This is a genomic window from Amycolatopsis orientalis DSM 40040 = KCTC 9412 (assembly GCF_000478275.1).
GTDB classification, from domain to species: domain Bacteria; phylum Actinomycetota; class Actinomycetes; order Mycobacteriales; family Pseudonocardiaceae; genus Amycolatopsis; species Amycolatopsis orientalis.
Genome location: NZ_ASJB01000070.1, coordinates 1 through 56,811, shown reverse-complemented (window position 1 = coordinate 56,811; position 56,811 = coordinate 1). Strand labels below are relative to the sequence as shown.

Annotated in this window: 54 protein-coding genes and 1 tRNA gene (1 of these 55 only partly in view); 27 read left to right on the top strand and 28 right to left on the bottom strand. The window is 68.6% G+C overall.

All coding sequences use genetic code 11. The annotated features are described in order from the left end of the window. Together L324_RS25655 and L324_RS25650 are read right to left on the bottom strand one after the other, a co-directional pair. On the bottom strand, positions 1 to 242 hold the 5' portion of the coding sequence (locus L324_RS25655; RefSeq protein ID WP_037313838.1) for a DUF8017 domain-containing protein. It extends 667 nt beyond the left edge of the window; only the first 242 of its 909 coding nucleotides appear in the window; the start codon lies at positions 240 to 242; the stop codon falls past the left edge of the window. Positions 243 to 251: 9 nt separating this feature from the next. Further along, a complete protein-coding gene (locus tag L324_RS25650) occupies positions 252 to 938 on the bottom strand; it encodes an HAD hydrolase-like protein (RefSeq protein WP_081736469.1) in 687 nt (228 codons plus the stop codon). Between the two features lie 130 nt (positions 939 to 1,068). On the opposite strand from L324_RS25650, the gene L324_RS25645 reads away from it, so the two are divergent. After that, positions 1,069 to 2,064 carry a YhgE/Pip domain-containing protein gene (locus L324_RS25645; protein ID WP_051174097.1) on the top strand — a complete coding sequence of 332 codons (996 nt, stop codon included), beginning with the start codon at positions 1,069 to 1,071 and terminating at the stop codon, positions 2,062 to 2,064. On the opposite strand, the gene L324_RS25640 is transcribed toward L324_RS25645, so the two are convergent. Next, on the bottom strand, positions 2,002 to 2,412 hold the full coding sequence (locus L324_RS25640) for a secondary thiamine-phosphate synthase enzyme YjbQ (protein WP_037313831.1): 411 nt from the start codon (positions 2,410 to 2,412) through the stop codon (positions 2,002 to 2,004). The genes L324_RS25645 and L324_RS25640 overlap by 63 nt on opposite strands. Before the next feature lie 32 nt (positions 2,413 to 2,444). Next, positions 2,445 to 3,008, bottom strand: a complete 564-nt coding sequence (locus L324_RS25635; RefSeq protein WP_037313829.1) for a helix-turn-helix domain-containing protein — start codon at positions 3,006 to 3,008, stop codon at positions 2,445 to 2,447. Positions 3,009 to 3,039: 31 nt separating this feature from the next. Here L324_RS25635 and L324_RS25630 point away from each other — a divergent pair, with 31 nt between their 5' ends. Continuing rightward, a complete protein-coding gene (locus L324_RS25630; protein ID WP_037313827.1) occupies positions 3,040 to 3,570 on the top strand; it encodes a GNAT family N-acetyltransferase in 531 nt (176 codons plus the stop codon). 10 nt (positions 3,571 to 3,580) lie between these two features. Here the strand turns inward: L324_RS25630 and L324_RS25625 are convergent, their stop codons facing one another. Genes L324_RS25625 through L324_RS25605 form a run of 5 tightly spaced genes read right to left on the bottom strand, consistent with a single transcriptional unit; the run spans position 3,581 to position 7,996 of the window. After that, entirely contained in the window at positions 3,581 to 4,225 is a 645-nt protein-coding gene (locus tag L324_RS25625) for a response regulator transcription factor (protein ID WP_037313923.1), read from the bottom strand. 16 nt (positions 4,226 to 4,241) lie between these two features. After that, positions 4,242 to 5,513: a sensor histidine kinase gene (locus L324_RS25620; RefSeq protein WP_037313825.1), complete on the bottom strand. Its 1,272-nt coding sequence runs from the start codon at positions 5,511 to 5,513 to the stop codon at positions 4,242 to 4,244. A gap of 48 nt (positions 5,514 to 5,561) precedes the next feature. After that, the gene (locus L324_RS25615; RefSeq protein WP_037313821.1) at positions 5,562 to 5,765 is read right to left on the bottom strand and encodes a hypothetical protein; all 204 of its coding nucleotides are present in this window, start codon (positions 5,763 to 5,765) and stop codon (positions 5,562 to 5,564) included. A 10-nt stretch (positions 5,766 to 5,775) separates the two neighbouring features. Then, a complete protein-coding gene (locus L324_RS25610) occupies positions 5,776 to 6,891 on the bottom strand; it encodes a fatty acid desaturase family protein (protein ID WP_037313820.1) in 1,116 nt (371 codons plus the stop codon). Positions 6,892 to 6,904: 13 nt separating this feature from the next. Continuing rightward, the gene (locus tag L324_RS25605; protein ID WP_037313819.1) at positions 6,905 to 7,996 is read right to left on the bottom strand and encodes a ferredoxin reductase; all 1,092 of its coding nucleotides are present in this window, start codon (positions 7,994 to 7,996) and stop codon (positions 6,905 to 6,907) included. Positions 7,997 to 8,099: 103 nt separating this feature from the next. On the opposite strand from L324_RS25605, the gene L324_RS25600 reads away from it, so the two are divergent. The 5 genes from L324_RS25600 (at position 8,100) to L324_RS25580 (ending at position 12,510) form a co-directional block, all read left to right on the top strand. Beyond that, entirely contained in the window at positions 8,100 to 8,756 is a 657-nt protein-coding gene (locus L324_RS25600; RefSeq protein ID WP_037313818.1) for a TetR family transcriptional regulator, read from the top strand. A 226-nt stretch (positions 8,757 to 8,982) separates the two neighbouring features. Beyond that, complete coding sequence (locus L324_RS25595; protein WP_037313817.1) at positions 8,983 to 10,089, top strand: Re/Si-specific NAD(P)(+) transhydrogenase subunit alpha; 1,107 nt, start codon at positions 8,983 to 8,985, stop codon at positions 10,087 to 10,089. Beyond that, positions 10,089 to 10,388, top strand: a complete 300-nt coding sequence (locus tag L324_RS25590) for an NAD(P) transhydrogenase subunit alpha part 2 (RefSeq protein ID WP_037313815.1) — start codon at positions 10,089 to 10,091, stop codon at positions 10,386 to 10,388. The genes L324_RS25595 and L324_RS25590 overlap by 1 nt, the downstream gene beginning before the upstream one ends. After that, positions 10,385 to 11,770 carry an NAD(P)(+) transhydrogenase (Re/Si-specific) subunit beta gene (locus tag L324_RS25585; RefSeq protein WP_037313813.1) on the top strand — a complete coding sequence of 462 codons (1,386 nt, stop codon included), beginning with the start codon at positions 10,385 to 10,387 and terminating at the stop codon, positions 11,768 to 11,770. Before L324_RS25590 ends, L324_RS25585 begins: the two co-directional genes overlap by 4 nt. Further along, positions 11,767 to 12,510, top strand: coding sequence for a lipoate--protein ligase family protein (locus L324_RS25580; protein WP_037313811.1), 744 nt, complete (start codon positions 11,767 to 11,769; stop codon positions 12,508 to 12,510). The genes L324_RS25585 and L324_RS25580 overlap by 4 nt, the downstream gene beginning before the upstream one ends. Before the next feature lie 70 nt (positions 12,511 to 12,580). On the opposite strand, the gene L324_RS25575 is transcribed toward L324_RS25580, so the two are convergent. Next, on the bottom strand, positions 12,581 to 13,264 hold the full coding sequence (locus tag L324_RS25575; RefSeq protein WP_081736468.1) for an Lsr2 dimerization domain-containing protein: 684 nt from the start codon (positions 13,262 to 13,264) through the stop codon (positions 12,581 to 12,583). 156 nt (positions 13,265 to 13,420) lie between these two features. Here L324_RS25575 and L324_RS25570 point away from each other — a divergent pair, with 156 nt between their 5' ends. Then, positions 13,421 to 14,794: a dihydrolipoyl dehydrogenase family protein gene (locus tag L324_RS25570; protein ID WP_037313807.1), complete on the top strand. Its 1,374-nt coding sequence runs from the start codon at positions 13,421 to 13,423 to the stop codon at positions 14,792 to 14,794. Positions 14,795 to 14,798: 4 nt separating this feature from the next. Here the strand turns inward: L324_RS25570 and L324_RS25565 are convergent, their stop codons facing one another. Further along, complete coding sequence (locus L324_RS25565) at positions 14,799 to 16,286, bottom strand: hypothetical protein (protein WP_037313922.1); 1,488 nt, start codon at positions 16,284 to 16,286, stop codon at positions 14,799 to 14,801. Positions 16,287 to 16,469: 183 nt separating this feature from the next. Between L324_RS25565 and L324_RS25560 the strand changes: the two genes are divergently transcribed. The 4 genes from L324_RS25560 to L324_RS25545 all read left to right on the top strand — a co-directional run bounded on the left by L324_RS25560 (position 16,470) and on the right by L324_RS25545 (position 21,780). Continuing rightward, entirely contained in the window at positions 16,470 to 17,942 is a 1,473-nt protein-coding gene (locus L324_RS25560) for a S8 family peptidase (protein ID WP_037313806.1), read from the top strand. Positions 17,943 to 18,215: 273 nt separating this feature from the next. Further along, positions 18,216 to 18,719: a DUF3145 domain-containing protein gene (locus tag L324_RS25555; RefSeq protein ID WP_145926758.1), complete on the top strand. Its 504-nt coding sequence runs from the start codon at positions 18,216 to 18,218 to the stop codon at positions 18,717 to 18,719. A gap of 41 nt (positions 18,720 to 18,760) precedes the next feature. Continuing rightward, complete coding sequence (locus tag L324_RS25550) at positions 18,761 to 19,354, top strand: hypothetical protein (protein WP_037313805.1); 594 nt, start codon at positions 18,761 to 18,763, stop codon at positions 19,352 to 19,354. Positions 19,355 to 19,419: 65 nt separating this feature from the next. Next, a complete protein-coding gene (locus L324_RS25545) occupies positions 19,420 to 21,780 on the top strand; it encodes a cation-translocating P-type ATPase (protein WP_173426402.1) in 2,361 nt (786 codons plus the stop codon). A gap of 83 nt (positions 21,781 to 21,863) precedes the next feature. Here L324_RS25545 and L324_RS25540 read toward each other — a convergent pair whose 3' ends face one another. From L324_RS25540 to L324_RS25520, 5 genes are all read right to left on the bottom strand, one after another. Continuing rightward, positions 21,864 to 23,114, bottom strand: a complete 1,251-nt coding sequence (locus L324_RS25540; RefSeq protein ID WP_037313803.1) for a beta-ketoacyl-[acyl-carrier-protein] synthase family protein — start codon at positions 23,112 to 23,114, stop codon at positions 21,864 to 21,866. Between the two features lie 40 nt (positions 23,115 to 23,154). Continuing rightward, positions 23,155 to 23,400, bottom strand: a complete 246-nt coding sequence (locus L324_RS25535) for an acyl carrier protein (RefSeq protein ID WP_004559006.1) — start codon at positions 23,398 to 23,400, stop codon at positions 23,155 to 23,157. A gap of 68 nt (positions 23,401 to 23,468) precedes the next feature. After that, the gene (locus L324_RS25530) at positions 23,469 to 24,452 is read right to left on the bottom strand and encodes a beta-ketoacyl-ACP synthase III (RefSeq protein WP_037313800.1); all 984 of its coding nucleotides are present in this window, start codon (positions 24,450 to 24,452) and stop codon (positions 23,469 to 23,471) included. After that, positions 24,449 to 25,375, bottom strand: a complete 927-nt coding sequence (locus L324_RS25525; protein WP_268871958.1) for an ACP S-malonyltransferase — start codon at positions 25,373 to 25,375, stop codon at positions 24,449 to 24,451. The genes L324_RS25530 and L324_RS25525 overlap by 4 nt, the downstream gene beginning before the upstream one ends. A gap of 278 nt (positions 25,376 to 25,653) precedes the next feature. Then, positions 25,654 to 26,868, bottom strand: a complete 1,215-nt coding sequence (locus tag L324_RS25520) for a PucR family transcriptional regulator (RefSeq protein WP_037313789.1) — start codon at positions 26,866 to 26,868, stop codon at positions 25,654 to 25,656. A gap of 341 nt (positions 26,869 to 27,209) precedes the next feature. On the opposite strand from L324_RS25520, the gene L324_RS25515 reads away from it, so the two are divergent. Continuing rightward, positions 27,210 to 27,962 (top strand): mechanosensitive ion channel family protein, encoded by a 753-nt coding sequence (locus L324_RS25515; RefSeq protein ID WP_037313786.1) that lies wholly within the window; start codon positions 27,210 to 27,212, stop codon positions 27,960 to 27,962. A gap of 215 nt (positions 27,963 to 28,177) precedes the next feature. Continuing rightward, positions 28,178 to 28,819, top strand: a complete 642-nt coding sequence (locus tag L324_RS25510; RefSeq protein ID WP_037313783.1) for a nicotinamide mononucleotide transporter family protein — start codon at positions 28,178 to 28,180, stop codon at positions 28,817 to 28,819. 73 nt (positions 28,820 to 28,892) lie between these two features. Here the strand turns inward: L324_RS25510 and L324_RS25505 are convergent, their stop codons facing one another. Continuing rightward, positions 28,893 to 30,104: an alpha-hydroxy acid oxidase gene (locus L324_RS25505; RefSeq protein WP_037313781.1), complete on the bottom strand. Its 1,212-nt coding sequence runs from the start codon at positions 30,102 to 30,104 to the stop codon at positions 28,893 to 28,895. 116 nt (positions 30,105 to 30,220) lie between these two features. Then, on the bottom strand, positions 30,221 to 33,016 hold the full coding sequence (gene aceE, locus L324_RS25500; protein WP_037313779.1) for a pyruvate dehydrogenase (acetyl-transferring), homodimeric type: 2,796 nt from the start codon (positions 33,014 to 33,016) through the stop codon (positions 30,221 to 30,223). A 402-nt stretch (positions 33,017 to 33,418) separates the two neighbouring features. Here aceE and L324_RS25495 point away from each other — a divergent pair, with 402 nt between their 5' ends. From L324_RS25495 to L324_RS25480, 4 genes are all read left to right on the top strand, one after another. Further along, a complete protein-coding gene (locus L324_RS25495; RefSeq protein WP_034311133.1) occupies positions 33,419 to 33,850 on the top strand; it encodes a DUF3052 domain-containing protein in 432 nt (143 codons plus the stop codon). 76 nt (positions 33,851 to 33,926) lie between these two features. Then, complete coding sequence (locus tag L324_RS25490) at positions 33,927 to 34,388, top strand: peroxiredoxin (protein WP_037313775.1); 462 nt, start codon at positions 33,927 to 33,929, stop codon at positions 34,386 to 34,388. A gap of 36 nt (positions 34,389 to 34,424) precedes the next feature. Next, positions 34,425 to 34,496 (top strand) — tRNA-Val (locus tag L324_RS25485). Positions 34,497 to 34,542: 46 nt separating this feature from the next. Further along, positions 34,543 to 35,505 carry a GNAT family N-acetyltransferase gene (locus L324_RS25480; protein WP_037313772.1) on the top strand — a complete coding sequence of 321 codons (963 nt, stop codon included), beginning with the start codon at positions 34,543 to 34,545 and terminating at the stop codon, positions 35,503 to 35,505. A 379-nt stretch (positions 35,506 to 35,884) separates the two neighbouring features. Here the strand turns inward: L324_RS25480 and L324_RS25475 are convergent, their stop codons facing one another. Continuing rightward, positions 35,885 to 36,388: a carboxymuconolactone decarboxylase family protein gene (locus L324_RS25475; RefSeq protein WP_037313770.1), complete on the bottom strand. Its 504-nt coding sequence runs from the start codon at positions 36,386 to 36,388 to the stop codon at positions 35,885 to 35,887. 14 nt (positions 36,389 to 36,402) lie between these two features. On the opposite strand from L324_RS25475, the gene L324_RS25470 reads away from it, so the two are divergent. Further along, entirely contained in the window at positions 36,403 to 36,921 is a 519-nt protein-coding gene (locus L324_RS25470; protein WP_037313768.1) for a MarR family winged helix-turn-helix transcriptional regulator, read from the top strand. On the opposite strand, the gene L324_RS25465 is transcribed toward L324_RS25470, so the two are convergent. Both L324_RS25465 and L324_RS25460 read right to left on the bottom strand, forming a co-directional pair. Continuing rightward, positions 36,918 to 37,337 (bottom strand): cupin domain-containing protein, encoded by a 420-nt coding sequence (locus L324_RS25465; RefSeq protein ID WP_152546997.1) that lies wholly within the window; start codon positions 37,335 to 37,337, stop codon positions 36,918 to 36,920. The genes L324_RS25470 and L324_RS25465 overlap by 4 nt on opposite strands. 92 nt (positions 37,338 to 37,429) lie before the next feature. Next, positions 37,430 to 38,041 (bottom strand): TetR/AcrR family transcriptional regulator, encoded by a 612-nt coding sequence (locus tag L324_RS25460; RefSeq protein ID WP_037313764.1) that lies wholly within the window; start codon positions 38,039 to 38,041, stop codon positions 37,430 to 37,432. A gap of 63 nt (positions 38,042 to 38,104) precedes the next feature. Here L324_RS25460 and L324_RS25455 point away from each other — a divergent pair, with 63 nt between their 5' ends. Then, positions 38,105 to 38,596, top strand: coding sequence for a hypothetical protein (locus L324_RS25455; RefSeq protein WP_037313760.1), 492 nt, complete (start codon positions 38,105 to 38,107; stop codon positions 38,594 to 38,596). Here L324_RS25455 and L324_RS25450 read toward each other — a convergent pair. After that, positions 38,593 to 39,771 (bottom strand): aminotransferase class V-fold PLP-dependent enzyme, encoded by a 1,179-nt coding sequence (locus tag L324_RS25450; protein ID WP_037313757.1) that lies wholly within the window; start codon positions 39,769 to 39,771, stop codon positions 38,593 to 38,595. The two genes, L324_RS25455 and L324_RS25450, sit on opposite strands and share 4 nt — an antisense overlap. Before the next feature lie 46 nt (positions 39,772 to 39,817). Here L324_RS25450 and L324_RS25445 point away from each other — a divergent pair, with 46 nt between their 5' ends. Both L324_RS25445 and L324_RS25440 read left to right on the top strand, forming a co-directional pair. Further along, positions 39,818 to 40,447 (top strand): GntR family transcriptional regulator, encoded by a 630-nt coding sequence (locus tag L324_RS25445; protein ID WP_037313755.1) that lies wholly within the window; start codon positions 39,818 to 39,820, stop codon positions 40,445 to 40,447. Positions 40,448 to 40,451: 4 nt separating this feature from the next. Continuing rightward, positions 40,452 to 41,210, top strand: coding sequence for a phosphodiesterase (locus L324_RS25440; RefSeq protein ID WP_037313752.1), 759 nt, complete (start codon positions 40,452 to 40,454; stop codon positions 41,208 to 41,210). A 160-nt stretch (positions 41,211 to 41,370) separates the two neighbouring features. Here L324_RS25440 and L324_RS25435 read toward each other — a convergent pair whose 3' ends face one another. The 6 genes from L324_RS25435 to L324_RS25410 form a co-directional block, all read right to left on the bottom strand. Beyond that, entirely contained in the window at positions 41,371 to 42,993 is a 1,623-nt protein-coding gene (locus L324_RS25435; RefSeq protein ID WP_037313749.1) for a CocE/NonD family hydrolase, read from the bottom strand. A 151-nt stretch (positions 42,994 to 43,144) separates the two neighbouring features. Next, positions 43,145 to 44,533: an aspartate ammonia-lyase gene (locus L324_RS25430; RefSeq protein WP_037313746.1), complete on the bottom strand. Its 1,389-nt coding sequence runs from the start codon at positions 44,531 to 44,533 to the stop codon at positions 43,145 to 43,147. Between the two features lie 10 nt (positions 44,534 to 44,543). Further along, positions 44,544 to 45,515, bottom strand: a complete 972-nt coding sequence (locus tag L324_RS25425; RefSeq protein ID WP_037313744.1) for an asparaginase — start codon at positions 45,513 to 45,515, stop codon at positions 44,544 to 44,546. Beyond that, the gene (locus tag L324_RS25420; protein ID WP_037313741.1) at positions 45,512 to 46,951 is read right to left on the bottom strand and encodes an amino acid permease; all 1,440 of its coding nucleotides are present in this window, start codon (positions 46,949 to 46,951) and stop codon (positions 45,512 to 45,514) included. Before L324_RS25420 ends, L324_RS25425 begins: the two co-directional genes overlap by 4 nt. A 4-nt stretch (positions 46,952 to 46,955) precedes the next feature. Beyond that, positions 46,956 to 47,627 carry a FadR/GntR family transcriptional regulator gene (locus tag L324_RS25415; protein WP_037313908.1) on the bottom strand — a complete coding sequence of 224 codons (672 nt, stop codon included), beginning with the start codon at positions 47,625 to 47,627 and terminating at the stop codon, positions 46,956 to 46,958. 327 nt (positions 47,628 to 47,954) lie between these two features. Further along, entirely contained in the window at positions 47,955 to 48,356 is a 402-nt protein-coding gene (locus L324_RS25410; protein ID WP_037313739.1) for a nitroreductase/quinone reductase family protein, read from the bottom strand. Positions 48,357 to 48,488: 132 nt separating this feature from the next. Here L324_RS25410 and L324_RS25405 point away from each other — a divergent pair, with 132 nt between their 5' ends. The 5 genes from L324_RS25405 (at position 48,489) to L324_RS25390 (ending at position 56,536) form a co-directional block, all read left to right on the top strand. Further along, positions 48,489 to 49,574: a plasmid pRiA4b ORF-3 family protein gene (locus L324_RS25405; protein ID WP_235783646.1), complete on the top strand. Its 1,086-nt coding sequence runs from the start codon at positions 48,489 to 48,491 to the stop codon at positions 49,572 to 49,574. Positions 49,575 to 49,779: 205 nt separating this feature from the next. Further along, the gene (dnaE, locus tag L324_RS25400) at positions 49,780 to 53,364 is read left to right on the top strand and encodes a DNA polymerase III subunit alpha (protein WP_037313737.1); all 3,585 of its coding nucleotides are present in this window, start codon (positions 49,780 to 49,782) and stop codon (positions 53,362 to 53,364) included. Continuing rightward, positions 53,364 to 54,836: an MFS transporter gene (locus L324_RS25395; protein ID WP_037313735.1), complete on the top strand. Its 1,473-nt coding sequence runs from the start codon at positions 53,364 to 53,366 to the stop codon at positions 54,834 to 54,836. The genes dnaE and L324_RS25395 overlap by 1 nt, the downstream gene beginning before the upstream one ends. Positions 54,837 to 54,963: 127 nt before the next feature. After that, entirely contained in the window at positions 54,964 to 55,149 is a 186-nt protein-coding gene (locus L324_RS42500; RefSeq protein WP_152546996.1) for a hypothetical protein, read from the top strand. Positions 55,150 to 55,291: 142 nt separating this feature from the next. After that, positions 55,292 to 56,536, top strand: coding sequence for a low temperature requirement protein A (locus tag L324_RS25390; protein ID WP_037313733.1), 1,245 nt, complete (start codon positions 55,292 to 55,294; stop codon positions 56,534 to 56,536). The last annotated feature ends 275 nt before the right edge of the window (positions 56,537 to 56,811 follow it).

The following is a 56,811-nucleotide window of genomic DNA, read 5'->3' as shown; positions in this document are numbered from 1 at the left end:
GTGGCGCCGACGGCGATCACCACGACGAGCGCGCCGAGGCCGATCCACAGCCCCTTCTTGCCCTTCTTGGGCGGTTCCGGCGCGAAACCGTGGTAGGTCTGCTGCGGGAACTGCGGAAAACCCTGCTGCTGGGGATCCTGGGCGTACTGCTGCGGGTTCTGCGGCGGATATCCCTGCTGCGGGGGCTGCTGCCCATAGGGCTGCTGTCGCTCCGGCCAGCCGTCGCCGCCTGGGTATGCCATGGACCGAGTTTAGTCGGGGTTCCCCAGCACGGCGGCACGCACCGCTGCCAGATCGGAGAGGTCGCCGAGCACGGTGTGCGCGCCCGCGTCGGCCAGTTCCTCCGCGCTGAACTGCCCTGTCGCCACGGCCACCGCGACGGCGCCGTTGTCGAGCGCGGCCCGTACGTCGTCCGGGGTGTCGCCGATGACGACGACCGACGTCGGCGCGAAGTCCGTGCCGTGTTTCGCCGAAGCGTGGCCGACGGCGGCGGGCACCAGATCGGGCCGGTGTGCCGAGAGCGAGCCGTAGCCGCCGATCTCGAAGTCGACGTGTTCGTGCAGGTCGAACGCGGTCAGCTTGTGCACGGAGATCTCCGGCAGGTTCCCGGTGACCAACGTCTGCACGATGCCGCCGTGGGTGGCGAAGTCGTTCAGGGCGTCCTTGGCTCCGGGGAGCGCCCGGCCGTTCGAGGACAGCGTCGGCGCGTGACTTTCGGAGACCGCGATCAGCGCGAGCCAGAGCGCGCGCACGTTCTCCTCGGTGGGCTCGATGCCGTGTGAGGTCAGGATGTCCGCGCTGATGGCGCGTTCGGTGCGGCCGCCGAAGTTCGGCAGCGCCCGCAGTTCGACGCCGGCGACCTCGGCGAGCGCGGCCGTGTACCAGGCGGCGCCGATACCGCGCAGGTCCACGAGGGTCTGGTCGATGTCCCACAGCACGAGCCGGTGCGGAGTAGTCACGCGGTCGACGGTACCGGTGAGCTAATTCAACGTCTGTTGACTTCCGTGCGGCCGGGGCCTACCTTGAGGGCAATTAATTCAACGTCTGACGAATAAATGGAGGACGGTCATGCCGACCCCGAGCCGTCGCCCCGCCGGGGCCTTCGCCTTACTCGCCGCGGTGGCAGGCGCGCTGGTCGCCGTCGTACTCGGCTTTCTCACCTTCGGCGCGCAGGCCACCGTCGCGCCCGACGGTCTTCCCGTCGCCGTGGCCGCGCCGCCGGGACCGCTCCAGGCGGCCGCGCACGGGATCGCGTCCCATGGCGGCGGCCAGGTCGCCTGGCGGGTGACCTCGGCCGAGGAAGGCCGGAAACTGTTGGAGGACAAGGAGGTCTACGGCGTTCTCGAACTTCCGTCGACGGTCGTGGTCTCCGGCGCGGTGAACCCGTCCGGGACCCAGATCGCGCAGCAGGTGCTGACCGGCGCGGCGCAGGCAATGGGCGGGACGCCGAAGGTCGAGACACTGCACGCCGCGAGCGTGGCGGGCCGGGTCGCGCCGCTCGGGCTGAGCGCGCTGGCGTGGGTGGGCTGCCTGGCCGGGGGTGCCGTGCTGGTCCTGGTCGGCGGCCGGGAGGCGGGAGTCACCGCGCGGTTCACTCAGATCTTTTCGGCGGGAGTGCTGGTCACCGGTGTCCTGGCCGGATTCCTGAAACTGTGGGACTCCTCGCTCCCGCTCGGCTGGGACGTCCTCGGGTTCCTCTTCCTCACCTCGACCGCGTTCGCCGCCCTGCAGACCGGTCTGCTGCGGCTGCTCGGTGTGCGGGCGATGGCGGTCCTCGGCCCGCTGTACCTGGTCGCGCCCGCCGTCGCGGGCCAGGTGCCGGAGCTGCTGAACCCGGCGTACCGCGCGGTGCTGTGGTCCTGGACGCCGTTCCGGTTCTCCACCGAAGGTCTCCGGAGCCTGCTGCAGGGTGTGCCCGGCGCGCCGGACGTCACGACCGGGATCTGGGTGCTGGCCGCGCTGCTCGGCGCCGGGCTGGTGCTCGCGCTGTGGCCGGGCCGGTCAGCCCTCCAGGAGACTGAAGCGGACGCGTCGCACCGGGTTGTCCAGGTTGGTGTCCACTAGGCAGATCGACTGCCAGGTGCCCAGCGTCAGCACTCCGCCGAGCACCGGGATCGTCGCGAACGGCGGCAGCAGCGCGGGCAGGACGTGGTCACGACCGTGACCGGGACTGCCGTGCTGGTGCCGCCAGCGGCCGTCGCGGGGGAGCAGTTCGTCGAGTGCCGCGAGCAGGTCTTCGTCGCTGCCCGCGCCGGTTTCGAGGATCGCCAGCCCGGAGGTCGCGTGCGGGACGAAGACGTGCAGGATCCCGTCCTCGGCGTCCGCGTCGCGCAGGAAGGTCTCGGCGTCCTTGGTCAGGTCGTGCACCACGGCCACGCTGCCGGTGCGCACCTCGATCTCCGTGGAGTACATGCTCGTCACGGTAGTGCGGGGTGAGCCGGGTGTCAGGCGTGCCGCCGCGCGAGGGCGACCAGATAGCGCACTGGCCGGTCCGTCGGATTGACGTAGGCGCACGGCTGCGGCGTGCCCAGCTGGAGGCAGTCACCCGTATCGAGTTCGTGGTCGACGTCGCCCTCGCGGAACCGCAGATGTCCTTCGAGTACCCAGATCTGGTGATGGGTCAGCGCGTAGGTGTGGGCGGGGAAGGAGACCTCGGCGCCGGCGGGCAGGACGACCTCGACCAGTTCGAGCGGCCCGCCCAGCGACGGCGAGACGGCGCGGCGCACGTAGCCGGTGTCCGGGTCGGTCCAGGTCGGCTGATCGGCCACGCGCGCGAGCCGCCGGTCACCGTGTTCGGCGCGTGCGATCAGCTCGGACAGCGTCATGCCGAGCGCGGCCGAGAGCCTGCTGAGCAGGACGGCCGTCGGCTGGGCTTCACCGCGTTCGATCTTGCCGATCATCGCCCTGGACACGCCGGACATTTCCGCGAGAGCGTTGGCGGAGAGGTTCTGATCGACTCTCGCGGACTGGAGCGTCGCGGCGAGCGACGCGGACAGGGGATCCGACATGCTGCTCACTATAGTGGCAGCATCGGATACTATGGTTGCCATGGTGATCAGGGAAGCGACGGAAGACGACGCGGCGGCCTGCGCGGAGATCTACGCGCCGTACGTCACCGACACGGCGATCTCGTTCGAGACCGAGCCGCCCAAACCGGACGAGATGGCCGAGCGCATCGCCAAGGCGCGGCGGTCACACGCCTGGCTCGTACTCGAAGACGACGAAGGACGCGTCGCCGGCTACGCGTACGGAGGTCCGTTCAGCGGCCGTCCCGCCTATCGCTGGTCGTGCGAGGTCAGCGTCTATCTGGAGATGGGCAGGCGGCGGACGGGCGGCGGCCGCGCGCTCTACCAGGCGCTGCTGGACCGCCTGGCCGCACGTGGATTCCGGACGTTCTGCGCGGGAATGGTGCTGCCGAACGACGCGAGCGCCGGACTGCACCGGGCGATGGGTTTCGAGCCGGTCGGGACTTACCGGCGGATCGGGTACAAGCACGGGGCGTGGCGGGATGTCGCGTGGGTGCAGCTGTGCCTGCCGGAGGTGGACGGGGTCCCTGCCGAGCCTCGGTGACGGCCCAGTACTAGGACTCCAGGTACCGCAGCACCGCCAGCACCCGCCGGTTGTCCCCTTCGGACTGTGGCAGCGCCAGCTTCCCGAAGATGCTCGACACGTACTTCTCCACCGAGCCCGCCGAAAGGAACAGCGCGGTCGCGATCGCCGAGTTCGACCGGCCTTCGGCCATCAGCCCCAGCACCTCCCGCTCGCGCGGGGTCAGCCCGGCGAGCGCGTCCGTCTTCCGGGTGGCGGCGAAGAGCTGGCTGACCACTTCGGGGTCGAGCACGGTTTCCCCGTCGGCGACCCGCTGGAGCGCGTCGAGGAAGTCCGACACCTCGGCGACGCGGTCCTTCAGCAGGTAACCGACACCGCCCGCGCGGTCGGCCAGGAGTTCCGTCGCGTACTGCGTCTCGACGTACTGGGAGAACAGCAGGATCGCGCAACCGGGCAGTTCCGCGCGGAGCGCGATCGACGCGCGCAGTCCTTCGTCGGTGTGCGTCGGCGGCATGCGGATATCCACAATGGACACATCCGGCCGGTGCTCGCGAACCGCCGCGCACAGGCTGTCGCCGTCGGCCACCGCCGCGACGACTTCGTGGCCCCGAAGGTTCAGCAGTTCGACGAGTCCCTCCCTCAGGATGGCCGAATCCTCCGCGATCACGACGCGCACGCCGCCCCCCATGTTCCTATTTCCGTAGTGGTATCTCCGCGCTGATCACCGTAGGCCCTCCCACGGGGCTGTCGATGTCGAGCCCGCCGTCGACGGTCGCGAGCCGCTCGGCGATCCCGGCGAGTCCGCCGCCGCGTTCCAGCCGGGCCCCGCCTTCGCCGCCGTCCCGCACCACGAGCCGCAAGCCGTCACCGACGATACCGACGTCGACCTCGATCGCCGACGAGGTGTGCTTGGCGGCGTTGGTCAGCAGTTCGGCGACGGTGAAGTAGGCGATGGTCTCGATCGACGGCGACGGCCTGGCCGGCAGGTCCACGGAGATCCGCGCGTCGATACCCGAGCTGGCGGCCAAAGTGGACAGTGCGACGCCGAGGCCGGCGTCGAGGGCGGCGGGGTGGATACCGCGGGCGAGGTCCCGCAGTTCGATCAGCGCCTGCTTCGCGTTGGCGTGCGCGGCGGTGACCAGGGCCGTCACGTGGTCGACGTCGCCGCCCGCACGTAGTTCGTCCTTCGCGATGCCGAGCTTCATCGCGAGCGCGACCAGCTGGGCCTGCGCGCCGTCGTGCAGGTCGCGTTCGATCCGGCGCAGGCGCAGCGCCGCGTCGTCGACGGCGGTCGCCCGGCTGCGTTCGAGATCGCGCACGCGTTTCGACAGGTCCTCGGCGCCGAGGACGCCGCGCACGAGCAGCCGGTCGAATTCGGTCAGTCCGTGGACCACCCACGGCATCGCCAGCAGGACGGCCAGCCCGGTCAGCGCGAGCGGCAGGGTCAGGGGCCAGGTGTCGACGCGGAGGTCGAACGTCGGCATGGCGTCGCCGTTCAGGGTGAACCAGAAGAGGGGGTAGGTCAACGTGCTCACGGCGTAGACGAACAGTGTCGCGACCAGGAACAACTCGATCAGCGTGAGCGGCAGCCGGATCAGCAGGTAGGCGATCGAGCGCCAGCCCGCCGGATCACCGAGTTTGCTTTTGATCCCGTTCCACAGGCCCGGCCGCAGCTCGGGCCGGGCGGGTGGCGTGACCGTCACTCCGAGCAGGATGCGGGCGAGGCCGATATGCGCGGCGCCGATCAGCCGCGCCCCCGCCAGAACGCCGATGAGCACCGGCAGTCCGATGGTGAGCAGGCTCAGTCCGGTCCCGAGTACCAGTCCGACGACGACGAGCACCACGAACACCAGCGTCAGCGGCGCTCCGATCAGCACCCACGCCAGCTCGGCCCAGTACGCGCGGCTCAGCTGCGCACCGAAGACGCGTCCGGCGAGCCGGGGCATGGCGAGGCGGGTGGTCACGGCATTCAGCCTGCCGTGGCCACCCGCCCCGTGCCCATCCAGGTTTCCCTAGTCTTCGCGGTGCTGTTCGTCCGCCTGTGCCCGCTGGGACGCCTCGCGCATCTCGATGACGTCCGTCAGCCAGTCGCCGGTTTCGCGGGCGATGTCCCGGATCGCGCCGGTGATGATCGTCGCGATGTTGCCGATATGGGTGGCCGCCGACTCGGTGACCTCTTGGACCACGTCCTTGGTGCTTTCGAACTGACCGACCATGTCAGACACCTTAAGCCGCTCGGAGGGTCTTGTCGCTTCCCACGGTAGCGGGAGTGCGGCGTTCACCGTTCCAGGGCATGGCCAGTTTCACGATCTTCTTGGCCACCGAGAACATCTGCTTGTGCAGCGGGCCGGTGTTGTACGGCAGGCCGTACTTCTCGCAGATCGCCCGCACCTCGGCCGCGATCTCCGGGTAGCGGCGCGCCGGGATGTCCGGGAACAGGTGGTGCTCGATCTGGTGCGAGAGGTTCCCGGTCATGATGTGGAAGAGCTTGCCGCCGGTGATGTTCGCCGAACCGAGGATCTGCCGCAGGTACCACTGACCCCGCGACTCGTTCTCGGTCTCCTCCTCGGTGAAGCTCTCGACGTCGGCGGGGAAGTGCCCGCAGAAGATGATCGAGAACGCCCACAGGTTGCGGGTCAGGTTCGCGGTCGCGTTGCCGAGGAAGGTCAGCGGCGCGAGCGGACCGGTCAGCAGCGGGAAGAGCACGTAGTCCTTGCCGACCTGGCGACCGGCCTTCTTGAGCATCTTCAGGCCGACCTCCTTGTTGTCCGACCAGCTGCGCTCGCCCTTGAGGACGCGGTCGAATTCGAGGTCGTGCAGCATGACGCCCCACTGGAACATGAACGCCAGCGCCACCGCGTACACCGGGTTGCCGAGGTAGTACGGGTGCCACTTCTGCGCGGGGTCCAGGCGGAGGACGCCGTAACCGATGTCGCGGTCCTTGTCGAGGATGTTGGTGTAGGTGTGGTGCATGTAGTTGTGTGAATGGCGCCAGTTCTCCGCGGGGGCGACGTTGTCCCATTCGAACTTCTGGGAGCTCAGCGCCGGGTCGCGCGTCCAGTCGTACTGGCCGTGCATGACGTTGTGGCCGATCTCCATGTTGTCGAGGATCTTCGCCACCGAAAGCGCGGCCACCCCGGCGACCCACGCGGGCGGGAAGAACCCGGCGAACAGCAGCCCGCGGCCGGCGACCTCCAGCGCGCGCTGGGTCTTGATGACGTTGTGGATGTAGTCGACGTCGACCTGGCCGAGGTCGGCGACGATCCGCTGCCGGATCTCGTCCAGTTCGCGGCCGAACTCCTCGACCTGGGCGGGGGTGAGTTTGTCCTGCAAGCCGGTCATACCGGAGTCCTTTCTAAGCGTTGATCTCGACGTCCCCGACGGGGACGGAGATGCAGAGCTGGATCTCTTCGTTCTCTTCGCTGGAGGTTTCGCCGGTCTTGGCGTTGCGCACGCAGCCCGAGGTCTTGACCTGCGTGCAGGAGAAGCAGATGCCCATCCGGCAGCCGTGCTCCGGCCGCAGGCCCGCGTCTTCCGCCTGCTCCAGCAACGGTTTCCCGGAGTTCTCGAATTCGCGGCCGCTGCGCGCGAACCGGACCTGCCCTTCGGCGCTCTCGGTGTCGAAGGTGAGCGCGGGCGGGGTGAACTCCTCGGTGTGCAGATGTGCGCCCAGGCCGTCGGCCTCGAACGCCTCGCGGACGGAATCCATCAGCGGCTTCGGCCCGCACAGGAAGGTCTCGGCGTCCGGATACCACGGCGCGGCCTCCGCGAGGTGCTCCTTCGAGAAGAAGCCGTGCAGGTCGCCACCGGTTTTCGCGTGGGTGAACGCGTGTACCACCCGCAGGCCGGGCAGGCGGCGGGCGAGGTCGGCGAGTTCGGCGCGGTAGAGCGCGTCGTCGGCGCCGTTGGAGTAGTGCAGGAAGGCGACATCGCCCTCGTGACGCTCGTCCGCCAGTGTGCGCAGCATCGACAGGACGGGCGTGATCCCGCTTCCGCCGCTCAGCAGCAGGATCCGCCGGGGCCTCGGCGACGGCAGCGTGAACTCACCGTCCGGAGTGGACAGTCCGAGCACGGAACCGATGGTGACCGTGCGGTTCAGATGTCGTGAGACGAGGCCCTGCGGGTCGGCCTTGATGGTCAGTTCCAGTGTGCCGTCGTGCTCTGAACCGGCGGGCGAATAGCAGCGGGTGCGGCGGACGCCGTCGATCTCGACGGTCACCCGCACGTACTGACCCGCGACGAAGCCGCGCCAGGCCCGGCTCGGCCGGATGGTCAGGGTGACCGTGTCTGGGGTCTGCCGCCGGACGTCGGTGACCAGGCCGCGGATCTCCCGGCGGACCAGCATCGGATCGACGAGTTCGAGGTAGCGGTCCATGCCATGGGGCGTGAGCAGGGCCTCGGCCAGCGAGGCCAGCCGCCTGGCCCTGCGCGGTACCAGTGCCGTCATCACATCTCCCGAAGTTTTTCCAAGAAGTTCAGTGAACGCTTGTACACTGAACAGTGAAGTGGCGATGGTCCCGCTTGTCAACGCGAGAGGAGGCCGATGTGACGTGGGTGATAGGACGGAGGCGATTACGCTGTCCGTCGTGACAACTGAGCCCGTTTCCCGGCAGGAGCGCAAACAGCGCACGCGGCAAGCGCTGCTGGACGCCGCGCTGGACCTGGTCGCGGAACGCGGGTTTTCCGGCCTGAGCCTGCGAGAAGTCGCGAAACAGGCGGGGATCGTGCCGACGGCGTTCTATCGCCATTTCGCATCGATGGACGAACTCGGGGTCGCGCTCGTCGAGGAGTCGATGCGCACACTCCGCACGATGATCCGCTCGGCGCGCACCAGGCCCGCGGCGTACAACGACATGATCCGCACGTCCGTGCGCATCCTGCACGAGCACGTTCGGGCGCACGAGGACCACTTCCACTTCCTGACGCGGGAGCGCTACGGCGGCACCGGCCCGGTCCGGCAGGCGATCGGCTTCGAGCTCAAGCTCTTCGTCAGCGAACTCGCCGTCGACCTCGCGCGGTTCGACAATCTCCGCGAATGGGCGACCGAGGATCTCCATCTGCTCGCCGACCTGATCGTGACGACCATGCTCACGACGGTGCTCGAGCTGCTCGAGACCCCCGCGCGCGACAACGAGATCGTGCGCACGGCCGAACGGCGGTTGCGGCTGATCTTTCTGGGGGTGCCGAACTGGCGCAGTGTTCCGTGACGGGCGGAACCGTTGCTCCGTAAGTGTCATGAGGGGTCCCCATAGGACGGAATTCGTCCTATGGGGACCCCTTATGACATCCCCCACCTGGATCGATGGCTGGATCGATCGTGATGGCGGATGTCACGCAAAGATGCCTTCCGGACACGTTCAGCCATGGGACTTGTCGGCCGGACATGGTAAACAGTGCGAGTTCGTGTGGTCCTCTCCAGCGAGGAGGTCGCCTGTGGCGGCAGAAAACGAGCAGCTCACGGTCGGTGTTGTCCGGGAGACCGGGCAGGGAGAACGCCGCGTCGCGCTGGTACCGAAACTCATCGAGCGTGTCTCAGGACGCGGAATGCGGGTGGTGGTCGAGCCCGGTGCGGGCGCCGGCGCGCTGCTCGCCGACGAGGTCTTCGAGCAGGCGGGCGCGGAGCTCGGTGACGCGTGGGATGCCGACATCGTGGTGAAAGTGGCGCCTCCGAGCGCGGCCGAAGTCGCGAAGCTCAAAACAGGCACGATCCTCATCGGTTTCCTGAATCCCCGTGCCGATCCGGACGGGATAGCGGCGCTGGAATCGGCGGGCGTGCGCGCTTTCGCCGTCGAGGCGATCCCCCGGATCTCCCGCGCGCAGGCCATGGACGCGTTGTCGTCGCAGAGCAGTGTCGCGGGTTATCGCGCGGTTCTGCTGGCAGCGCAGAAACTCACCCGGTTCTTCCCGATGCTCACCACCGCGGCGGGCACCGTGCCACCGGCGAAGGTGCTCGTGCTCGGCGCGGGCGTCGCCGGATTGCAGGCATTGGCGACGGCGAAACGGCTCGGTGCGCAGACCACCGGGTACGACGTCCGGCCCGAGGTCGGCGAGCAGGTCAAATCCCTCGGCGCGAAATTCCTCGACCTCGGCATCGAGGCGGTCGGCGAAGGCGGATACGCCCGCGAGCTGACCGAGGAGGAAAGGGCCGAGCAGCAACGCAGGCTCACCGAGGCGATCACGAAGTTCGACGTTGTGATCACCACGGCGCTCGTCCCCGGCCGCAAGGCGCCGACCCTCGTCACCGCCGACGCGGTGAAGGGGATGCCCGCCGGTGGTGTCGTGGTCGACCTCGCCGGCGAGTCCGGCGGCAACTGCGAACTGACGAAACCGGGCGAGGAGGTCGTCGAGTACGACGTCACCATCTGCTCGCCGCTCAACCTCGCCGCGGAGATGCCCGCGCATTCCAGCGAGCTGTACGCGCGCAACGTGACCGAACTGCTGGAACTGCTCGTCGACAAGGAAGGCAAGCTCGCGCTCGACTTCTCCGACGAGATCGTCGCCGGGGCCTGCGTGGCCGGAAAAGAAGAAGGGGGCGAGTGATGCTGGTAGGCAGCCTGGCGATCCTCGTGCTCGCCGGATTCGTGGGATTCACCGTCATTTCGAAGGTGCCCAACACCCTGCACACCCCGCTGATGTCGGGGACCAACGCCATCCACGGCATCGTCCTGCTCGGCGGGCTGATCGTGCTCGGCCTCGGCGTGGACGGCGTACTGAACAAGATCCTGCTGGTGATCGCGATCGCCTTCGGCACGATCAACGTGGTCGGCGGCTTCCTCGTCACCGACCGGATGCTTTCGATGTTCAAGGCGAAGAAGCCGGAAGAGGGTGGTGACAAGTGACGACCTTCATCGCCGTCCTCTACATCATTTCCTTCGCACTGTTCATCTACGGCCTGATGGGCCTGACCGGTCCGCGCACCGCGGTGCGCGGCAACTGGATCGCCGCGGTCGGCATGGGCATCGCGGTGATCGCGACGCTGCTGACGCCAGGCATGAGCAACTGGCTGCTGATCGCCCTCGGGGTCGCGATCGGTGTCGTCGTCGGCGTGCCGTCCGCGCGCAAGGTGAAGATGACCGCGATGCCGCAGATGGTGGCGCTGTTCAACGGCGTCGGCGGCGGGGCGGTCGCGCTCATCGCGTGGGTCGAGTTCCGGACCACGGACGGCTACGCGCACGAGCCGGCGTACGTCGCGATCGCGTCGCTCTTCGCCGCGATCGTCGGGTCGATCTCCTTCTGGGGCTCGAACATCGCGTTCGGGAAACTGCAGGAGCTCATCTCCGGCCGGCCGATCACCCTGGGCAAACTGCAGCAGCCGGTCAACGCGCTGGTATTGGTCGCCGCGGTCGTCCTCGCCGTCGTCATCGCCACCGGCGGCGACGCCGAACTGCTGATGATCGGCCTGCTGGTGGCCGCGGGTGTGCTCGGCGTGGTGGTCGTGCTGCCGATCGGCGGCGCGGACATGCCGGTGGTCATCTCCCTGCTGAACGCGCTCACCGGACTGTCGGCGGCGGCCATGGGTCTCGCCCTCGACAACACCGCGCTGATCGTGGCGGGCATGATCGTCGGCGCCTCGGGTTCGATCCTGACCAACCTGATGGCGAAGGCGATGAACCGGTCGATCCCGGCCATCGTCGCCGGCGGGTTCGGCGGCGGTACGGCGGTCGCGAGCAGCGGCTCCGGCGAGGTCCGGCCGGTCCGCAGCACCAGCGCGTCCGACACCGCGATCCAGATGGCGTACGCCAACAAGGTCGTGGTCGTCCCCGGTTACGGCATGGCCGTCGCGCAGGCGCAGCACGTGGTCCGCGAGATGGCGAAGTTGCTGGAGGCCAAGGGGATCACGGTCGCCTACGCGATCCACCCGGTGGCGGGCCGGATGCCGGGGCACATGAACGTGCTCCTCGCCGAGGCCGACGTCCCGTACGAGCAGCTCAAGGAAATGGACGAGATCAACTCCGAGTTCGCCCAGACCGACGTCGCGCTGGTGATCGGCGCGAACGACGTCACGAACCCGGCCGCGGAGACCGATCCGGGCTCGCCGATCTACGGGATGCCGATCCTCAAGGTGAACCACAGCCGGTCGGTGATCGTGCTCAAACGCTCGATGAGCTCGGGCTTCGCGGGCATCGACAACGAGCTCTTCTACGATGCGAAGACCAGCATGCTCTTCGGCGACGCGAAATCGTCGGTGGGCGAGATCGTGGAGGAACTCAAAGCACTGTGACCGGCCCCTCGGAAGTCGTCGCCGCGTTCGACGACCCGGCCGACAACCTCGCGTTCGACGAAGCCCTCCTGCGCGCCGCACCGGAGGCGCCGGTCCTGTGGATCTGGCGCAACACCGACTGTGTGGTCGTGGGGCGGGGGCAGAAGATCGAACGCGAGGTCAAGGCCGACGTCTGTGCGAGCGACGGCGTTCCGGTGCTGCGCCGGGCCAGCGGCGGCGGCACGGTGTTCCACGATCCCGGCAATCTCAACATCACCCTCGTCCTGCCGGGGCAGGGCCTGGCAGGGAAACCCGACAGACCGCTCGAAGCACTCGGGGAACTGATGACCGCGACGGTGGCCGGACTCGGGCTGCCGTCGCGGCTCGGTGACCGGGGACTGTTCGTCGGTGACTCGAAGCTGTGCGGTTTCGCCGTGTTCCGGACGAGAACGGGCCTGCTCGCGCATTCGACCCTGCTCGTTTCGACCGCCGCCGAACGGGTCGGCCGGTACCTCACCGCGGCACCGGCGGATCCCCGTCCGCTCGACTCGCATCGGAGCCAGGTCGCGTCGCTCGCCGACCACGGCCTGCGCAAAGGTGTTGCCGAAGTCACGGCCGCGGTCCGTGCCGCGGCGGCCGCGCAACTGGGCGAACTCACCACCCGCAAGCCCTCGGCGGCGGAGCTGGACTGGCACCGCACGCTCGGCCACACGCGCTACCACTACTCCGAATGGCATTCCGCGGGTGCCCAACGCTCGTGAGTGGTAATGACGGTTCTAACCGTCATTACCACTCACGAGAAAAGCGGGCTCTTTTCGTCTTTTCGGCGAATTACTTTTCTTTGGCCGAGAAAGTGACGACGGGCACCTTGCGGGCGGCCCGGGTGGTCTTCTTCGGCTCCGCGGCCTTCTTCGCCGGAGTCTTGGCGGCGGTCTTCGGAGCGGCGGCCGTGGTCTTGGCGGCGGCCTTCGGAGCCGCCGCCTTCACCGGGGTCTTGGTCGCGGCCGCGGCCTTGGCGCGTCCGGCCGTGGTCTTGGCCGCGGTGGTCTTCGCCGCCGTGCCGCGGGCCGACTTCGCCTTGGCGGCGGTGGCTTTCGCCGTGGTCCTGGCGGTGGTCTTGCTCTCCGCCTTGGGAGCGGCGACCTTCGCGGCGGCGGTCTTGGGAGCGGCCTTGGCGGCGGCGGGCTTACGGCCGGCGACGCCCTTCGCGGCGGGCTTGCGGCCCGGCTTCGCGGCCGTCTTCGCCTCCGCCTTGGCGGCGGTCGCCGCGGTCTTCGGGGTCGACTTCGACACCCGGGCACCCTTGGGCCGCTGCACGACCCGGGGGCGGAGTTTCCGTCCACCGATCCGGCGGCCGTTTTCCACATAAGCACGCAGGATTTCCCGGAGCGCGGTGGCGTTGTCGGCCGAAAGGTCGATGTCGTAGGCGATTCCGTCCAAGCCGAAAGCGACCGTTTCCTCGGCCGCCTCGCCGGTCAGATCGTCCAGCAAATGCACAGCAGTGTTCCTGGCCATGAAAAACCTCCCGCGCTCGATCGTTCTACTGCGTAACCGGCACGGTGCAACCTGAACCCGCGGCTGATGACTCACGCAGCGACACGAGGATAGCGGCAGGTTGCGCGAAGCTGCGCGGTGGTGTGCGCTGAATGCATGTCAGCACAGACTTTTGACGTGATCGTGATCGGAGGCGGCCCGGTCGGCGAGGTCGCCGCCGAGCGCGCCGCACGCGGCGGCCTCCAGGTCGCCCTCGTCGAACACGAACGCTTCGGCGGCGAATGTTCTTACTGGGCCTGCATTCCGAGCAAGGCACTGCTGCGGCCGGGACTCCTCCTCGCCGCCGCCAAACGTGTCCCGGGTGTCCCGGTGGGCGACGCGGTCGACCCGGCCAAGGTGTTCGCGCGCCGGGACTGGTTCACCGGCAAGGGAGACGACACCGGACAGGTCAAGTGGGCCGAAGGCGTCGGGATCGCCCCGATCCGCGGGCACGGCCGGATCAGCGGTGAGCGCGAGGTCACGGTCGACGGCGGTGACGTGCTGACCGCGCGGCACGCGGTGATCGTCGCCACCGGCAGCGTGCCGCGGACGCCGCGGATCCCCGGACTGGACACCATTTCGCCCTGGGGATCACGGGAGGCGACCTCGGCGGAAGAGGTCCCGCGCCGCCTCGGCGTACTCGGCGGCGGTGTCGTCGGCGTCGAAATGGCGCAGGCTTACGCCACCCTCGGTGCCGAAGTCCACTTGATCATCTCGGGCGAACGTCCCTTGCCGCGGTTGCCTGACTTCGTCGGCGACGCGGTCATCGCGGGGCTTCGCGAAGCCGGGGTCACCGTGCACACCGGCTCCGGTCTCGAGTCAGTGTCCGCTTTGGACGGTGGTAAGGAATTGTCGCTGAAGGGCGGCGAAAGGTTGGTCGTCGACGAACTGCTCGTCGCCACCGGCCGCCGCCCGGCGACCGACGGCCTCGGCGTGGAGGCACTGGGGATCGAGGCCGGTGCCGCGCTCACGACGGACGACAACGGCCGTGTGTCCGCTGTGGACGGTGGCTGGCTGTTCGCCGTCGGGGACGTCACCGGCCGCGCGCCGCTGACCCACCAGGGCAAGTACGCCGCGCGCGCCGCTGGGGACGCGGTGGCGGCGCAGGCCGCGGGCAAGCCGGTCGACTCCGCCGCGTGGAGCGCGCACAGCGCCACGGCCGACCATCACGCCATCCCGCAGGTCGTCTTCACCGATCCGGAGGTCGCTTCGGTCGGGCTCGCCGGTGCGGAAGAGGGCAAGCCGCACCGCGTCGTCGACATCGACATCGCGGTGGCCGGTTCGTCGCTGCACGCGGACGGCTACGCGGGCAAGGCGCGGATCGTCGTCGACACCGAACGCGGTGTCCTGGTCGGCGCGACCTTCGTCGGGCAGGACGTGGCGGAGCTGCTGCACGCGGCGACGATCGCGATCGTGGGGGAGGTCCCGCTGTCACGGCTGTGGCACGCTGTCCCGTCGTTCCCCACGATCAGCGAAGTGTGGCTGCGCCTGCTGGAGGCCTACGGGCTCTGAGGAGCTAGCCGTTGACGGGGAGTTCGAGCGCGGCCTTCGCGCCACGGACCAGGCCGGGATCGTCCGGAGTGGACGGTCCCGGCACCCACACCACCTGGATCAGCCGGACCGAGTTCCCGTCCTGGCTGCTCTGGTAGGCCGCGCCCTCGAACACCGGGACGTCGCCCTGCCACTGGTTGGTCTCGGTGGCGAGATCGAGGATGCCGCCACCGCCGGGGGTGTCGGCGGCCGCCTTGAACGCGGTCGCGAGCGCGGTGTCGGGGAACTCGACGACGGCGATCGTCACCGCCGCGGCCCGGCCGTCGATGGAACTGGCGAAACTGGCTCGTTTCACCGTCGTGCAACTCGTCCGCTGAAGGCTCGCCTGGACGTCGCCGTACGCGTGCGACGCGCATTTCTGGTCCGCGGCCGACGCCCGCGAGGTGAACTGGATGTTCTCCACGGCGCTGCTGCTGGGCGGGGGTGAACTGGTCGCCGGGGTCGGCGGCGGGGGAGGCTGCGTCGACGCGGTGTCGTCACCGCCGGAAGCGACGGTGACGGCCGCGACCAGCAGCACGATGAGCAGGCCGATCGCGGCGAGCGGCAGCCATTTCACCGTCTTGGACTGATGCGGCCCCTTCGGTGCGGACTCGGCGGAAGCGGGGGCGGATGCCTGCGCCGCCGGGGGAGCGGTTGCCGCGGCCGCGACGGGCAGCGGGGCCTGCCGGACCGGGGCGGCGGGCTGCACGGGAGCGGCGGACTGCTGAACGGGCTGAACGGGCTTGGCGGGTGGGGCAGGGGGAGTGGCCGGTTTCGCCGGTCTCTTCGCCTTCCCGGGATGCCGCACCGGAACCGTCGGCGCGATGGCGACGAGCGGATTCTCGCGGACGATGGTCGGCTCTTCGTCGGAGTACGCGCTGAATCCCTCGCCGAGCAACATCTCTTCGGGCATCGGCGGCGCGTCCGGGGCGAGCGCGGCGATCAGCTCCCGCGCCTGCTGGACCGAACGGGGCCTGTCCGCGGTGGCCAGCGAGACCGTCGCGGCGAGCATGGTCGTCGCCGTCGGGTACAGGACCCGGACCGAACCGGCCAGGTCCGAGGGCGGCTGATCGACCGTCTCCACGTACGGGCCGACGGCGATGATCGTGCCGATCGGCCCGGCGCCGGGGGCGACGTCGGCGATCTTGTGCGTGCACGCGGCGGACAGCGAGAGCGCGTCGGTGGCCGGGTTGATCGAGGTGTCGCCGTGGACCAGCGGCCAGCCGTCGGCCTTCCACGGCCCGCCGAGCGGGGCTTCGAGCTTCAGCGCCGGATCCGGCAGGTCGACACCGATGACGATGAGGACGCCCTTGGGCATGACGACGACCGCCTCGACGGCCCGGTCGTCCACCGGGCGGGCGCCGACCAGGGCGACCCCGCCGACGACGGTGCTTCCCCGGCCGAGCGAAGCCAGCGCGGCGCGGACGTCCTCGGCCACCCGGGACGGCTGTTGAGCGAGGCGAACGAGTCGCACCGAACCCCTCCCCATCTCGTCGGTCTCGGTGCACAAAGTAGCGCCTCCGAACGGACTAGCGGGGAGACACGTCCCAGGTGAGAGCCACGAGAACTTGTCATGCGCGTGAGCGCCGTCACTCGTCCAGGTATTACTCGTTGGTACGTGACAGTGCCCTTGTCCCCTGTCACCAGGAGAAACATCATGGCCGTATCTCGCCGTTGGCGTCGACGCGCCGCACTCGTCGTCGCCCTGCTGGCCGTCCCGGTCGCGGGGATGGTCCCCGCGCAGGCCACGGGACCGCTCGCACCCGTCGCCCCAGGACTTTCCCGCCTGCTCTCGGCCATCACCGGCGCCGCGGCGGTGACCGCGTTCGTGCACGCCGCCGATGTCGCCACCGCCGAACGTGCCGCGAAGGAGGCCGGACTCACGAAGGTCACCTCGTTCGCCAAGATCGGCGTCGTCGCCGTCCGGGGCATCGCCGACCAGGTCCGCGCGGTCCGCAAGGCCGCCGGGGTCACCTACGTCGAAGGCAACGAGAAACTCAAGGCGCACGGCAGCGCCGGCACCACGGCGACGCGGAGCCTGCAGACGCAGACGACGTTGAAGGACTCCGCCGGCGCGCCCGTGGACGGCCGTGGTGTCTCGGTCGCGATCATCGACACCGGTGTCGACCCCACGCATCCCGCGTTCAAGGGCGCCGACGGCAAGACGCGGGTGGTGCGCAGCCTGAAGAGCCTGTGCCTCGACGGGACCACGACCGACTGCATCGTCGACGTCCCGACCTCGGTCGACACCGACACCCTCTCCCTCGGTGGCCATGGCACGCATGTCACCGGCATCGCCGCGGGCAACCGGCTGACGCTGACCGACGGCACCAAGGTCGGCGGCTCGGCTCCGGGCTCGAAGATCGTGTCGGTCTCGACCGGGGCCGCCCTGCTCGTGCTCGGCACGGACGCGGCGCTGAACTGGGTGCTGGAGCACCACGAGGCGCCGTGCGGCGCGGGCGTCCCGGCGTCGGTGTGCCCGCCGATCAAGGTGACCAACAACTCCTACGGTCCCAGCGGCGGTGGCGCCTTCGACCCGAACTCGGCGACGGTGAAGCTGCAGCGCGCGCTCGCCGCGGAAGGGGTCGTCACGGTGTGGGCGAACGGGAACGACGGCGGCGACGGTTCGGCGAACCTGTCGAACCCGCCGGGACAGGACCAGACGCCGGGCGTGCTCTCGGTGGCGTCGTTCAACGACCAGGGGACCGGCACCCGCGACGGCACGGTGTCCGACTTCTCCTCCCGCGGGCTGAAGACCGACAAGGCGACCTGGCCCGACGTTTCCGCGCCGGGGGAGAACATCCTGTCCGCGTGCCGTCCGACGCAGCCGATCTGCACGCAGGGCCTGCAGCCGAAGAACGGCCCGGGGATGCTGGATCTGGGCACCTACAACGTGATCAGCGGGACTTCGATGGCGGCGCCGCAGATCACCGGCATCGTCGCGCAACTGTTCCAGGTCGCGCCGGCCGCGAGCCCGGCCGACATCGAGGCCGCGATCAAGGGCACGGCGTACAAGTTCGCGAACGGCTCGCCGTATGTGGCGGCCGGTCCGTACACGTCGAGCTTCGACAAGGGCACCGGCCTGGTGGACACCTTCGCCGCCGCCCAGTCCCTCGGCGCCCAGGGTTAACCGCGCGGGGCCTCGTGAGTGGTAATGACGGTTCTAACCGTCATTACCACTCACGACCCGCTGTGCCGAAGGGTCGCCCGTGTCCCCGGTGAAGCCTCCACCAGGGGTCTCGCGTCCCAATCAGGTGCGACTTGTGGTGTTCATGTGGCCAAACAGCACAGTTGGGGTGCACAATGTGCTCACGCGTACCGGGAGGCGGCACGAGCCACCTGACCAGCGCAGCTCGCGAGGTCGTAGGGGAAGACGCCCCTCGTCGAGTAGCGGAGGTCAGCAGTGAGCACCCGTGGCAACACCCGTGGCGTGGTGTACGTCCACTCGTCGCCGTCTGCGGTCTGTCCGCACGTCGAGTGGGCTATTTCGGGCACCCTGGGTGCCCGAGTCGAGTTGAAGTGGACGGCGCAGCCCGCCAGTCCAGGACAGCTCCGCGCCGAATGTGGTTGGCGCGCGCCTTCGGGCACCGGCGCGAAGCTGGCGTCCGCGCTCAAGGCGTGGCCGATGATCCGGTTCGAAGTCACCGAAGAGCCCAGTGCGGGGGTCGACGGTGAGAGGTTCTGTTTCGCCCCCGGCCTCGGCCTGTGGCACGGCAGGACCAGTGCCAACGGCGACATCGTCGTGGGTGAGGACCAGTTGCGCGCTCTCGTGAGCAAGGTCCGCACCGGTGAATCCCTGGCGCACAAGCTCGACGAGCTCCTCGCCGCCAATTGGGACGAAGCGCTCGAACCGTACCGGCACGCCGGAGACGGCGCACCGGTCACCTGGCTGCACCAGGTCGGGTAGAGGGCGTGAAGACGGAAGAGGCGGGCGGCTAACCTTTCAGGGTGACCGCCCAGCCTCGCCCCGCCTCCCGTCAGCGGTGGCTGATCCCCGTCCTGGTGGTGGTGATCTCCCTGACCGTCGGCATCGGGTTGCTGGCGCGTGAGCTCTACCGCCGTCCCGAGGCCCAGCCCCACGAGCCGGTCGTCACCGACTCGCCGTCGTCGGTCGCCCCGGAGGCGCAGCCGGGTTCGCCCATCGTCGAAGTCACGCCCGACGTTTTCGCGCATCCGCAGTACCAGAGCGTCCGGCAGGTACTGCAGGGGTATTTCGACGCCATCAACTTCCGCGACTATCCGAAGTGGACTTCGGTGGTCAGCAGGGAACGGGCCAAGACCAAGACCTCGTCCGAGTGGAAGAACGACTATCAGTCCACTCGGGACGGCAGCATCCTCGTCTACCGCATCGAGCCCGGCTCACCCGGCACGCTCCGGGTGCTCGTCGCCTTTACCAGCACGCAGGACGTCGACGACGCGCCGGTGTACCTGCCCGAGGCATGTATCCGCTGGCGGCTGGTCCTGCCGCTGCGGCTGGAAAGCGGATCGTGGCGGGTCGACACCACCGACGGCGGCACCAGTCCCGAGCACGAAAGATGCTGAAGTAAGGGGCGACATGGTCCCGCAGGCTGACGCGGGCAGAGGCCGGGCGGAATAGAGTCGCGGGCATGGCAATTGATCAGCCGGCCCTGCTGACCGACGCCTCGAGGGGGCTCACCAGCGAAGAGGTCGCCCAGCGGGTGGCCGCGGGCCAGACCAACGTGGTCTCGACGAAGACCAGCCGGACCACCGGCGAAATCATCCGTGCGAACGTCTTCACCCGGATCAACGCCATCTACGGCGTGCTGTTCGTGCTCATCCTGTCGACGGGATACTTCATCGACGGGCTGTTCGGCGGACTGATCATCGTCAACAGCGCGGTCGGCATCATCCAGGAGCTCCGGGCGAAACGAACCCTGGAACGGCTCGCGATCGTCGGACAGGCGAAGCCGACCGTCCGCCGTGACGGGCAGAGCGCCGAGATCGCCCCGGAAGACGTCGTCCTCGGGGACCTCGTCGAACTGGGACCCGGCGACAAGATCGTCGTCGACGGACCGGCGCTGACGGCCGACGCGCTGGAGGTCGACGAATCGCTGCTGACCGGGGAATCCGATCCGGTCGTCAAACAGCCCGGCGACAAGGTGCTTTCCGGCAGCTTCGTCGTCGCGGGCAGCGGCACCTATCGCGCGGACATCATCGGTGACGAGTCCTACGCGGCGAAGCTGGCCGCGGAAGCCAGCAAGTTCACCCTGGTGAAGTCGGAACTGCGGCAGGGCATCGACAAGATCCTCAAGTTCATCACCTATCTGCTCGTCCCGGCGGGTGCGCTGACCATCTACAACCAGCTCGCGGGCGACCAGGCGTGGCCCGACGCGCTGCGCGGCATGGTCGCGGCGCTCGTGCCGATGGTGCCCGAGGGCCTGGTGCTGATGACCAGTGTCGCGCTGGCGGTCGGCGTCATCCGGCTGGGCAAACGCCAGTGCCTGGTGCAGGAACTGCCCGCGATCGAGGGACTCGCCCGCGTCGACGTGGTGTGCGCGGACAAGACCGGCACGCTCACCGAGAACGCGATGCGGCTTGCCGAGGTCCGCGAGATCACGCCGGGGCATCCGGTGGACGACGCGCTGGCCGCGCTCGCCGCCGCCGACCCGCGGCCGAACGCGAGCCTGCAGGCGATCGCGGAGGCGCACGGGACCGATCCGGGCTGGCGGGTCTCCACGACCATGCCGTTCTCCTCGGCCCGCAAGTGGAGTGGCGCGTCGTTCGGCGGCGATGGCGACTGGGTGCTCGGCGCGGCCGACGTTCTGCTGCCCGAGGGCGAGCACCGGGCGGAAGCCGAGAAGATCGGCTCGCGCGGGCTGCGCGTTCTGTTGCTGGGCCGAGCCGAACGGGCCGTCGACGCGGCCGAGGGCCCCGGCGAAATCGCACCGGTGGCACTGGTGGTCCTGGAGCAGAAGGTCCGCCCGGACGCGAAGGACACGCTGGACTTCTTCGCGCACCAGGACGTCGCGGTCAAGGTGATCTCCGGCGACAACGCCATCTCGGTGGGCGCGGTCGCGAGCACACTCGACCTGCCGGGTGCGGACAAACCCGTCGACGCGCGGAAACTGCCGGAGGACGCCGAAAAGCTGGCCGACACGGTCGAGGACCGTGCCGTCTTCGGCCGCGTGACACCGCTGCAGAAACGCGCGATGGTCGGTGCGCTGCAGTCGAAGGGCCACACCGTCGCGATGACCGGCGACGGCGTCAACGACGTCCTCGCGCTGAAGGACGCGGACATCGGCGTCGCCATGGGCGCCGGCAGCCCGGCCACCCGCGCGGTCGCGCAGATCGTGCTGCTGGACGACAAGTTCGCCACCCTGCCGCATGTGGTCGCCGAAGGGCGACGGGTGATCGGCAACATCGAGCGGGTCTCGAACCTGTTCCTCACCAAGACGGTCTACTCGGTGCTGCTGGCACTGATGGTCGGCATCGCACAGGTGCCGTTCCCGTTCCTGCCGCGGCACATCACGATCACCGCGTGGTTCACGATCGGCCTGCCCGCCTTCGTGCTTTCGCTGGCGCCGAACAACGAACGCGCCCGCACCGGGTTCGTCGGCAGGGTGATGCGGATGGCCGTCCCGGCCGGGCTGGTCATCGCCGCCGCGACGTTCGTCAGCTACCTGCTGGTGTACAAGGGATCCGGACAGTCCGAACTGGACAAGATCCAGGCGGGAACGACGGCGCTGATCACGCTCATCACGATCGCGTTGTGGGTGCTCGGGATCGTCGCGCGACCGTACCGGTGGTGGAAGATCGGGCTGATCGGCGGGATGGTCGTGCTGACCCTCGCGCTGTTCCTGATCCCGTTCACGCAGAAGTTCTTCGCGCTGGACCCGAGCGTGAGCGCGTACACGCTGTCGGCGTTCGCCTGCGCCGGAGTGGGAATCGTGCTGGTGGAAGCGGCCTGGTGGATCGGGCGGCATCTGGTGAAGCGCTCGGAAGCCTGACCTTTCCAGCCCAGAAGTACGTGAAGGCCCCCTTCACTGCGCTAGACGCAGTGAAGGGGGCCTTCACGTACTTGCAACCAGCCTCAGGCCGCCGGAGTGAACAGCAGCGCCGTGTTGTGCCCGCCGAAGCCGAACGAGTTGCTGATCGCCGCGCTCAGCTCGACCTTGCGCGCCTCACCGGAGACGACGTCGAGCTGCACCTTCGGGTCCAGGTCCTCGAGGTTCAGCGTCGCCGGGATCAGGCCGTGGTAGATGGCCAGGATCGTGGCGATGCCCTCGACCGCGCCCGCGCCGCCGACCAGGTGGCCGAGCGCGCCCTTGGGCGCGGTCACCACGGTGTGGTCACCGATGGCGTTGCGGATCGCCGCGGCCTCGCCGACGTCGCCGACGACCGTCGAGGTCGCGTGCGCGTTGACGTGGCCGACGTCGGAGGGGGAGACCCCCGCCATCGTCATCGCCTGCCGCATGGCGGCGATCTGGCCGATACCCTCGGGGTGGTTACCCGTGATGTGGTAGGCGTCCGAGGTGATCCCGTACCCGCTCAGCTGCGCGTAGATCCGCGCGTTGCGGGCCTTGGCGCGGTCCGCCCGCTCCAGGATGACGACGCCGGATCCCTCGCCGAGGACGAAACCGTCACGGTTCACGTCGAACGGCCGGGACGCCTTCGCCGGTTCGTCGTTGCGGGTGGACACCGTCCGCGCCTGCGCGAAGCCGGCGAGGGTGATCGGGTGGATGCACGATTCGGCTCCACCGGCGACCACGACGTCGGCACGGCCCGAGCGGATCATCTCGTAGCCGGCTGCGATGCCTTCCGCGCCCGACGCACAGGCCGACGCGGGCGAGTGCACCCCGGCGCGGGCCTTCAGGTCGATCCCGACGTGTGCGGCGGGGCCGTTCGGCATCAGCATCGGCACGGTCAGCGGGGAAACCTTGCGGAGTCCCTGCTTGTGCAGAAGATCGTTCTGGGAGATCAGGGTGACCGGACCGCCGACACCGGTGCCGATGGTCACCCCCAGGCGCTCGGGGACGACGTCCTGATGCTCATCGGTCGGCTGCGTGAAGCCCGCGTCCGCCCATGCCTGCCGGGCGGCGATGAGGGCCACCTGCTCACAGCGGTCCAGGCGGCGAGCCTGGACCCGGGGCAGGACTTCGGACGGGTCCACGGCGAGCATGGCGCCGATCTTCACCGGCAGGTCGAGTTCGTCGACCCAGTCGGCTTCGATGCGGCGGATCCCGCTCGCCCCGGCGAGCAGACCGTCCCACGTGGACGCGACGTCTCCGCCGAGCGGCGTGGTGGCGCCCATCCCGGTGATCACGACGTCGATGTTGCTCATTGGAGTCTCCCCAAGGTCGGCGCCAATCAAGAACTGGGAATTACTTGGAGTTGGCGGACACGTAGTTCACCGCGTCGCCAACGGTCTTCAGGTTCGCCAGCTCGTCGTCCGGGATCTTGACGCCGAACTTGTCCTCGGCCTGAACAGCGATCTCCACCATGGACAGCGAGTCGATGTCGAGGTCGTCCACGAAGGACTTCTCGGCGGTCACGTCGTCCTGCGCCACACCGGCGACCTCTTCGACGATCTCGGCGAGGCCGGCGAGGATCTCTGCGTTGTCTGCCACTGGTTGTTCCCTTCTCGGTGATGCTTTCGGCTGCCCCGCGGACACGGTGCCCGCGGGGGAAGTATTCATCACGGGCAGATGAAGGCCTGGCCCGCGTAGGAAAGTCCGGCCCCGAAGCCGACGGCGAGTACGACGTCGCCCTGCTTCACGGTGCCCGCCTTGCGCATGTGGTCCAGCGCGAGGGGGATGGACGCGGACGAGGTGTTGCCCGAGTACCTGATGTCGTCGGCCACGACCATGTCTTCGCGGGCGCCCTTGGCGCGCAGCTTCTTGGCGATGGCCTCGACGATGCGCAGGTTGGCCTGGTGCGGGATCAGCACGTCCACATCGGACGGTTCGAGCCCGGCCAGTTCCAGTGCCCGCAGCGCGATCGGCGCGATCTGGGTGGTCGCCCACCGGAAGACCGACTGGCCCTCCTGGTAGATCCACTTGTCGTCGCGCATGTAGATGAGGTCGACGTGCTCGCCGGCACTGCCCCAGGCGACCGGGCCGATCTGCGCGGTGTCGGCCGCGCCGACCACCGCGGCGCCCGCGCCGTCGGCGAAGATGATCGCGTTCGCGCGGTCGACCGGGTCGACGTGGTCGGTGAGCTTCTCTGCGCCGATGACGAGTGCCTTCTTCGCACTGCCCGCGCGGATGAGGTCCGACGCGACACCGAGGCCGTAGCAGAACCCGGCGCAGGCGGCGTTGAGATCGAACGCGGCCGGATGCGTGATCCCGATCCGGTCGGCCACCTGGGCGGCGGCGTTCGGGATCTGCGTGGGCATCGTGCAGTTGGGCAGGATGACCGTGTCCACTTCGGACGGATCCACCCCGGCGTCGGCGAGCGCCGCGGTGCCCGCCTTGACCGCCATGTCGACCAGCGACTCGTCCTTCTCGGCGAACCGGCGCTCGACGATGCCGACCCGCTCGCGGATCCACTGGTCGTTGGTGTCCATGATCTTCGAGAGATCGTCGTTGGTCACGATCTTCTCGGGTTGGAAGCTCCCGACACCGAGGATGCGGGTCCCGGCGGCGCCCGGCGCCTGCCGCAAGGTGGATCGGTCGGTCACGAAGCGTCCTCCTGCCCCTGAAGCTTCGCCAGCTCGGCGGGCGTCTTCAGTGCGATGGTGGTGGTCACGGTTCCCTTGAGCTGTCGCTTGACCAGACCCGTCAGCGTGCCGGCGGGCGGCAGCTCGAGCGTCGAAGTGACACCCAAGGAAACCAGCCCGTCCATGGTCAGGTCCCAGCGCACCGGACTTGTGACCTGCTTGACCAGCCGGTCGAGGTACTCGGCCCCGCTGGTGACGACCTGGCCGTCGGCGTTCGACAGCAGCGGACGCGTGGGGTCCGCCGGGGTGATCTTCGCAGCGTGCGCGGCCAGCGCCTCACGCGCGGGTGCCATGTACGACGTGTGGAACGCCCCCGCGACCTTGAGCGCGCGGACCTTGGTGCCTTCCAGCGGCTCCGCCACGATCTTCTCGATCGCGTCGGCGGCACCGGAGGCGACGATCTGACCGGCGCCGTTGCGGTTCGCCGCGGCGAGACCATGGCCGTCGAGCCAGGCGACGATCTGCTCCGGGTCGCCGAGCATGACCGCGGCCATGCTCGTGGGCTCCAGCGCGCACGCCTTCGCCATCTCCGCGCCGCGGACGGCGGCCAGCGCCACGGCGTCCTCGGCGCTCAGCACCCCGGCGATCGCGGCGGCGGCCAGCTCGCCGACGGAGTGACCGGCGACCGGTGCGTCCTCGGCGACCGGGGCCTCGCGCTGAAGGTGCTCGAAAGCCAGCAGTGTCAGCGCCACGATCAGCGGCTGCGTGATCGCGGTGTCCTGGATCTCTTCGGCGTCCGCCTCGGTGCCGAGACGGACGAGATCGAGACCGGCCCGCTCGGACCAGGCTTCGACGCGCGCGCGGGCGCCGTCGAGCTCGAGCCAAGGGGAGAGCATGCCTGGGGCTTGGGAACCCTGACCGGGGGCGAGGACTGCAGCTGTCACCCCACTAGGGAACACTCTCGGCCACCATGGTCGTGATGCCGACGCTCACCAAGTCCTGCCGACGTAATTGTCGGAACCCTCCAAAAGTGCCTTCCTGATCTCCGCGCTTAACCCAAAAGCCTTGTCGGGTTCAACCAGCTTTCCCTATGAAGTCCGTCACTGCGCAGAGTTACCACAGGGTTCTGGTGGAATGGCGCGAGTACGGGGTGAGTCGGGGTGGTCGTGAGTGTTAAGTGCCGTTCTAACGACACTTACCACTCACGACCACCCCGACCCAGTCACCAGAGTCCGCGGGAGCGCGCCAGGCGTCCGACGGTCAGGGCCACCTTGAGGACCCAGGCGTCGCGCGATTCGGCGGCATGACGGCCGGTGAGTTCGGCCGCCTTCCGCAGCCGGTACCGGACGGTGTTCGGATGCACGAACAGCGTCCGCGCGCAGGTCTCCAGCACGCCGCCGCTGTCGAGGTAGGTCTCCACCGTCCGCAGCAACGCCGGGCCCGCCTCCTCCAGCGGCCGCGCGATCTGCTCGACGAGCAGGCGTTCCGCCTCCGGATCGCCGGACAACGCGCGTTCCGGCAGCAGATCGATCGATCTCGCGGGCCGCGGCGCACCGGGCCAGCCGACGACGGCGCGCAGCCCGGAGAGCGCTTCGGTCGCGCTGTGGTGCGCCTCGGCGAGGGTGGGCACCGTCGGACCGGCGACGACCGGGCCCTCGGCGAAGGCGACGGACAGCTTGGTGAGGATCTCGCGGTCCTTGACACTGCCCTCGGTGGGACCGGCGACGACCACGACCAGGCGCGATCCCTGTACCGAAAGAAGGACAGGGCGCCCCACGCGCGCGGCGCGGCTGCGGACCTCGAACACGACGGCCGGCGGATCGTCCGACGTCGGCGTCCCGACCAGTGCGGTGGCGGGCGCCGCGGGATCCCAGCCGAGCGCGGCGGCGCGGGAGAGCACCGCTTCCTCGGCGTCACCGCGGACGATGCCGTCGACGACCAGTGCCTCCAGCCGCGCGTCCCAGGCGCCGCGGGCCTCGGCGGCGGCCGCGTAGGAGTTGGCGGCGGCGAACGCGATCTCCCTGCCGTAGCGCAGGATCCCCTCGATCAGCGCGGCGCGTTCCGCCTCGTTCGCGGCGAACTCCGGCAGCTGCTCCTCGAACACCTCGATCGCGAGCCGCACCATGCCGACCGCTTGCCGCAGGCTGATCCAGCGGGACAGTTCGGCGGGCGCTTCGCGGAACGCCTCGGTGGTGAGGGAGAGCGCCTCTTTCGAATCGCGGAGCCAGTCGACGAAGCCGGCGGCACCCGCTTGGGTGATCAGCAGAACGCTCGCGCGCTGGTCGGCGGGGAGGCGGGCGAACCAGCTCAGCCGCTCCTCCATCACCGCCACGCTCGCGCTCGCGAGCCGGCCGGAGGCGTGCTCGAGCCGCCGGAGGGTCTTGGCGGACAGCCCGTGGTGCTTGGGCACACGCCGTCCGGAAGTCGCATCAGCCATGGTCAGCCGATCCTAGTCGGACCGTGCCCTGATGACCGTCGTCCTGCGGCCCGACGTCCGGATCGTCCGAAATGGACAGTCGATGCGCCGATCGCGGCGGTGAATTGTGAAAGGTGTTTGCATAAAACTCGAGGCCGCCCGGCGCTAGCGTTTTTCGCTGCGCCGGACGGCCTCGTCTCCCCGGTCCCCACCGGTAGAACAAGTATGGGACTTGTGGATCTTTTCCCGCTAGTTCACTCACTCGATCGTGGGGTGCCGAGTTGCCGGTGAGGTGCCCGTGATCAACGATCCCTCGCAAGCCGCGCCGGGGCAGGCGCGGATCGCAGAGAGGGGATTTCGCCGTGGGCGAGCAGCTGAAAGACGGTCTGGGGCAAGCATGGAACCTTGTCGCCACCTTCGTGCCGAAACTGGTCGGATTCCTGATCATCCTGCTCATCGGCTGGTTGATCGCGAAGGCCGTGTCAAAGGCATTGGGACTGGTTCTGTCGAAGATCGGTTTCGGCAAGCTCATCGAGAAGACCGGACTCACCGGAACGCTCAAACAAGCGAATGTCGACGCGGGCGGGATCCTCGTCAAACTCGTGTACTACTTCATTCTCCTGATCGCCCTGCAACTCGCGTTCGGCGTATTCGGTGAGAGCAATCCGGTCAGCGCGCTGCTCAACGACATCATCGCGTTCCTGCCGCGGATCCTGGTGGCGCTGGTGCTGGTGATCGTCGCGGCCGCCGTCGCGAAGGTCGTCCGCGACCTGGTGACCGGCGCGCTGTCGGCCCGCCCGGCCGGACGGCTGCTCGGCACCATCGCCTACTGGATGATCGTGGCGTTCGGCGTCATCGCCGCGCTCGGCCAGGTGAACATCGCGACGGCGGTGACCGGGCCGGTCCTGATCACCGTGCTGGCCACCATCGGCGGCGTGATCGTCGTCGGCTTCGGCGGCGGCCTGATCAAGCCGGCGCAGGACCGCTGGCAGGGCTGGCTCGCCAACCTGCAGGACCAGCTGGAGCCCGCCTCCCGCGGGCAGGCTTCCGGCAACCGGGAGGTCCGTTCGGAGCCGCCGACTTCGCCTGTCGGCATCGGTCGCGTAGATTCCTGAGCATCCCGCGGGCCCGGTGATCGAGGAAGGCACCGGGCCCGCGTGGAGTCGAAGGGGCCCATCGCCGCGGAACACGCGGTGGAGGGCCCTTTTCGCGTCGCTGGGAGGTCTCCTCAGCGTCTCTCGAGCCGCCTGCCTGTTCCGCACCTCACACTCCCTAGGGAATGGCGCCGCGACGGAGCATGTTGGAGCGGTAGACGGAGAGGGGTGCGGACGTGGACTTCCTGCTGCACAACGGTGTCACAGTGCTCGGACAGTGGATCTCCTTCGCCGAACTGGCGGGGCAGATCTTCGCGCTGGCCGTGGTGTTCCTGGCGCAACGCCGCACGTTGTGGACCTGGCCGGTCCAGGTCGGCGCCACCGTGCTGCTGTTCTCGGTCTACGTCTCCGCGCATCTCGGTGGGCTCGCCACCAGGCAGGTCGCGATCCTCGCCATCTCGATCTACGGCTGGTGGGCCTGGTCCCGCCGCAGTGACCCGGTCTACGGCGTCGTCGTCCGCAAGGGACGGCTCTCCGAGCGGCTGGCGATGGCCGGGGCGTTCGCGATCGGCACGACCGCGATGGCGCTGGTCCTCGACGCGCTGGACGCCTCGTGGGCGCCGTGGCCGGACGCCGCGATCTTCGTCGGCACGCTGGTCGCCTTCGCCGCGCAGGGCGCGGGTCTCGTCGAGTTCTGGCTGGTGTGGCTGGTCGTCGACGCGATCGGCGTACCGCTGCAGCTCTCCTCGGGCCTGTACTTCTCGGCCGCGGTCTACATCGTGTTCGCCGGGCTGGTCGTGCACGGCTGGTGGAGCTGGAACCGGACGGCGAAGCAGGTCCAGACCGCGCCCTCCAGCACCACCACGGCCTCCGCCTGACCCGCGTTTCGTCTTTTGGATGCGGTAGTTGGTATCGCCAACCACCGCATCCAAAGGACGAAACGCGTGAGGGTCAGCGCATGGTCGCGTGCGAGGGCTTGAGGTCGGCGAGGGTGCGGACGCCCAGCAGCTGCATCGTCCGGACCATCTCGGCGCGCAGGATGTCCACGCACCGCTGGACGCCACGCTCGCCACCGGCCATCAGGCCGTACAGGAACGCCCGTCCGATCAGCACCGCGTCGGCGCCGCGCGCGATCGCGGCCACGATGTCGCCGCCGGAGAGGATGCCGGTGTCGACCCACACCTCGGCGTCGCCCTGGATCTCGTCGAGCACCGCGGGCAGCAGCTCGATCGGTGTCGGCGCGCGGTCGAGCTGACGGCCGCCGTGGTTGGACAGCAGGACCGCGTCGGCGCCGTGCTTGACCACGTCACGCGCGTCGTCGACGTTCTGGATGCCCTTGACCACGAGTTTGCCCGGCCAGGTCTGGCGGACCCAGTCGAGGTCGTCGAAGTTCAGGGTCGGGTCGAAGAGCTTGTTGAGCAGTTCGGCGACCGTGCCGTCGAACTGGCTCAACGACGCGAAGGTGAGCGGCTCGGTGGTCAGCAGGTTGAACCACCACGCCGGATGCATCGCGCCGTCGACGAACGTCTTGAGGGTGAGCGCGGGCGGGATGGTCAGCCCGTTGCGGACGTCGCGCAGCCGCGCGCCCGCGACCGGGGTGTCCACCGTCAGCATGAGCGTGTCGAATCCGGCGGCCCACGCGCGATTCATCAGATCTTCGCCCGCTTTGTGGTCACGCCAGACGTAGAGTTGGAACCACTTGCGGGCCTCCGGCGCGGCCGCCGCGAGGTCTTCGATGGACGTGGTCGCCATGGTCGACAGCCCCATCGGGATGCCGTTGCGCTGCGCCACGCGGCCCACCGCGGACTCGCCCTCGTGGTTCATCATCCGCGTGAAGCCGGTCGGCGCGAACGCGAACGGCAGTGCCGAACGCTTGCCGAGGATCTCCTTGCTCGTGTCCACATCGGACACCCCGCGCAGGACGTTGGGGTGGAATTCCACGCTGCGGAAGGCCTGCCGGGCGCGGCGGAGGCTGTCTTCCAGTTCTGCGGCGCCGTCGGTGTAGTCGAACGCCGCGCGAGGCGTCCGCTTGCGGGCGATCATCCGCAGGTCGGCGATCGTGTGCGCGCTCGCCAGCCGCCGGTCGGTGGGGTTGAGCACGATCGGCTTCGGTCGCAGGATCTGCTTCAGTTCACTCGGCTTCGGCAGTCGACGCTTGGTCACACTCGCTCACCCTCTCCGTAAACATCCGATGTATCACCCTAGCTCGTCCGCCGCCGGACGCAATGAAGGGACCTTTCCTTGCGAAATTTGCAAGGAAAGGTCCCTTCATCTCAGCGTCAGGCGCTACCGGAGTCCGACAACTGCGGACCCGCGGCGGCGACGTCGTCGAGGCGGTACTTGCGCGCCGCCTCCGCCACCTTCGCCTGGTCGAACTCGCCGCGCTTGGCGAGCGCGCTCAGCGTGCCGACCACGATCGACTGCGCGTCGACCAGGAACTTCCGCCGGGCGGCCGGGCGGGTGTCGGAGAACCCGAACCCGTCGGTGCCCAGAGTCAGCATGTCGGTCGGCACCCACGGGCGGATCAGGTCCGGCACCGCGCGCATCCAGTCCGACACCGCGACGACCGGCCCGTTCGCGCCGGACAGCTTCTGCGTGACGTACGGCACACGCGGGGTCTCGTCCGAGTGGAGCAGGTTCTCGTGGTCGATCGCGACGGCCTCGCGCCGCAGCTCGGTCCACGACGTCGCCGACCACACGGCCGCGCGGACGCCCCACTCCTCGGCGAGCATCTGCTGCGCGCGCAGCGCGTCCGGCATGGTGACGCCGGACACCAGGATCTGGGCCTCCGGACCGTCGCCCGACGGGGCGTCGGCGTAGCGGTACAGACCCTTCAGCAGGCCGTCGACGTCGAGGTTCTCCGGCTCGGCGGGCTGCTGGTAGGGCTCGTTGTAGATCGTCATGTAGTAGAAGATGTTCTCGCCGTTGCCGTCCGGCCCGGTCTCGCCGTACATCCGGCGGAGACCGTCCCGCACGATGTGGGCGATCTCGAACGACCACGCCGCGTCGTAGGCCACGACGGCCGGGTTGGTCGCCGCCAGCAGCAGCGAGTGCCCGTCGGCGTGCTGCAGGCCCTCACCGGTCAGCGTGGTGCGGCCGGCGGTGGCGCCGAGCACGAACCCGCGGGCCATCTGGTCCGCCGCCGCGTAGAGGCCGTCACCGGTCCGCTGGAACCCGAACATCGAGTAGAAGATGTAGATCGGGATCATCGGCTCGCCGTGCGTGGCGTACGAGGTGCCGACGGCGGTGAACGACGCGGTGGAGCCAGCCTCGTTGATGCCCTCGTGCAGGATGACGCCCTTTTCGGACTCCTTGTAGGCCAGCATCAGGCTCGCGTCGACCGACGTGTACGTCTGGCCGTGCGGGTTGTAGATCTTGGCCGTCGGGAACATCGAGTCGAGACCGAAGGTGCGCGCCTCGTCCGGGATGATCGGGACGATCCGCTTGCCGATCTCGGAGTCCTTCGCCAGCTCGCGGACGAGCCGGACGAACGCCATCGTGGTGGCGACCTCCTGCTTGCCCGAGCCCTTGCGGATGCCTTCGTAGACCTTGTCGCCGGGCAGCACGAGCGCCTTCGCGGCCTTCGGGCGGCGCTCCGGCAGGAACCCGCCGAGCGCCTTGCGACGGCCGATCATGTACTCGATCTCCGGCGATTCCTTGCCGGGGTGGTAGTACGGCGGCAGCTTCGGGTCGCGCTCGAGTTCCTCGTCGCTGATCGGGATGCGCTGGGCGTCCCGGAACAGCTTGAGGTCGTCGAGGGTGAGCTTCTTCATCTGGTGCGTGGCGTTGCGGCCCTCGAAGGACGGGCCGAGGCCGTAACCCTTGATGGTGTGCGCCAGGATCACTGTCGGCTGGCCGTGGTGCTCCAGCGACGACTTGTAGGCGGCGTAGACCTTGCGGTAGTCGTGCCCGCCGCGCTTGAGGTTCCAGACGTCGGCGTCGGTGAGGTCCTTGACCAGTTCCTTGGTCCGCGGGTCGCGGCCGAAGAAGTGCTCACGGACGAAGGCGCCGTCGTTGGCCTTGTAGGTCTGGAAATCGCCGTCCGGCGTCGTGTTCATCAGGTTGACCAGCGCGCCGTCACGGTCGGCGTGCAGCAGCGAGTCCCACTCGCGGCCCCAGATGACCTTGATGACGTTCCAGCCGGCGCCGCGGAAGTACGACTCCAGCTCCTGGATGATCTTGCCGTTACCGCGCACCGGGCCGTCGAGCCGCTGCAGGTTGCAGTTGATCACGAAGGTCAGGTTGTCGAGGCCCTCGCCCGCGGCGACGTGGATGAGGCCGCGCGATTCCGGCTCGTCCATCTCGCCGTCGCCGAGGAACGCCCAGACGTGCTGGTCGCTGGTGTCCTTGATGCCGCGATCGCGCAGGTAGCGGTTGAATCGCGCCTGGTAGATCGCGTTCATCGGGCCGAGGCCCATGGACACGGTGGGGTTCTCCCAGAACTCCGGCATCAGCCGCGGGTGCGGGTACGACGGCAGGCCGCCGCCCTCGCCGGCGTGCGAGAACTCCTGACGGAACCCGTCCAGCTGGTTCTCGGTCAGCCTGCCCTCGAGGAACGCGCGGGCATAGATGCCGGGGGAGGCGTGCCCCTGGATGAAGATCTGGTCGCCGCCGCCGGAGTGGTCCTTGCCGCGGAAGAAGTGGTTGAAGCCCACTTCGTACAGCGCCGCGGACGAGCCGTAGGTCGAGATGTGCCCGCCGACACCGACGCCGGGACGCTGCGCGCGGTGCACCATGATCGCGGCGTTCCACCGGATGTACGCGCGGTAGCGGCGTTCGATCTCTTCGTCACCGGGGAACCAGGGTTCGTTCTCGGTGGGGATGGTGTTGACGTAGTCGGTCGACGTCAGCGCCGGAACGCCGACGTGGCGTTCCCTGGCCCGCTCGAGGATGCGCAGCATGAGGTACCTGGCGCGCTGCTGACCACCCCTGGCCAGCGCCTCGTCGAAGGAGTCCAGCCATTCGGCAGTCTCCTCCGGGTCGATGTCGGGCAGGTGCGCCGCCAATCCGTCACGGATGACGCGGACGCGTGCCGGGGTCTCCTTGCCGGAGGCGCCGTCGTTCTGCGGGGCCAAGGGGTCTCCTTGCGAAAGGTGGTAGCTGGTTGTGCTCGTACGCGGGCGTGTTCGCCTTCCATCGTCGTACTCGGCTTCCGTTCGCGTCACCGCTACTGCTCGGTAACGTTCGCGGCCCCGATTGCGACACGCCTCGCGCGCGCCTGTATCCGCGCGCGCGTTTTCTCTCCCACCCTAAAGCAGGGTGCTCCGGGGTGCCCAAGTGCGCCTGAATTGACCTCGCGCGACTGGGCCGAATGTCCGTACGCTGCGACACGAGTTGTTCAAGATCCGGTGTGGACGGTTGCGCGCAGCGCCTCACCAGTGTTCGCTAACGGGCATCGTGTACCCGAGTGTGGTGCCCGCCCGGTCGATCCGGCCGTGGCGACACCACGCTCCGTCGTAGTTGGAGGAGTGACAGCAGTGGTCGCCGCGGGAGACGCTGATCAGAGCAGCGTCGCCGAAAGGCTTGGGATCAAGCCGGACATGGTGGTCCAGGAGATCGGCTGGGACGAGGACGTCGATGACGATCTTCGTGCGGCGATCGAGGAGCAGATCGGCGGTGACATCCTCGACGAGGACGCCGACGAGGTCATCGACGTGGTGCTGCTGTGGTGGCGCGAGGACGACGGTGATCTCGGAGACACGCTGATCGAGGTCCGGACCCCCTTGAACGAGAACGGCGTGATCTGGGTGCTGACCCCGAAGACGGGACAGCCCGGGCACGTCGAGCCGAGCGAGATCGCCGAAGCGGTGCCGCAGGTCGGATTGGCGCAGACGGCCAACATCAGCGCCGGCCCGAAGTGGGCGGGCACCCGGCTGGTGTCGCCGAAGTCGTCCAAGACCAAGCGGTGACCTCGAAGGCCCTGCGATCGACACGATAGGGTTGTCGACGCAGGCCCCTGTTCGCTCTTGAGAGGAAACCGCCGGTATGGCCGTCGAGGTCGGATCGCAAGCCCCGGACTTCACGCTCAACGACTACAACAAGCAGGCCGTGACGCTGTCGTCCTTCAAGGGCGAGAAGCCGGTCCTGCTCGTGTTCTACCCGTTCGCGTTCAGCGGTATCTGCACCGGCGAGCTGTGCCAGCTCCGCGACGAGTTCGCGGACTACGACGGTCAGGGCGTCCAGGTGATCGGTGTGTCCGTGGACACCCCGTTCTCGCTCAAGGCGTGGGCCGAGCAGGAGGGCTACCAGTTCCCGCTGCTTTCGGACTTCTGGCCGCACGGTGAGGTCGCGAAGGCCTACGGCGTCTTCAACGAGGCGGCCGGCCTGGCCACCCGTGGGACCTTCCTGATCGACAAGGACGGCGTCGTGCGGTTCGCCGAGGTCAACCAGCCCGGCGAGGCGCGTGACCAGCAGGCGTGGAAGAAGGCCGTGGCCTCGCTGGCCTGAGTCTTCACCGGTGGCACCCTCGCGGTGTCACCTCCCGGGCGCATAGCTCAGCGGGAGAGCACTCGGTTTACACCCGAGCGGTCGTAGGTTCGATCCCTACTGCGCCCACCGAAAACCCGGCGACAGCCTCCGCGCGGGGGCCTACTGTCGTCGCGTGCATCACTCCCTCAGCTGGCGGCCGCTCAGCCGCGAGGACGCCAAGGCGTCGGCCGACCTCCTCAACGCCATCGAGACCGTGGATCGCATCGGTGAGAACTACACCGAGGAGGACACCCTCCAGGAACTGATCGACCCGTACGCCGACCTGGAGCGCGCGAGCCTCGCCGCCTTCGACGGCGACGTGATGGCCGGGTTCATGAAGATCCGCCACAAGCCGTCCGCGGACGAGGTCCACCGGGTCTTCCTGGACGGCGGGGTCCATCCCGCGTACCGCCGTCGCGGCCTCGGCACCGCGCTCGTCGAAGCGGGGGTGGCGGCGGCCAAGGTGGTGCACGCCCTGCACCACCCGTCGTCGAAGCTGGTGGTCGACGTCAACCGGCCGGAGCACATCGCCGGCCTGGCCGAACTCGTCCGGTCTCAGGGCTTCACGCCGGTCCGCTACTTCCAGCGCATGGAGCATCCGCTCGGCGCGGTGGACGCCCCGGCGATCCCCGGCGGGTTCGCGGTGGAGCCGTGGTCGGAGCGGAACGACGAGGACTTCCGCACGGTCCGGAACGAGGCGTACCGGGACTACTGGGGTGCGGTGCCCATGCCCGTCGATCTCTGGCGGAACAAGATCACCAACCAGACCTTCCGGCCCGAGGTCAGTTTCCTGCTCCGGGAGGCGGCGACCGGGGCTCCGGTGAGTGTGCTGGTGACCATGTGGTGGGAGGCCGACACGGAGGCCACCGGGATCCGTGACGCGCACTTCATGGTCATCGGAACCGTTCGGGAGTACCGGAAGCGGGGACTCGCCAGTGCGCTGATGGGACACGCGTTGCGCGCGGCCGCGGGTCAGGGCTACGACCGTGCCAGCTTGAACGTGGACTCCGCCGATCCTGCCGGGGCTTTCGGGATCTTCGAGAAGGCCGGCTTCGCGCCGAAGATGCGGTATGTGCGCTGGGCTCTCGAAGCCTGACACCCATGCATTCAGTCGGCTGAATGCGGGTGCCCCGACGCACGTGAAGACCCTCTTCGCCCGGCTCAACCGGGTGAAGAGGGCCTTCGCGTACCCCCAAGCCTGTGGAACGTTTTCGGTTTCGGCGGTCTGGTCTGCCCCCTCGGCAGGCCAGACCGCCGGTGCGCCGCGCCGCGGGTGGCGAACTTTCGGCTGCACAAGACAGGAGACGGTCGGGACTGCCCAGATACATCAAGATCGGCGGCCATTGGAGTGATCCAGACCACGAGGGGCGATCACGGAAAGCTACAGAGTCCGTGAAGGCCTCCTTCCCTACCTTGAGAGTAGGAAAGGAGGCATCCACGGACACGCGATCGGGGTCCGCCCGTAAAGCGCCCGGCTAGGCCCGGGTCATCCTGTTCGCCAGGGTCGACATCGTGTACGCGCCGATGCCCATGACGACTTCGAGAGCGTTCCGCTCGGTGTACCCGTGCCCGAAGAAGGTCTTCAGCGTCTCGTCGTCGACGCCGCCGGCGGTCTCGAGCACCGCCAGCGTGAACTGCCGCATGGCTTCCAGTCGCTCGTCGGGCACGGGCTCCTGTGACCGGAGTGCCGTGATGACGTCGTCGTCGGCGTTCAGTCCCTTCAGCTTGGCGGTGTGCATCTCGACGCAGATGTGGCACTCGTTGCGGGTCGCGACGGTCATCACGATCGTCTCCCGCGCGACCGGATCGAGGGTCGTGCGCTCGAAGCTCGCGCTGAGTTTCAGGAAACCGTCGAGCAGTTCCGGTGACGACGCCAGCCGGGCGACGGCGGTGGGGAGGTGGCCGAGGTGCCGGATGGTGGCCTCCATCGAGCGACGGGAGGCGGCGGGAGCGGTTTCGACGGTGTGGTCGGTAAACAAGGGGACCCCCTAAGATGGTCAACGTGGTTGACGAAAAGGTAAACCAAGTTGTCGAAGTTGGCAAGGGGGTTCCCGACCCTCCCGGGTTCGAGTTGCCGCTCCTGCTGTTCGCGGGCTTCCGCTCGATCATCGACCGCCTGCACGCCGAACTGGCCGAGCAGGGGCATCCCGACGTCCGCCCGGTGTACGGCTTCGCCATGCAGGCGGTCGGCCGCGACGGCGCGACGGCGAGCGAGATCGGACGGCGCCTCGGGGTCTCCAAGCAGGCGGCGGGCAAGACCGTCGACAAGCTGGAGCAGCTCGGCTACGTCGAACGCGTCGACGACCCGGCCGACGCGCGGCGCAAGATCGTGCGCCTCACCGCGCGCGGGGTCGACTCACTGCGCCGGTCCGCGATGATCTTCGAGAAGCTGCGCAAGGAGTGGGTCGGCACCCTGGGTGCCGACAGGGTTCGCGCGCTGGAAGCCGATCTTCGCGCGATGGCGCCGTCGGACGGCTTCCGCCTCGACGTCGCGAGCTGGTTCGGTGCCTAGAAGGGGCATCCCGGGTTCGGCGCGTCCTGCGAGAGCGGACTCCCGTGCGGCAGCACGTAGAGCACCTCCAGCACCACCGTGGACGCGCCAAGATTCCGTCCGATGTGGACGGTGTCGCTCGGTTCGGTGAAGGCCACGCCCCGCCGGTACAGGCCGTCGAGCCCGCAGTCGGCCGAGTTGTGCGTCAGCGTGCCCGCCTTGACGTACGCGTAGAGCGTGCCGTCGTGGTAGTGCCAGCCGGTGTACCCGCCCGGCTGGATGACGACCTCGCGCAGGACGTAGTCGGTGTCCCCGACCGTCTTCTGCTTCAGGATCGTGCCGGTCACCCCGGAACCCGGGGTCGCCTCGGCCGTCGCGGGGACGGCGAAGGCGAGGGCGAGTGTGGCGAGCAGTGTGGTCACAGACCGCAGGCGCATAAGGGAACCGTACCGTGGCCTCCCCTGCCCGAAAGGGCGGTTTTCCGTGCCCTCTATGTCGGCTACGCCAGTTTCTCGGCATGCCCTCGCCTTCACTGATCCGGGCGCCGCAGGGTTTCCAGATGTCGTCCGAGCACCGTGCGCATCAGTTCCGGCGACGTCCGCCCGCTCGCCATGGCGAGGCCGTCCAGTAGTGCCGCCAGCCGTTCGGTTTCGACGTCCAGGTCGAGGTCGTGGAGCAGTCCGCCCGCGCCACGCGCGCCTTCGAGCACCCTGCGGACGAGCGCGCGAACGCCCGCGTGCGTGCGCGCGACTTCCTCGGCCAGATCCGGACGGTTCTTCGCAGCGGCGGAGAAGGCCAGCCAGACGTCGGTTTCGGCCCGGGTCTGCTCGGTGAGCGGAAGCAGCTCGCCGAGCAGCGCTTCGGTGAGTTCCTGACGGCGTGAGCGCGGGGTTTCCGGATCGAGCAGTTCGGGGAGGTGGCGCAGCAGCCGGGCTTCCACCCGGTCTCCGAGCGCGCGCATGGCGAACACGATCAGCTCGTCGTGGCCGCGGAAGTAGTGCCGCACCGAACCGATCGCGAGACCGGCCTCATCGGCCACGCTCCTGAGTGACGCCTGCGCGAGGCCATCTGCCTGAATCACCCGGAAGACGGCTTCGGCGATTTCCAGGCGTCGGGCCGTGGGGTCGACGATCTTCGGCATGTTGTCTTTATAGCACGCCCCTGCTATTTTATTTGGCACACACGTGCTATAAAGGGGGAGTTCATGCGGACCTGGTTGTTGATCGCGCTGGTGGTCGCCGCGGTGATCGTGATCGTCGTGCGCAGGCTGCGTGGGGAGCCGCTGGTCGCCCGTGAAGTGTTCGGGACGCCGGTGGTCCTGCTCGCGATCGGGGTCTACGGTCTGGCCAAGCTCGACGATTTCACTTTCACGGACGGTGCCTGGCTCGTGCTGGGGTCCGTGGTCGGTTGCGGCCTCGGCGCGGTGCGCGCGGCCACCACGAAACTCTTCGAGCGCGACGGTGTGCTGTGGCTGCGGTACACCGGCTGGACGTTCGGCGTGTGGGTGTTCTCGTTGCTGGTGAACTTCGGGATCGGCTTCCTGGCCACGACGGCAGGGGCGCATCCTGACGCGCGGCCGGTGACGTTGTCGATCGGCGTGAGCCTGCTGGGGGAGGCGTTGGTGATCGGCCTTCGCGCGAAGACGACGGGGCTGCCGTACGCCCCGCCGTCCGAGTCCGTGCTTTCCCGCCGTTAAGCCAGTTTCGCGACCTCGCCGGCGAGGAGCGCGATCTCGTCTTCGGTGTTGAAGTAGTGCACCGAAGACCGGACCATCGACGGCAGTCCGCGGGCGGCGAAATCGAACTGGGCGGACGTCGCTTCCACGACGCTGACGTTGATCTTCGCCGCCGCCAGACGCCGTTTCACCTCCTGCGACGGCGTTTTCGCGACGCTGAACGTGACGATCCCGCACTTCCGTTCGCCCTGGTCGTGCACCTGGACGCCGGGGATCTCGCCGAGCACCTCGCGCAGTTTCGCCGCGAGCGCCGCGACGCGGGCTTCGATGGCGGGCATGCCCCAATCCAGGGCGTAGTCGATCGCCGCGCCGAGGCCGTGCACGGCGGCGTGATCGCGTTCCCAGACCTCGAACATCTTCGCCGTCGAATCGACTTCGTAGGTCTCGGGCGCGGTCCACGCCGCCGAGTGGAGGTCGAGCATCGCGGGCTCGACGCGCTCGCGCAGCCGAGGATGCGCGTAGAGGAACCCGGTTCCCCGTGGCCCGCGCAGGTACTTCCGGCCGGTCACGCTGAGCGCGTCGCAATTGAGGCGCGCGACGTCGAGATCGATCTGCCCGGCGCTCTGGCAAGCGTCCAGCAGGAACGGGATCCCGGCTTCCCTGGCGACGGCGCCGATCTTCTCGGCCGGGTTCACCAGCCCGCCTTGGGTGGGCACGTGGGAGACGGCGATCAGCTTGACGTCGCCGTCGATCCGGCGCTTCAGGTCCTCGACGTCCAGCTGCCCGGACTCGTCGTCGTCGACCACCTCGACGACGGCGCCGGTGCGCTTCGCGATCTGCAGGAAGGAGATGACGTTGCTCGCGTACTCGGACTTCGCCGTCAGGATCCGGTCGCCCGCGGTGAACGGCAGCGCGTAGAAGACCGCCTGCCACGACCGCGTCGCGTTGTCGGTCAGCGCGATGTCGTCGGGATCGGCGCCGACCAGCCGTGCGGCCGAGGCGTAGACGCCGTCGAGCCGCTCCGCGTTGGCCGCCGCCTGCTCGTAGCCCCCGATCAGGGCTTCCTCGCGCAGGTAGTCGACGACCGTGTCGGTCACCAGCGCGGGTGGCAGCGACGATCCGGCGTTGTTGAGGTGGACCACTTCCGCGCAACCCGGGGTTTCGGCGCGAGCGCGGTGCACATCGAAGTCCGTCATGCCTAACTGAATACAGTACGGCCGAACTGCATGCAATACTGCCCGCATGACGAGGAACCTGCTCCGGCGCGACCTCGCGGAGGAGATCACCGCCCGCGTGCTCGACGGCCGGATCGCCGCCGACAGCCGGATCAACGAGGTGCACCTCGCCCGCGAACTGGGCGTCAGCCGGACGCCGTTGCGCGAGGCGCTGATCGGGCTGGCCGATCGTGGCCTGCTCGTCTCGGCGCCCAACCGCGGTTTCCTCGTGCCGCCGTTCGATCCCGAGGAGGCCCGGCGGCTGTATCCGCTCGTCGCGGAATTGGAATCGCTGGCGCTGCGCTGGAGTTCCCCGCAGGACCTCGCCGGGCTCACCGGCGGCCTGGACCGGATCGCCGACGAGATGACCGCGGAACTCGGGCGGCGCGGTGATCTGTCCGCTTTGGACGACCGATGGCACGCGCTGCTGGTGTCGCGCTGCACGAATCCGCATCTGCTGCGGCTGATCGAGCAGACCAAGCCGCTGCTGAAACGCTATGACACCTGCTATTTCGTCGGCGCCGAACGCTCCTTGGAGAGTATCGACGAACACCGCCGGATCGCCGAGGCGATCCGCGCCTCCGACCTCGCGACGGCAGCGGAGCTGCTCGTGCGGAACTGGGTGAAAACGCTGGCATATCTGGAGAACATGGGGTGATGAGATGTTCGTGACGGCACATCTGAGCGACAACCATCTCGACGGCGGGGAGCGCGCGGACGAACGCACCGCGCGCGTCATGCGGTACCTGGAGAACCTGGCGACGCCGGTCGACGCGATCCTGGTGACCGGCGATATCGCCGACCACGGCACGGTCGAGGAGTACCGGCGCGCGGCGGAACTGTTCAAGACCGGCGTCCCGCTCTTCACCTGCCCCGGCAACCACGACAAACGCGCCGCGTTCCGCGAAGGGCTGCTGGACCAGGCGCCGGACGACGCCCCGGTCAACGCGGTGCACACCGTCGGCGACGTCACGTTCGTCATGGCCGACTCGAGCATCCCCGGCAAACCCGACGGACGGTTCGACGACGAGACCCTGGCCTGGCTGGACCGTGTCCTCGCCGACGGCGACGGCCCCGCTTTCGTGGCCTTCCACCATCCGCCGGTCGAGCTCGGCCTGCCGCTGGTGGACGCGATGCGCCAGCACGGCGAGGACGCGCTGGCCGAGGTGCTCGCGCGCCATCCGCGGGTGGTGGCCCTGTTCTGCGGGCACGTCCACGCCGCGACGTCGACGACGTTCGCCGGCCTGCCGCTGCGGTCGGCACCGTCGGTCGGGTCCAGCATCCTGTTCCCCTGGGAGGAGAACGGTCTCCGGCCGTGGGGTGAAGGCGGGCCGATCGACTACGACCTGCCGCCGTCGCTGCTGTTCCACGTGCTGCACGAGGACGGCAGGCTGACCACGCACCAGCGCGTGGTCGTCTAGGCCGTGTCCTGCAAGTCTTGTTCGCGGTCTTCGCGCCCAGGCGGCCCCTGACGGCACGGGCGGACGCGGCCGAGTACGACCCGGTACGAGGCCGATCCGCCCGCACCGCCAGGAACCACCTGGATCACGAAGCCCATCGAACAGACTTACAGGACATGGCCTAACCGCCGAACACCGGCAGGGTGATCCGGGACGGCCGCGCGGGGTCGTGGAAGATCTCGAACCGCGTGGGTTTCCCGTCCACCGCGCTGAAGACCGGCTCGTCGGTGCCGTGGTTGCGGGCGAAGCGAGGGAACGCTCCGCCCGCGACCTGCAGCCGCAGCCGGTGGCCGCGCCGGAACCGGTACGCCGTCGGATCGAGGTGCACCTCGGCCGCGACCACACCGTCCACATCGGACTCAGGGCTGCCGGGACGCAGCCGGAGGATGCCGTCGGTGACGTTGCGGGAGACGCCGCGACCATCCACATCGCACAGCCGGACGAAGACGTCGCCGTGCCCGAGGTCGGTCCGGACGTGCACGAGCGCGGAGACCTCGCCGATGACGTCGAGGTCCCGCTTCAGCCGCTCACCGGTGAAGACGAGCACGTCCTGACGCTCTTCGACGATCTTGTTGTCGCGTTGCTTCCACACTCCCGTGAGCAGGGGACCACCGACGGTCGGCGTCGGATCGGCGGGGTCGAAGGTGAAGGCCCCGGGTTTCGATTCCACCGGTTCGGCGACGGAAAGCCCGCCGGGACGCAGGAAGTACGGGGTGGCGTCGGATTTCGGCGGCCAGCTGTCGAAGTCCAGCCAGCGTCCGGCGCCCTGGAGGTACAGGCGCACCGGCGCTTGCCTCAGCTGCGCGCGATCGCCGAGCAGATGGGCGGAGAGGAAGCCGATCTGGTCGCTCACCAGGGTCTTCAGACTGGCGGGCTCGCCGTGCGCCCACGGGCCGATGGTGATCCGCGGCGCGCGCCCGGCCGCGGCGAGTTCCTTGAAGTCGCGCAGCTGGGCCGCGATGAACAGGTCGTACCAGCCGGTCACCATCGTCACCGGCGTCGTCAGCGCGGCGACCCGCGCGCTGTGATCCGACGGCGCCCAGAAGTCGTCGCCCGGCTCGGCGTGCCCGGTGACGTCCTGTAGGAACCGCACCTGCTTGCCGATGGCCGCGACGTCGGCACCGGAGACCGGGAGGTGGGCCATGGCCTGGCGGGTCTTCTTCGTCTGCCACGGGTTGGGCACGCCCGCGAACCGGCCCTCCTGCCGTCCGATCAGCGCCGACCACGAGACCATGTTGTCGACGGCGAGGACCCCGCCCGGATAGAAGGTCGAGACGAACTCCGACGCGGTGATCGCGAGGCACAGCGCTTCGAGCGGCTCGTCGAGATACGGCGCGACAGACCATTGCGTATGCCCGAGGTAGCTCGCGCCCGCCATCGCGATCCGGCCGTCGCACCACGGCTGCTCGCGCAGCCAGGCGACGGTGTCGAGGCCGTCTTCCTTCTCCAGATGGAACGGCCGGAACTCGCCGCCGGAGCCGAAGGTCCCGCGCGTGCTCTGGACGACCGTCTGCAGCCCGTGCCGTGCGAAGGTCTCGCCGAAGACCTTGCCGGACAGGCCTTTCCGGCCGTAGGGCGTGCGGATCAGCACCACCGGCCGCGGCTCGTCGCCCGGGACGGCGTAGCGATCGGCGAGCAGCCGGACGCCGTCGGCCATGGGGACGGGGATCGCCTTGGTCACCGAAGGGGCGGGGCCTTCCGCCGGAGGGAGGCCGAGTAGCCGGTCGAGGAGTCGGTCGAGCACGCTGGCCGCCTTTCGTGCGGAGGATCACCTTCCGCTTACGACCGTACCCCCGTCAGGGATGTCATGAGGGGTCCCCATAGGACGAAATTTGTCCTATGGGGACCCCTCATGACGCGAGGCGGACCGCCCGGTACCGCCCCGCAGGTCCGCCTCAGCCGAGCCGCGCGAGCGTCTCCGGCTTCAGCAGCTTCGCCAGTTCCTCCGCGGGAAGGAGCCCCTTCTCGACGACGAGTTCCGCCACCCCGCGCCCGGTCTCCAACGCCTCCTTGGCGATCTCGGTCGCCGCCGCGTATCCGATGCTCGGATTCAGCGCGGTCACCAGCCCGATCGAGTTCTCGACATAGCCCCGCATCACGTCGGCGTTCGCGGTGATCCCGGAAACGCACCGCTCCGCCAGCACCAGGCAGGCCGACCGCAGATGCGTGATGCTCTCCGAAAGCGAGTGCAGGATCAGCGGCTCGAAGGCGTTGAGCTGCAGTTGCCCGGCTTCGGCCGCCATCGTGATGGCGACGTCGTTGCCGATGACCTCGAACGCGACCTGGTTGACCACCTCGGGGATCACCGGGTTGATCTTGCCCGGCATGATCGACGACCCCGCCTGCACCGGCGGCAGGTTGATCTCGTTGAGCCCGGCCCGCGGACCGGACGAGAGCAGCCGCAGATCGTTGCAGCTCTTCGAAAGTTTCACCGCGATCCGCTTGAGCACCCCGGAGAGGTGCACGAACGCGCCACAGTCCTGGGTCGCCTCGACGAGGTCGGCGGCGGGTTCGAGGGGCAGCCCGGTGATCTCGCGCAGGTGTGCGACGGCGGCTTCGGCGTACCCGGGCGCGGCGTTGAGGCCGGTGCCGATCGCGGTCGCGCCGAGGTTGATCTCGTGCAGCAGCGTCACCGCCTCGGTGAGCCGCAGCCGGTCTTCGCCGAGCATGACCGCGTAAGTCCCGAATTCCTGCCCCAGCGTCATCGGCACCGCGTCCTGCAACTGGGTGCGGCCCATCTTCAACAGGTCGCTGAACTCGACGGCCTTGGCGCCGAACGCCTTCTCCAGCACCACCATCGCCTCGGCCAGTCCTCGTACGGCGATGATCGTCGCGACGTTGACCGCGGTCGGATAGGCGTCGTTGGTCGACTGCCCGAGGTTCACGTGCTCGTTGGGGTGGACGCGGGCGTAGTCGCCCTTCTCGTGCCCGAGCAGTTCGAGCGCGCGGTTCGCGATCACCTCGTTGGCGTTCATGTTCGTCGAGGTGCCCGCGCCGCCCTGGATGACGTCGACGACGAACTCCTCGCGCAGCGCGCCTTCCCGGATCTCCCGGCACGCCCGGCGGATCGCGTCGGCGACGTCCGGGCTCAGCAGGCCGAGATCGGCGTTGGCCTGGGCCGCGGCCTCCTTGACCGCGGCGAGCGCCTCGATCAGGTGGGGGTAGGAGGAGATCGCGGTGCCGGTGATGGGGAAGTTCTCCCTGGCCCGCGCGGTGTGCACACCCCAGTAGGCGTCGGCCGGGACTTCCTTGTCTCCCAGCAGATCGTGTTCAACACGGTGCATCGAAGGCTCCTCAGGCGGCAAGGTGGTGTTCGGCCAGCGCGCCGGTCACGCGCAGGCCGTCGGTTCCGGTGGTCCCGGCGAACGGCTTCAGAACGTCCCGGTCGACGCCGCACAGTTCGAGTGCGGCGGCGAGCACCGGCTGCCGCGCGCGGTCGCCGCCGTCGGCGATCTTGACCGCGATCGCCGTGCCGTCCGGCAGGGCGGCGACCTGAACGGCCTCGAAACCGTCCTTGGCGATCAGGCCGGGAACCGCGCGCATGAGCGCGGTGACGTCGCGACGGGTGCCGGCGACCAGCTCCGGATGTTTCCGGATCCCTTCGGCGACAAGACGTTCCGGGGTGCCGGCGGCCGCGGAGGCGATCTTGCCGACGGCCGTGGCGAGCCCGCGCAGCGAGACCGCGAACAGGGGAGCGCCGCAGCCGTCGACGGCGACCTTCGGGATTCGTTGCCCGGTCAGGTTCTCGACACAGCCCGCGATCGCGCGCTGCAGTGGATGCCCGGGATCCAGATAGTCCTTTGTGGACCAGCCGTGCAGGCGACAGGTCGCGAGCATCGCCGCGTGCTTGCCGGAACAGTTGTGCGCCAACCGGTTCGCGCCCCGGCCGGCGGACACCCAGGCGTCGCGCTCGACGGGATCGAACGGCAGGTCTTCGGGAGTCCGCAGATCCTCGGTGGTGAGCCCGGCGCCGTCCAAGGTCCGGAGGACCTCCGCCAGGTGGATCTCCTCGCCCGAATGGCTGGCCGCGCCGACGGCGAACCCGGCCGGGCTCAGCTCCACCCCGAGCCGGGCCATCGCGGTGGCCTGCAAGGGTTTCGCCGCCGAGCGCGGATAGAACGCGGCCTCGATGTCGCCCGCGGAGAACAGTACGCGGCCGTCCGGCGCGAGGACCACGGCCGAACCGTGGTGCACCCCCTCGACCATTCCGTCGCGGAGGAGGTGCACCAGCGGTTCATGCGCGGGGATTCGGATTTCGGGGATCACAGCTTCGTCTTCTCGAAGACGTCCATGTTGATCCGCTTGCGGACCCCGAACCAGCCGGCCACCAGCGCGACCCCGATGATCGGCAGGCAGTACAGGGTGATCCGGCCGGTCTCGTCGAAGGCCATCAGCACGACGACGGCGGCGAGGAAGATCAGCGTCGCGATCTCGGTGTAGGGCGAGAACGGCAGCCGGTACGAGGGCCGTTCCACTTCACCGCGGTTGGCCTTGCGCACGAAGAGCAGGTGGGAGAGCACGATGATCGCCCAGGTGCCGAGGATGCCGATGGCCGCGAAGTTCAGCACGATCTCGAAGGCCTGGCTCGGCACGAGGTAGTTCAGGCCGACGCCCAGCACACAGACCGCCGAGGTGAGCAGGATCCCGCCGTAGGGCACGTGGTTCTTGTTCATCACGCCGGTGAACTTCGGCGCGGACCCGGCCAGCGACATCGAGCGCAGGATGCGGCCGGTGGAGTAGAGACCGGAGTTCAGGCTGGACAGCGCTGCGGTCAGCACCACCAGGTTCATCACGTTGCCCGCCTGCGGCACCCCGATGTGCGAGAGCACGGTGACGAACGGACTCTCGTTCTTCGAGTAGGAGTCCCACGGCATCAGCATCGCCAGCAGGACCACCGAGCCGACGTAGAAGATCCCGATCCGCCACATGATCGAGTTGATCGCCTTCGGCATGATCTTGCGCGGATCCTTCGTCTCACCCGCGGCGACGCCGACCAGCTCGACCGAGGCGTAGGCGAACACGACGCCCTGGACGATCAGCACCATCGGCAGCAGGCCGGCCGGGAAGATCCCGCCGTGGTCGGAGATCAGCGAGAAACCGGGCGTCTGGCCGTCGATCGGCTGCTGGGTGACCAGCAGGAAGATCCCGATCCCCATGAAGGTCACCAGCGCGGCGACCTTGATGATGGCGAACCAGAACTCCATCTCGCCGAACAGCTTGACCGACACCATGTTCAGCGCCAGCACCACCGCGAGGGCGATGAGCGCCAGCACCCACTGCGGGATCGGGGTGAAGAAGGACCAGAAATGGGCGTACAGCGCGATCGCGGTGATGTCCGCGATCCCGGTCGTCGACCAGTTCAGGAAGTGCATCCAGCCCGCGACGAAGGCGCCCTTTTCGCCCATGAATTCCCGGGCGTAGGAGACGAAGGCGCCGGAGGAGGGGCGGTACAGGATGAGTTCGCCGAGCGAGCGCACCACGAAGAACGCGAAAAGGCCGCAGACCGCGTAAACGATCGCCAGCGCCGGGCCCGCCTGCGCGAGCCGTCCGCCCGCGCCGAGGAACAGGCCGGTGCCGATGGCGCCGCCGATCGCGATCATGTTGACGTGGCGGGGCTTCAGCGCCTTGTCGTAGCCGGCGTCACCGGCGTCGGCCGGCACCGGCACGGCTTTGTCGTCCGTGCTGAGGGTCTGTTCGGTCACGGTGTCAGTCGTCCTTGTCCGGGTGCGTCGTGTGGCCGGGCCGCACGATGGTGGTGAGGGCGTTCTCGACGTGCTCTAGATGGGAGGTCATCGCCGCGACGGCGTCCGCTTCGGAGCCGGCGGCGATGGCGGTGACGATCTCGCGGTGCTCGATGTTCGAGCGCGCGCGGCGGCCGCCCAGCTGGTTGAGGAAGGACGACTGGCGCGCCAGGGCGTCCCGGATCTCCTCGATGACCTTGCCGAACACCGGGTTGCCCGAGGCCTGGGCGATGGTGATGTGGAACAGCGAATCCAGCGCCACCCACGCGGTGTTGTCGGTTTCGAGGTCCATCCGCTCGACGAGGTGGCCGAGCAGATCGAGGTCGTCGGTACTGCGGCGCACGGCCGCGTATCCGGCGACGGGGATCTCGACGTGGCGCCGCACCTCGAACAGGTCGCGGGCCGAATAGGTCCCGAAGGTGGGGTTCTCGACCGGCCCGGTGGCGGTCACGAAGGTCCCCTTGCCCGTTTTGGACACGGTGAGCCCGAGTGCCTGCAGCCCCCGCAGTGCCTCGCGGACGACCGAACGGCTGACCTCGAACTCCTTGCCGAGCGCGGACTCCGACGGCAGTTTCTGGCCGACGGGATACTCGCCGCGCTCGATGGCGCCGCGAAGGTGGGCCAGCACGGCCTCCATCGCGCTGATGCGCCGCGGACCACCGTGTCCGGCTGTCTGGCTGTCAGACAGGTTCATGGGACGGAATCGTGCGGTCGGTCGATCACTTTGTCAAGCGTTCGGTCTCAGGGCCTCATTCGCCGTGCGAGGCCGGCGGCGATGGGTTAAGCGGACGTGAATACAAAGCGGTACTGGGCGCCTTCGCGCGCCCAGAGCCCTGTGGTGGCACCGAATTCCGGGACTCACGTGTCCAGTGTCACAGGGGCTGAAGGGGCCCTTCACCGCATGCGACGCGGCGAAGGGCGCTTTCCCCGCATCGCATGCGGGGAAAGCGCCCTTCAGCTCCGGTCACGCCCGCTTGAGCGCGATCACCGGGAACGGGCGACTGGTCTTCGCCTGATGCTCGGCCAGTCGCGGGAACGCCTTCGCCTGCTTCGCGAACAGGCGGTCCCTGGCCGCTCCGGTGACCTCGACCGCATGGGCGGTGAAGGCCTCTCCGTCCGCTTCGACGTCGACCGACGGCTCCGCGAGCAGGTTCCGGTACCAGTCCGGATGCCCCGGAGCGCCCCCGTTGGCCGCGAAGACCACGTAGCGGTCGTCGTCGGCCAGGAACAGCATCGGCGTCACATGCCGCCGCCCGGTGCGGGCGCCGGTGGTCGTGAGCAGCAGCGTCGGGAGGCCGTCGCCGTGGCGGCCGTTCGCGCGGAACTCCGCGATCACGCGTTCGTTCATCTCACGCAGGTCGATCATCAACTCTCCGGGCTGCTCGGTGATCTTGGCGGCTGGCCAGTCTGCCGATCCGCGCCCTGGTCGGCAAGCACTTTTGGATCATGGCTGCTCGCCGGGCCGCAAATTGTCGGTGCCGCTCGCGATACTCGACGGGTGAGCCCCGTCAGCCGCGGGCGCAAGCCCGCCAAAAGACCGAAGAACGAGCGCTCCCGCCGGTCCCGTCCGCTTCTGGACGTGGCCAGGGTGGAGCGCTGGCCGAAGCTGCTCCACGGGCCGGTCGGGCTTTCGGACTGCGTCGTCCAAGGCCGAGCGGATCAGGACCGCATGGTCCTCTCGGCCACCCTGACCGCGGGCAAACGCTCGGTGGGGGTCGAGGTGGTGGTCAACGAGCGCGAAGTCGACGTGATCGAACTCCACCCCGTGCCCGCCGACGCACGGTCGGTTCTTCGCGGCGGTTTCGAGGTGACAGAGGCACCGCTGACTCCCGAGGAGTTCCGGAGTCAGGTCGAAGCGGCCTTGAACGTCAGTGCGGATAGCGCCGCCTGGATCCGGGAGACGATCCCCGACCTGATGAAACTGGGCAGAGATCCGAGGCCCGACCTGCCCGAGCGCGCGGCCCAGCTGCGCCGATGGCTCGGTCTTCCCGGCTACGAACCGCTGCCGCGCATATCGACGGCCGAGCCGTTGCCGCTCGTCCTGCCCCCACCCGCGCCGGTCACCGGACTCCGGCTGGCGGTCGCCCTGGCCGAGCCGGACGACGCGATCTGGCGACGGCTCGAAGTCCGCTCCGACGTCACCCTCGCCGACCTGCACCGGAGCCTCGCGGCCGCGTTCGACCGTGCCGAACGGGAGTATCACCGGTTCGAGACCGCGTACGGCGGGTTCGGCGCGGACATCCTGGGCGGAGAAGGCGACCGTCTGGACGACGAGGTGACCCTCGGCCAGGTCGTCACGTCACCCGGACACCGGTTCGTCTACGAGGCGGAGCGCTGGCGGCACTGGCTCCGCGTCGAGTCGTTGGTCGCCCTTCCCGAAGCACCGAGGTGTCTCGACGGCGAACGCGCCGCGCCTCCGGCGGACTGCGACGACGAGCGGGGCTACGAGATGTTGCTGGATGCCCTGCGCGACCCGGACGACGAAGTCAACGAAGGCCTTATCGAAGAACTCGGCGGCCAGGGGTTCGATCCGGAGTGGTTCGACAAGGAGGTGGTCGACGAGCGGCTGGCCCGGCTGAGCTGATCCGCGAGTCCGGCCCACTGCCCCGTTCGGGTGGCGACGACTCCGGCGAGCCAGCTGGATTTGATCTTCGACAGCTAGCAGACTCGGCATCGCCCAAGAGCCGCGTCCCCCCGCGAGTTGCTGATGATCTTGGCAAGCCTAGGGTGGGAGGACCGGCCCGCGTCACGCAGCCAGGGATCCGTCTGCCTAGGGGAGGTTTTCGCTGGTGTCGAACGATTCCTTCGTCCACCTGCATGTGCACACCGAGTACTCGATGCTCGACGGTGCGGCGAAGATCGCCCCCTTGTTCAAGGAGGCGGCGCGCCTCGGCATGCCCGCGGTCGGGATGACCGACCACGGCAACATGTACGGCGCGGACGAGTTCTACCAGCAGGCGGTCAAGCACGAACTCAAGCCGATCATCGGCATCGAGGCCTACGTCGCGCCGGAGAGCCGCTTCCACAAGAAGCCGGTCTTCTGGGGACAGGCCAACCAGCGCGGCTCCGACGAGTTCGGTGAGGGCGGTGACGTCTCCGGTGGTGGTGCCTACACCCACATGACGATGCTCGCCGAGAACTCCACCGGGCTGCGCAACCTCTTCAAGCTCTCGTCGCTCGCGAGCATGCAGGGCTACTACCGCAAGCCCCGGATGGACCGCGAGCTGATCGCGGAGAACCACGAAGGCATCATCGCGACCACCGGCTGCCCCTCGGGCGAGGTGCAGACGCGGCTGCGGCTGGGGCAGCGCACCGAGGCGATCCAGGCCGCGTCGGACTACAAGGACATCTTCGGCGCCGACAACTTCTTCCTCGAACTGATGGACCACGGCCTGCCGATCGAGCGGTCGGTCCGTGAGGGCCTGCTCGAGGTCGGCAAGCTCCTCGACCTCAAGCCGCTGGCCACCAACGACTCGCACTACGTCACCAAGGACCAGGCCGACACCCACTCCGCGCTGCTGTGCGTGCAGGCGGGCAAGACGCTGAACGACCCGAACCGGTTCAAGTTCGACGGGGACGGTTACTACCTGAAGTCGGCCGCGGACATGCGGGAGTACTGGGACAAGGAGGTCCCCGGCGCCGCCGACTCGACGCTGCTGATCGCCGAGCGCGTCGAGTCCTACAAGGACGTCTACACGCACAAGGACCGGCTGCCGTTCTTCGAGGTCCCCGAGGGCTACGACCAGGGCTCCTGGCTGCGGGAAGAGGTCGCGCGCGGCCTCAAGTGGCGGTACCCGGACGGCGTCCCGGACCCGTACTACAACGAGCGCATCGAGATCGAGCTCGACGTCATCATCGGCAAGGGCTTCCCCGCCTACTTCCTCATCGTCGCCGACCTCATCAACTACGCCCGCAAGGTCGGCATCCGCGTCGGCCCCGGCCGTGGTTCGGCCGCCGGCTCGCTGGTCGCGTACGTCCTCGGTATCACCAACCTGGACCCGATCCCGCAGAAACTGCTGTTCGAGCGGTTCCTGAACCCCGAGCGCGTCTCGATGCCCGATATCGACATCGACTTCGACGACCGCCGTCGCGGCGAGATGATCCGTTACGCCACCGACAAGTACGGCGTCGACAAGGTCGCGCAGGTCATCACCTTCGGCACCATTAAGACCAAGGCGGCCATCAAGGACTCCGCCCGCGTCCACTTCGGCCAGCCGGGCTACGCGATCGCGGACCGGATCTCGAAGGCGCTGCCGCCGCCGATCATGGCGAAGGACATCCCGCTCTCGGGCATCGTCGACTCGAAACACGAGCGCTACGGCGAAGCGGCCGAAGTCCGCGCGCTCGTCGAGACCGACGAAGAGTGCAAGACGATCTTCGAGACCGCCCGTGGTCTCGAAGGGCTGATCCGCAACGCCGGCGTCCACGCCTGCGCGGTCATCATGTCGAGTGAACCGCTCACCAACGCGATCCCGCTGTGGCAGCGCGACGACGGTTCGATCATCACCGGCTGGGACTACCCGTCGTGCGAGGCCATCGGCCTGCTGAAGATGGACTTCCTCGGCCTGCGGAACCTCACCGTCATCGGTGACGCGATCGACAACATCAAGACCAACCGCGGGATCGACATCGACCTCGACACCCTCGGCGTCGAGGATCCGGAGACGTACAAGCTCCTCGCCAGGGGAGACACGCTCGGCGTGTTCCAGCTGGACGGCGGGCCCATGCGGGATCTGCTGCGCCGGATGCAGCCGACGGTGTTCGACGACATCGTGGCGGTGGGCGCGCTGTACCGCCCCGGCCCGATGGGCATGAACGCGCACAACGACTACGCCGACCGGAAGAACAATCGGCAGAAGGTCAAGCCGATCCACCCGCAGCTCGAGGAGCCCCTGAAGGAGATCCTGGCCGACACCTACGGCCTGATCGTCTATCAGGAGCAGATCATGCACATCGGCCAGAAGGTGGCCGGGTACACGATGGGCCGCGCGGACGTGCTCCGCCGGGCCATGGGCAAGAAGAAGAAGGAAGTCCTCGACCAGGAGTTCGTGGGCTTCGAGGCCGGGATGAAGGCGAGCGAACTGGTCCCCGGCGGCTTCTCGTCCGAGGCGATCAAGGCGCTGTGGGACACGATCCTCCCGTTCGCCGGCTACGCGTTCAACAAGAGTCACGCGGCCGCGTACGGCCTGATCTCGTACTGGACCGCGTACCTCAAGGCGAACTTCACGCCGGAGTACATGGCCGCGCTGCTCACCTCGGTCGGTGACAACAAGGACAAGTCCGCGGTCTACCTGTCGGAATGCCGTCGCCTCGGGATCAAGGTGCTCCCGCCGGACGTCAACGAGTCGGCGCTGAGGTTCGCGGCCGTCGGGGACGACATCCGCTTCGGCATGGGTGCCGTCCGCAACGTCGGCGCGAACGTCGTCGAGTCGATCATCAAGACCCGCGAGGAGAAGGGGAAGTACTCCTCCTTCACCGATTTCCTCGACAAGTCCGAACTCGTGGCCTGCAACAAGCGGGTCATCGAATCGCTGATCAAGGCGGGCGGGTTCGATTCGCTCGGCAACACCCGGCTCTCGATGATCCAGGTGCACGAGGACGCGGTCGAGGCCGTGGTCCCGCTCAAGCGCCAGGAAGCGATGGGTCAGTTCGACCTCTTCGGATTCGGCGGGGACGACGCCGCGGAGGACGCGGTGTCCTCGTCGCCGCTCGCGCATCTGAAGTTCGGGGAAGAGGAGTATCCGCGCAAGCAGCTCCTCGCCTACGAACGGGAGATGCTCGGCCTGTACGTCTCGGCGCATCCGCTGGACGGCGCCGAGCGGATCCTGCGCAAACACGCGCCCCGCCCGATCGCCGCGATCCTGGCCGATCCGCCGAAGGAAGGCGAGCTGATCATCTCCGGGCTGATCACCTCGCTGGAACGCCGGGTCAACAAGAAGGGCGAGCCCTGGGCGATCTGCACCGTCGAGGACATGGACGCGTCGATCGAGGTCCTCTACTTCCCGAAGTCGTACGCGATGTTCTCGGCCGACCTGATCGAAGACAACGCGGTACTGGTCAAGGGCCGGGTCAACTGGCGCGAGGACAAGATGTCCATCTTCGGCGGCGGACTGGTGCCGCTCGACCTGTCCGAGGTCGGCAACGGGGACGACGATCTGCCGCTCGTGCTGCTGGCCGCGCCGGAGAAGCTCGACCAGGCGGTGGTCAGCGAGCTGAAGCAGACCCTGCTGGCGCACAAGGGCGAGACCCCGGTGCATCTCAAGCTGGTCGGCAAGAACCAGACGGTCTTCGCGCTCTACGACTACCCGGTCAAGGTGACGTCGATGCTGATCGGTGAGCTCAAGGGCATCCCCGGGATCGCCGCCAGCACCTGATGACCACCTTCGAACCCGACCCGCGGCGCTGGAAGGCGCTCGCCGTCTCCCTCGCCGCCGGGTTCATGGGCCTGCTCGACGTCAGCATCGTCAACACGGCGCTGCCCTCGATCCAGAAGGACCTCGGCGCGTCCAGCGGCGGGATCCAATGGGTCGTTTCGGGTTACGCGCTGGCCTTCGGGCTGGTGCTGGTGTCCGGCGGCAGACTCGGCGACGCGCTCGGCCGCCGCCGCATGTTCCTGTTCGCCCTCGCCGCGTTCGTGCTGACCAGCGCGTGCGCCGGAGCGGCGCCGGACGAGACGACGCTGATCATCGCGCGGCTCCTGCAGGGTTTCGCCTCGGGCATGATGACCCCGCAGAACAGCGGGATGATCCAGGACCTGTTCCGCGGCGCGGAACGAGGCCGCGCGTTCGGCATGTTCGGTGCCACCGTCGGCATCTCGACCGCGGTCGGGCCGGTGCTCGGTGGCGTGATCCTCGCCGTCTTCGGCGATCCGCAAGGCTGGCGCTGGGTCTTCTACGTGAACGTGCCCATCGGGATCCTGGCGTTCGCGCTGGCACTGAGATGGCTGCCGAAAGCGGAAAAACCGGCGAGAAGCCTGCGGGGCGAGATCGACTTCGTCGGCATCATGCTGCTGGGAGTCGCGGTCCTCGGCGTGCTGCTCCCGTTGATCGAATCCGAACAAGGCGGACTCAGCGGCCTGTGGTGGCTGTTCGTCGTCGCGGTGGTCTTCGGCTTCGCGTTCGTGCGCTGGGAACGCTCGATGGTGCGGCGCGGTCGTCCTCCGCTGCTGGACACACGGCTGTTCACCGAGACACCGGGTTACGCCACGGGTGCCGCCGTCGGCGCGCTGTACTTCAGCGGGTTCACCGGGATGTGGCTGGTCTTCGCTCTCTTCTTCCAGCAGGGCCTCGGTTACACGCCGCTGCAGTCCGGGCTCGCCGTCACCTCCTTCGCCCTCGGCTCCGCCGTCTCGGCGGCGGTCGCGGGACGGCTGGTGCCGAGATGGGGCCGCAAGCTCACCGTCACCGGACTGCTCATGGTGATCGCCGGGATGGTCACGGTCGCCGTCCTCGCCGGTCAGGACCCCGGTGCCGCCGCGGGCTGGTGGTTCGCGGTCCCCTTGCTCGTCGCCGGTGTCGGCGGCGGCATGGTCATCTCGCCCAACACCACCCTGACCCTCGAATGCGTGCCGACGTCGATGGCGGGGGTGGCCGGGGGAGCGTTGCAGACCGGACAGCGGATCGGCACCGCGATCGGCACCGTCGTCCTGGCGTCGGTCTTTCACGCGGTGCTGGGCGCGAAGGGCGGTTACCCGTCGGCCCTGACCGCGGCGATGCTGTGCGCCGCCGGATTGACCTGTTCGGCGCTTTTACTGGCCGTGATCGAACTTCGCGCGCGCCGGAACCGGCGATTGCTCACTGAGCGGGAGGAAGCCGCCCGTGCTGCCGCCGATAGTCAACGCGGCTGAGTCATCGGTCCGCGCCGATGACTACGGTCGGCAAGACCCGATGCTCCATCCGAGTGACTGAGCCAGTCAGAGTCTGGCGCTACTCAGAGCAACCGGGTAGACCTTACGGAGCCTTCACTGCTGTGTCTTGGCTACCGACAGTGGTATTTCTGTCGATCGCTCGGGGATGGAGCGATCGGCCGAAGCGATCATGGCGAGTCCGGAGTTCCAGGAACGGTCACCCGTGATCACGAGCCGGTGGACGGCCGTCGGCGTCCGCGGGGGACCGTTCGGCGGCAGCCGGTTCGCGTCCACTGACAGCCGAGTCCGGTGAAGCATTCGCGCGGGTGGGTCCGGCAGGGGACGCCTGGGGAGGTGCACCCCGGCCTGGACCCACCCGCCGCGCGCTCTCCGCAGGTGTGAACCGCTTCGGGCTGCGAAGATCTTCGCGAGTTCGACAATGCGGAGGAGCACCGATGGCGGAGAATTCTGAGGGGCGGAGTCGCCTGCGGGTCTGGTACCGGCCGATGAGGATGCGGGATTCCGGGGAAGGGCATCGGGTCGCGACCCCGCTGGAGCTGTTGTTCGACCTGTGTTTCGTGGTCGCCGTCGCGCAGGCCGCGGCCGGCCTGCACCACGCGATCGCCGAAAACCACATCGGCCAGGGCGCGCTCAGCTTCGGGATGGTGTTCTTCGCGATCTGGTGGGGCTGGTTGAACTTCAGCTGGTTCGCTTCGTCGTTCGACACCGACGACGTCCCGTATCGGCTGGTGACGCTCGTCCAGATCGCGGGAGGGCTGACCGTCGCCGCGGGTGTCTCGTCGGCCTTCGAAGGCGACTTCACGATCATGGTGGCCGGCTACGTCTTGATGCGGCTCGCGATGGTCGTGCAGTGGCTGCGCGCCGCCAGGACCGATCCCACCTGCCGCCCCGCGGCCTTGCGCTACGCCATCGGCATCACGATCGTCCAGATCCTGTGGATCGTCCGGCTCGGGTTGCCGAAGTCCTTGGCCCTGCCGTCGTTCTTCCTGATCCTGCTCGCCGAACTCGCCGTCCCGATGATCGCCGAACGCAAGCGGTGGACCGGCTGGCATCCGCATCACATCGCCGAACGCTATGGCCTGTTCACGATCATCGTGCTGGGTGAATCGATCCTCGGTGCCACCACGGCGATCAAGGAGGGGCTGGACAAAGGCGAGCACACCGGCAGCCTGATCTCCCTCGCCGCGGCGGGGCTCGTCCTGCTCTTCTCCCTGTGGTGGCTCTACTTCGACCAGCCGGGACACGTCCGGCTCCAGAAGGCGAAGAGCCTGTTCACCGTCGCGAGCTGGGGTTACGGGCACTACCTGATCTTCGCCTCGGCGGCCGCGCTCGGTGCCGGTCTCGAAGTCGCCGTCGACTACGACACCCACACGGGGCACGTGGCGCCCCTTCCCGCGGCCATGGCGACGACCGTGCCCGTCGCGATCTACCTGTTGAGCGTCTGGCTGATGCACATCGGGCCCACCAACGAATGCCGTCCGATCGCGATCGGCTTCCCGGTGACCGCGGTGCTCGTGCTCGCCGCGTCGTTCACGCCGGCCCCCATCCACATCACCGCTCTGCTTGCCGCCGCGCTCGTCGCGCTGACGGTGCTCGCCACGCATGGCGAGCCCGTGCCCGGGGACAGCCGGATCGACGCAGGTCAGAGCCTCGGCGCGAAAAAAGGGACCCCCCTGTAAACGCCGGTTTCGGGCCGTGTAATGTTCTCTTCGTCGCCAGGGAAACCGAGCGGCCGCCGGGAACACGAACCAAGCTCCCACCGGATGGTGGTAGAGTGGGTGGTCCCGAACCGGAGAGGTAACCTTACCCCTGTTGAAACGGCAGTTTCGAGCAGGTGCTAGGGTGTGCTCCGAACAAAAGCCAAGAAATAACTGCTTCAGATAAGGCCGCGTGCGGTGCGATCTGGGGTGTGTTGCTTGAGAACTCAACAGTGTGCTAGTGAACTAAGCCAGTA

Bases quoted from the DNA above. Each gene is read 5' to 3' on its own strand.
- L324_RS25645 (WP_051174097.1), top strand. From the start codon at position 1,069: ATGCCGACCCCGAGCCGTCGCCCCGCCGGGGCCTTCGCCTTACTCGCC.
- L324_RS25640 (WP_037313831.1), bottom strand. From the start codon at position 2,412: ATGTACTCCACGGAGATCGAGGTGCGCACCGGCAGCGTGGCCGTGGTG.
- L324_RS25635 (WP_037313829.1), bottom strand. From the start codon at position 3,008: ATGTCGGATCCCCTGTCCGCGTCGCTCGCCGCGACGCTCCAGTCCGCG.
- L324_RS25630 (WP_037313827.1), top strand. From the start codon at position 3,040: ATGGTTGCCATGGTGATCAGGGAAGCGACGGAAGACGACGCGGCGGCC.
- L324_RS25615 (WP_037313821.1), bottom strand. From the start codon at position 5,765: ATGGTCGGTCAGTTCGAAAGCACCAAGGACGTGGTCCAAGAGGTCACC.
- L324_RS25610 (WP_037313820.1), bottom strand. From the start codon at position 6,891: ATGACCGGCTTGCAGGACAAACTCACCCCCGCCCAGGTCGAGGAGTTC.
- L324_RS25605 (WP_037313819.1), bottom strand. From the start codon at position 7,996: ATGACGGCACTGGTACCGCGCAGGGCCAGGCGGCTGGCCTCGCTGGCC.
- L324_RS25590 (WP_037313815.1), top strand. From the start codon at position 10,089: ATGCTGGTAGGCAGCCTGGCGATCCTCGTGCTCGCCGGATTCGTGGGA.
- L324_RS25575 (WP_081736468.1), bottom strand. From the start codon at position 13,264: ATGGCCAGGAACACTGCTGTGCATTTGCTGGACGATCTGACCGGCGAG.
- L324_RS25560 (WP_037313806.1), top strand. From the start codon at position 16,470: ATGGCCGTATCTCGCCGTTGGCGTCGACGCGCCGCACTCGTCGTCGCC.
- L324_RS25545 (WP_173426402.1), top strand. From the start codon at position 19,420: ATGGCAATTGATCAGCCGGCCCTGCTGACCGACGCCTCGAGGGGGCTC.
- L324_RS25540 (WP_037313803.1), bottom strand. From the start codon at position 23,114: ATGAGCAACATCGACGTCGTGATCACCGGGATGGGCGCCACCACGCCG.
- L324_RS25520 (WP_037313789.1), bottom strand. From the start codon at position 26,868: ATGGCTGATGCGACTTCCGGACGGCGTGTGCCCAAGCACCACGGGCTG.
- L324_RS25490 (WP_037313775.1), top strand. From the start codon at position 33,927: ATGGCCGTCGAGGTCGGATCGCAAGCCCCGGACTTCACGCTCAACGAC.
- L324_RS25470 (WP_037313768.1), top strand. From the start codon at position 36,403: ATGGTCAACGTGGTTGACGAAAAGGTAAACCAAGTTGTCGAAGTTGGC.
- L324_RS25465 (WP_152546997.1), bottom strand. From the start codon at position 37,337: ATGCGCCTGCGGTCTGTGACCACACTGCTCGCCACACTCGCCCTCGCC.
- L324_RS25460 (WP_037313764.1), bottom strand. From the start codon at position 38,041: ATGCCGAAGATCGTCGACCCCACGGCCCGACGCCTGGAAATCGCCGAA.
- L324_RS25455 (WP_037313760.1), top strand. From the start codon at position 38,105: ATGCGGACCTGGTTGTTGATCGCGCTGGTGGTCGCCGCGGTGATCGTG.
- L324_RS25450 (WP_037313757.1), bottom strand. From the start codon at position 39,771: ATGACGGACTTCGATGTGCACCGCGCTCGCGCCGAAACCCCGGGTTGC.
- L324_RS25445 (WP_037313755.1), top strand. From the start codon at position 39,818: ATGACGAGGAACCTGCTCCGGCGCGACCTCGCGGAGGAGATCACCGCC.
- L324_RS25440 (WP_037313752.1), top strand. From the start codon at position 40,452: ATGTTCGTGACGGCACATCTGAGCGACAACCATCTCGACGGCGGGGAG.
- L324_RS25430 (WP_037313746.1), bottom strand. From the start codon at position 44,533: ATGCACCGTGTTGAACACGATCTGCTGGGAGACAAGGAAGTCCCGGCC.
- L324_RS25415 (WP_037313908.1), bottom strand. From the start codon at position 47,627: ATGGAGGCCGTGCTGGCCCACCTTCGCGGCGCCATCGAGCGCGGCGAG.
- L324_RS25410 (WP_037313739.1), bottom strand. From the start codon at position 48,356: ATGATCGACCTGCGTGAGATGAACGAACGCGTGATCGCGGAGTTCCGC.
- L324_RS25395 (WP_037313735.1), top strand. From the start codon at position 53,364: ATGACCACCTTCGAACCCGACCCGCGGCGCTGGAAGGCGCTCGCCGTC.
- L324_RS25390 (WP_037313733.1), top strand. From the start codon at position 55,292: ATGGCGGAGAATTCTGAGGGGCGGAGTCGCCTGCGGGTCTGGTACCGG.